The sequence below is a fragment of the Paenibacillus ehimensis NBRC 15659 genome, from assembly GCF_004000785.1.
In the GTDB taxonomy this organism is placed as follows: domain Bacteria; phylum Bacillota; class Bacilli; order Paenibacillales; family NBRC-103111; genus Paenibacillus_G; species Paenibacillus_G ehimensis.
Genome location: NZ_BILX01000016.1, coordinates 57,251 through 107,466, shown reverse-complemented (window position 1 = coordinate 107,466; position 50,216 = coordinate 57,251). Strand labels below are relative to the sequence as shown.

Below are 50,216 nucleotides of genomic sequence, written 5' to 3'. Positions count from 1 at the left end.
TCCGGTCCTTGGGACCGGCGTTTTTTGTCGGCAGGCTGGCCGATAAGCGCGGAGGCTGATTTGTGCGAAGGCGCATTTCATAGTAAGATAGAAAGGGTTGTCCGGGGGCATCGCGGAAGGGTGCGTCCGGCAGAACAAGCAATTAAAGGAGTGTACGTCCTATGGCAAAACAGGCGATTATTAAAATGACCGACGGCAACGAGATCGTGCTCGACTTATTCGAGAAGGACGCCCCGAATACGGTAGCGAACTTCGAAAAGCTTGCAAACGAAGGCTTTTACAACGGAGTCGTGTTTCACCGTGTCATTCCGGGCTTCGTAGCGCAAGGCGGCTGCCCGCATGGCACAGGCACCGGCGGCCCGGGCTATACGATCAACTGCGAGATCAACCCGAACAAGCATGAACGAGGAACGCTCGCCATGGCGCATGCCGGACGCAACACCGGCGGCAGCCAGTTCTACATTTGCTACCAGCCGCAGCCTCACCTGGACGGCCAGCACACCGTCTTCGGGAAAGTCGTCAAAGGCATGGAGCATGTCGATGCGTTCAAAGGCCGCGACAAAATGGAATCCGTTCAAGTGGTGGAAGTTTAATCCGGATTCCGTGTCTTGGCGCGTGAAAACGCCGAATCCCTGTAAAGCATAGGGATTCGGCGTTTTTTTAACGATGGTGTCTTTTTTTCTTAAAGATGATTACTTTCTTTTTGACGTCAATTGTTTTTTTCTTGGCGATATTTACGTTGGAAGCGTTGATGGCGAAGGCATTGCCTTGGCCGGCACTAGCTTTGCTGAATTGCCAGACTTTTACATTAGTGTGTTTGTCTTTTTTCTTGTCATGGTTCCACTCTTTTTTGAACGACATTGAAATCACCTCCTTTCCCGGGAGGAGAAGGACGATTATACTTTTCGCCCTATGGGCTTCTTGAATATTTTCACATTCACCGCGTTGCTGGCCAGCGCATTGCCGTTCCCTACCGACGAGATGGCTTTTTGGAAAACTTGAATGATGACGTATTGATTTTTGCCTACCTTGTGCTTAAACGTCCTTACACTTGAGCGGTTCATCGTCAAACCTCCCTTGCGTTTTATTACTAGCACTTTATGTCGGAAGTTATCAGCCAGTCCCGGCGAATGCTATAAGGCGAGCGAAAACGGGCATCCTGCCCCGAAAAAAGCAAAAAGACCGCGCTTGCAATTTTTACTTCCGGGTGGTACTATTGCAATCAATGCTAGGTATGTTTTTCTGGTAGACCACAAGTTCATACAGCTTACCTTCGGGGCAGGGTGAAATTCCCTACCGGCGGTGATGTTTCGGCTGGTTTGTTACAGGCCGAACTCAGTCCGTGACCCGTGCGGCCAGCTTCTGGTTGCCGGTGGACTCGGTGCAATTCCGAGACCGACAGTATAGTCTGGATGGGAGAAGGGAAAGCGGAATCGGCGATCGACTGTCTGCGTGCGTATGTGCGTTATTTCACATACTCAAAAATGCCACAGGTGTGTCTGTCGTGCATGTCTTCTTGTCATGTGTCTTCGGACATGGAAGCAAGGTTTATTTAAGCATGCACTGACGAGGCTAGTGTGGCATGCACGGCTCGGCATGCGGTCTTTCGCTGCAAAGGATTCCGCTGCGTTTGTTCACCGAAACGCGACGCTTCTCACAAGCCCCTTTTTGCCAGGCAAAAAGAGGGCTTTTTTGTATTTTCCGGCAAGCTAATCAGGAGAAAGGAGGCTGCGTCAATTGACCGTGAGGCTGCTGAACGACGAGTATTACATGAATCTGGCTTTGCAGTTGGCCGCTTCGGCGGCCGGACAGACGGGCATTAATCCGGTCGTCGGCTGCGTCATTGTCAAGGACGGACGCATTGTCGGCATGGGCGCTCACCTGAAGCGGGGCGAAGCGCATGCCGAAATTCATGCGCTGAACATGGCGGGAAACGAAGCGGCGGGCGCTACCGCCTATGTGACGCTGGAGCCGTGCAGCCACTTCGGCAAGACGCCGCCATGCAGCGACCGGCTGATCCGCGAGGGCGTCAAGCGGGTCGTCGTTGCGGCAACCGATCCGAATCCGCTTGTGGCCGGCAGCGGGATTGCCCGGCTTCGGGCGAGCGGCATCGAGGTGACGGAAGGGGTGCTGGAGCGGGAAGCGAACGCTCTCAACGAAGCGTTCAATACGTTCATCGTCACCCGGCGGCCGTTCGTCACCGTCAAATCGGCCAGCACGCTGGATGGCAAAATCGCCGCCAGGACGGGCGACAGCAAGTGGATTACCGGCGAGGCTTCCCGCGCCTACGTTCATACGCTGCGCCATCGCCATCAAGCGATTATGGTCGGCATCGGCACCGTGCTGGCCGACGACCCGTCCCTGACGACCCGGCTGCCTGTGCCGGGTCTGCACCCCATCCGCGTCGTCGTCGACTCGACGCTGCGGCTGCCGCACGAGGCGAAGCTCGTGCGGGACGGGGCTGCGCCAACGGTCGTGCTCACGACCGAACAGGCGCCGGCGGCGCGCCGCCGCGAGCTCGAAGCGCGCGGCGTAGAGATCGTCGACTGCGGGCCGGGCCCCGCTGTCGATCTGGACGCCGCCATGGCGCGGCTCGGCGAGCGCGAGATCGGCTCGCTGCTCGTTGAGGGCGGCGGCAAGCTGAGCGGCGCGCTGCTGGAGCGCAGGCTCGCCCACAAGCTCGTGCTCTTCCTCGCGCCCAAGATCATCGGCGGAGGCGCGCTGGCGCCGGCGAACTTCGACTTCGCCGGCTTCGGGCACATGCGCGAGGCGATTCGGCTGGAGCGCATGCAGGTCGAGACGTTCGGCGACGATCTGTGCCTGATCGGATATCCGAAGTACGCCGAACCGGACGCATAGACAAGCTGTTCTGCGATGACGGATCGCGATGAAAAGGAGGGAGTTTCCGTGTTCACTGGTATTATCGAGGAAATCGGCACACTGCGCCGCATGGCGAAGCAGGGTCAAGCGATGGTGCTGACGATCGGGGCGAAGCATATCCTGGACGATGTCAAGCTTGGCGACAGCATAGCGGTGAACGGCGTTTGCTTGACTGTCATCGCTTATGACGAGTCGTCGTTCACCGTCGATGTGATGCCGGAAACGTTCCGGCGGACGAACTTATCCCGGCTGTCGACCGCGGCTCCGGTCAACTTGGAGCGGGCGATGACGGCCGGGGGCCGCTTCGGCGGCCACATCGTGCAGGGGCACGTCGATTCGACCGGGATCATCCGGGGGCGGACACCGGAAGAAAACGCCGTCGTCTTCCGCGTAGAGCCGCGGGACCCGGGCATCTTAAAATATATCATCCCGCACGGCTCGATCACGATCGACGGGATCAGCCTGACGGTCGTCGAGCTGGGAGACACGTCGTTTACCGTATCCATCATCCCGCATACGCTGGCGGAAACGGTGCTGCAGTACAAGAAGCAAGGGGATGAAGTCAATCTCGAAGCCGACGTTCTCGGCAAATATATCGAGCGGCTGCTGACCTTCCGGACGGGAGAAGGAGCCGCAGCAGCCAAAGGGACAACCCCAAGCGGTCTGAGCGCAGCGTTTTTAACGGAGCATGGATTCCTGTAATTCGGGTCTCATTGACATCAAGGAGGAGAGAGGAATGGACGAACCGATCCGGTTTCATCCGATTGAAGAAGCGATATACGATCTGATGCTGGGCAAAGTCATTATCGTCGTGGACGACGAAGACCGCGAGAACGAAGGCGACTTCATCGCCCTGGCCGAGAAAGCGACGCCGGAGGTCATCAACTTCATGATCAAGGAGGGACGCGGCCTCGTCTGCGCCCCGATTACCGAAGAGCGGGCCCAAGAGCTGGACTTGCCGCAGATGGTATCGCGCAACACGGATTATCACGGCACGGCGTTCACGGTTTCGGTCGATCACGTCGAAACGACGACCGGCATTTCCGCTTCGGAGCGTTCCCGGACCGTGCAGGCGCTGATCGATCCGGGGACGAAGCCGCAGAGCTTCCGGCGTCCCGGCCATATTTTTCCGCTCACGGCCAAAAAAGGCGGCGTACTGCGCCGCGCCGGACATACGGAAGCGGCGGTCGACCTGGCCCGCATGTGCGGCGCTTACCCGGCTGCCGTCATCTGCGAAGTGATCAAGGAAGACGGCGAAATGGCCCGCGTCCCGGATCTGATGGAGATCAGCCGCAAGCATGATCTGAAAATCATCACGATCCAGGACCTGATCCGATACCGCAACCAGAAGGAGAAGCTGGTGCAGCGCGAGGTCGAGGTGCGGATGCCGACGGACTTCGGCGTATTTTCCGCCATCGCCTATTCGAACGACGTTGACCGCAAAGAGCATGTGGCGCTCGTCAAAGGAAAGATCGACAGCGATCGTCCGACGCTCGTGCGCGTACACTCCGAGTGCTTGACCGGCGACGTCTTTCACTCGCACCGGTGCGATTGCGGGCCGCAGCTCGCGGCGGCATTGAAGCAGATCGAAGAGGCAGGCTCCGGCGTGCTGCTGTACATGCGGCAGGAAGGCCGCGGCATCGGCTTGATCAACAAGCTGAAGGCGTATAAGCTGCAGGAGCAGGGGCTGGATACCGTCGATGCCAACCTGAAGCTGGGCTTCGCCGCCGACCTTCGGGATTACGGGATCGGCGCGCAAATCTTGAAGGACCTCGGCGTCGGACGCATCCGGCTCATGACGAACAACCCGCGCAAAATTCGCGGTCTGGAAGGCTACGGGCTTGAGGTGGTCGAGCGCGTGCCGCTGCAAATGCAAGAAAACGAGGACAATACGAACTACCTCCATACGAAGCAGGCGAAGCTGGGACATTTGCTTGATTTCACCATTTAAAAAAATATTTCATCAAATGAAGGGAAGTTGAAGGGACATGGCGAAAGTATACGAAGGACATTTGGTCTCGCAAGGATTAAAATACGGGATCGTGGTCGGACGGTTCAACGAATTTATTACGAACAAGCTGCTGGGCGGCGCGCTGGATGCGCTGAAGCGGCACGGCGTACAGGAAGACGAAGTCGAGATTGCCTGGGTTCCGGGCGCTTTCGAAATTCCGTTGATCGCCCAGAAAATGGCCGAAAGCGGCAAGTATGACGCCGTTATCACGCTTGGTGCGGTCATTCGCGGCTCCACGCCGCATTTCGACTATGTTTGCAATGAAACGGCCAAGGGCGTGGCTGCCATCTCGCTTAAAACCGGCATCCCCGTTATTTTCGGCGTGCTGACGACCGACTCGATCGAGCAGGCGGTGGAGCGCGCGGGGACTAAAGCCGGCAACAAAGGCTGGGAAGCGGCGGCGAGCGCCATCGAGATGGCCAATTTGACGAAACAGCTGACCACCTGACGAAAGCTGCATGAGGATTAAGGGGGAACGAGAGGAAAGTGAAAGTCACAGTAAAGCTGGAAACCTTTGAAGGCCCCCTTGATTTGCTGCTGCACTTGATCGATAAAGCGGAAGTCGATATTTACGACATTCCGATTAAAGAAATTACGGATCAATATATGGAATATTTGGACGCGATGCAGGAACTGGAGCTCGAAGTAACGAGCGAGTTCCTCGTCATGGCGGCGACGCTGCTTTCCATCAAGAGCAAGATGCTTCTGCCGAAGCCGCCCGTCGTGGATATGGAATTCGACGATTACATGATGGACGAGGAGTACGACCCCCGCGCCGAGCTCGTGGCGAAGCTCATCGAATACCGCAAGTATAAGGCGATTGCGGACCATCTGCGGGACAAAGAGATGGAGCGCAGCCTCATTTATACGAGAGAGCCCGAGGATTTGACCCCGTATGTGCCGACGGTGCAGGAAAACCCGGTCAAAGGGCTGCATGTGGCCGATCTGGTTAACGCTTTTCGCAAAGCGATGCGGCGGATGCAGAGCCGTCAGGCGATTGCCAAAATCCGCAAGGACGAAATCTCGGTGAAGGACCGCATGTACGAGGTGGTCGATACGCTCGAGAAGTGCGGGGGCAAAGTCATGTTTTCGAAGCTGCTGGACGACGAAGCGACGAAGGACGCGATTGTCGTTACGTTTTTGGCGCTGCTGGAGCTGATGAAAGTAAAGAGGATCGTCTGCTTCCAGCATAAGCTTTTTGACGATATTGTGATTCAGGCAAGAGAGGAAGGAACGGCGGATGGATTTTGGGCAGATGAAATCAGTTATTGAAGGCTTGCTGTTTGTGGCGGGAGACGAGGGATTGGACGCCAAACAGCTGGCCGATGTGCTGGAGCTCAGCGCCGAGTTCGTGACCGACCTTGTAAAGGATCTGCAGGAGGACCTGAAGCGTCAGGGCCGCGGGATTCAAATTGTCGAGCTGGCGGGTACTTATCAGCTTACGACCGTGCCGGAGCATGCGCCCTATCTTGAGCGGCTGGCCTACTCTCCCTCGCGGACGTCGCTCTCTCAAGCGGCGCTGGAGACGCTTGCGATTGTAGCGTACAAGCAGCCGATCACGCGGGTGGAGATCGAAGAGATTCGCGGGGTGAAGTCGGATCGCGCGCTGCAGACGCTGGTGGCCAAAGATTTGATTCAAGAGGTGGACCGCGCAGACGCGCCGGGAAGGCCGATTCTGTACGGGACGACCAAATCGTTTCTCGATTATTTTGCGCTCAGCACGATTGAGGATCTTCCGGAGACGTCGATGTTCGAAGATGACGATAATTTGGAAGAAGAGACAAGGCTGCTTTTCGAGAAGCTGGACGGAAAACAAATCACGTTCGAGGACGTGGCGGAGCCCGACGGCATGTAACACGCATGTTTTTCCAATGCTGGGCTATACTAACTCCTGAGGAAACGAAGCAGAAAGGCTTCCGGCTCAGGAGTATTTGTGCTGCCCGCAAGCGTCCGGGCCGAAGAGGAGGAACATCGCATGATATGGGCTTGGATCGCCGGAGCGGTCGCGGTCTTGATTTTCGCCGTGGCGCAAAGCAAGATCAAAATTTGCCTGTCTTTCGTACATATGGAACAAAATGACGAAATTCGAATCGATGTCCGCTCCTTATTCGGACTGATCCGCTTCAGGTACATCGTGCCGCTGCTCCGATTCCGGGGATGGCTGGAAGGGCTGGAACTGAAATCGGAGAAGACGAATCCGAACAAGGCAAATATTCAGGGCGAACCTAGACGTAAAATCGATTTCGATAAAATTAAAAAGGCGATCGATGACTTACGTATCTTGCTGCACAACTGTTTTAAGTTTAACCAGTGGTTCCGCCGGCTGCTCAGCCGTTTTCATTGCACCGAGCTGAACTGGAAGACATCGGCCGGCATCGGGGACGCGGCGGAGACCGGCGTTGTCGTTGGGACCTTATGGGGGCTCAAAACGTCGCTTCTGGGATATATTTTCCGGACGGTTCGGCTGGAAACGAAGCCGGAGCTTCAAGTGATGCCCATCTTCAATCAGAACGTGTTTATTACAGAAGGCATCATCCGCCTGCACATCCGGCTGTGGCATCTTGTCGCGGCGGCACTCCAACTGCTATTGCGGATTTTAAAAGTAAAAGGCGGGCTGCGCGCCTGGAAGAAAGTGCTGCTGCGCACTTGACGAAGCTGTCGTGAACTGCCATTGCGCAGAAGCGGCGGCTTTTCGGCATGAACGGACCGCATCCCGCATACCGTTTTTCGCTTTGGGTAATGCTAAAGAAGCAATCGAAAATTGTAGCGTACAAGCCTTTTCGAAAAGGAGGATCATCATCATGTCTGAGCATCCGATTCAAGGACTCATGAAAACGGCCATGGAAAATATTAAAGAAATGGTCGACGTCAATACGATTGTGGGCGATCCGGTCGAAACCCCGGACGGCAGCGTCATTATGCCGATCAGCAAAGTAGGATTCGGCTTTGCAGCCGGAGGCAGCGAATTTGTAACCGACGATTCCTCATCGGCCGGCATCGGCCGCAACGACGCGCATAACGCCAATGTGGCCTTGCCGTTCGGCGGCGGAAGCGGCGGCGGTGTATCCATTACGCCAATCGCTTTTCTGGTCGTTGGCAAGCTTGGCGTCAAGGTCGTGCCGCTCGATAACCAAACCCACTTGCTGGAGCGCTTGATCGATTCGGCGCCGCAGGTCGTCGACCGCATTCAAACGATGATCAAGAACGGGGTTAAACCTGGTGCGGGTTCGATGACGGAAGGGGCGGGAGCAGGGGCAACTACCGTCACGAACAACATCGAGAATCAGAACTTTATTGTCTGATTTGTCGAGGCTTGGAAAGAGTTGCTTACCTTTCCAGCAACAATCCCTTTTCACCCGCCCCATTTTTGATCATAATAAAACCTGTAGACAAAGACATAATCGATATGAAAAAGGTTAGATTGTTTCATTCGGCGAGCTGCTCTTAGGAGCAGCTTTACATATTTTTTACTGTTTTTTGATTAATTAACATCAGACATATTGCTCTTTCCCGATAGTTGCACTATAGTTATTTTGTAACCGTAGGACCGAAGACATGGGGAAAGAGGTATACGTTCATGCGGCTGTTGCCCACCAGATCGTGCGAACCGGGTATGCGCCTCGGGAAGTGCATTTATAGCGAAGAAGGCGTCATTCTATTAAATGAAGGAGTGGAATTGACGGGAGGATTAATCGGGCGTTTGGAGAGACTCGGCATCGATTATTTATACATAGCCGATAAGGCGACGGAGGACCTTAAGATTGAGGAACCGCTTGCAGATGAAACGAGAATCAGAGCGCTAACCGAAATCCGCACGCATTTCCGCAGCTTCATGGAAAACGAAAGCCGATCCAAATTTTCTAAAAATCACGTGCTCGGACGTTCATTCGGCAATGTCATGAAGATGATTATCGACGACTTGAACGAGAAGCAGGGTACCGCGATTATGCTGCTTAATATGAACGTTCTGAACAACTATTTGTATCAGCACTCGCTGAATGTTTGTATCTATGCGACCATGCTCGGTATGGTAAGCGGCTACAACAAGGATGAGCTGATGGCGCTCGGACTGGGCGCACTGCTGCATGATATCGGCAAGACCAAGATCAACCTTGAAATTATTAAGAAGCCCGGACCGCTCACGCCGGAGGAATTCGAAGAGGTAAAGAAGCATGCGGAGATCGGCTTCCGCCTGCTCAAGGACGAGCCGAACATGCCTCTGCTTTCCGCCCACTGCGCCTTTCAGCATCACGAACGGGAAAACGGCAGCGGATATCCGAGAGGGATCACGGGAAAAGACATTCACGAATACGCCAAATGGATCGCCGTCGCCGACAGCTACGACGCGATGACGACGCACCGGCCGCACCGGCTCGCGATGCTTCCGCATCAGGCGATGGAAGTGCTGTTTGCGGGCGTCGGAACGCTGTACGATCAGCGTAAAGTAGCAATGTTCCGGGATAACGTCGCCATCTATCCGCTCGGCTTGACCGTCACGCTAAGCACGGGAGAACAGGGCGTTGTCGTCAATATTAACCCGGCGGTGCCGCAGCGTCCCGTTGTCCGGGTGCTGATCGACGCCTATGGCCAAGTGCTGGGGCAGCCTTACGAGATCGATTTGGCCGAGAAACTGACGGTATTCATTGATCATGCGGACAATATCACTCAAGCCCGCCACGCTTGAAAGGGGGATGCTCCGGCATGTGCGGACGCTATACCATTACCGTAAGCTTCGAAGAGCTGGTGCTGTATTTTAGGCTGGACCGGCGTCCGGCACCATATCAGCCGCGCTACAATGCCGCGCCGGGCCAATGGATTCCGGCGATCATCGGGGGCGCGGGCGGGCGGGAAGAGCCGGAGGCGAACCGGCTTGGCGAGCTTCGCTGGGGCCTTGTTCCCTCCTGGGCGCAGGATGACAAATCCGGCGCGCGCATGATGAACGCACGGGCCGAATCCGCCGCCGAAAAGCCCACCTTCCGCACCCTGCTGAAACGGAAGCGCTGCCTCATTCCGGCCGACGGCTTTTACGAATGGAAACGGATCGGTTCGCAAAAGCAGCCGGTCCGATTCGTGCTGGCGGACGGAGGATTGTTCGGCATGGCCGCCTTGTATGACACATGGGTGGCGGGGGACGGCACGAAGCTGCACACTTGCACGATCCTCACGACGGCCGCGAACGATTTGGTGGCCGAGGTTCACGAACGGATGCCCGTCATTTTGCCGCGAGAGCATGAAAGCTTGTGGCTGAACCGGACCGTGCAGGACGAAAGGGAGCTGCTGCCAGTTTTGCAGCCGTATCCCGCCGAGCGGATGAGGTATTACGAGGTCGATCCGAAGGTCGGCCGTGTTTCGTACAATGAGCCTGATTGCATAGAGCCTTTAGCCTTGTAGCCTGTTGGGGACACCCGCAGCTGCAAGGCTTTTTTGTTGGATTTCTTTCCCTGCGCTTTGAAAGAGCCTGCTTGTCATGGGCCGTTCATAACCTGGAGTGACAAGCATATACATGTACAAAAGACATGGAGTTGTCCGACCGATGGGAGTCGGCCTTTCCTGTAGGATGGCGCGTGGGAGGATAAGGATGAGAAAAGGATGTCTGCTTTTGCTCGCTTTGCTGCTGGTTTATATGGGCGCGCTTCCGCCTGCGGGGGTCGGCGCCGCTCCGGGCATATCGACCGGGGCTGCGGCTGCGGCGTTGATCGACGTCGCTTCCGGGCGGCTTCTTTACAGCTCCAGAGGGGACCAACCGATGCGCATCGCCAGCCTGACCAAAATCATGACGGCAATTGTCGCGATTGAGCATGGGCGTTTGACCGACCGGGCGAAGGTCAGCAGGAACGCTTTCGGCAAAGAAGGGTCGTCCATTTATCTGAGGCTGAACGAGGAAATGAATCTCAAGGATTTGCTGTACGGCTTGATGCTCCGTTCCGGGAATGATGCGGCGATTGCGATTGCCGAGCATGTGGGCGGGAGCGTGGAAGGCTTCGTCTTCTTGATGAACGAGAAGGCGAAAGTCGTCGGGATGACGAATTCCAGCTTCAGAAATCCTTCCGGCTTGGACGAGCAAGGCCATTATTCGACTGCGAACGATATGGCTAAGCTGACCGCTTATGCGCTCAAAAACCCCGTGTTTCAGGAAATTGTGAAAACGAAAGTGAAGAAGGTGCCGAACCCGAACGAATCCTGGGATTACAGCTGGGTCAACAAAAATAAAATGCTTTCGCTTTATGACGGGGCGGATGGGGTGAAAACCGGCTATACGAAGCTGGCGAAGCGGTGCCTTGTCTCTTCGGCGACCCGCGGCGGGCAGCAGCTCGCTGTCGTGACCTTGAACGATCCCGATGATTGGATCGACCACACCCGGCTGCTCGATTTTGGCTTCAAGCATTATCCCCTGCTTTCTTTAGCCCGTAAGGGGGAGGAGATTGAGGGGACCGGGCTTGTCGCCGGAGCATCGTTCCGGTATCCGGCGGAGCAGGCGGAACGCGGACGCTTGGCGCGTCAACCGATTTTATACGATGCGGCTTCCGTCGAGACCCGGCTCGGGGAGGCGGGACGGCTGCAATTTTTGCTCGACGGCAAGCCGGTCGGTTCGGTCCCGCTGGTTGCCAAGGACAGCCCACGGCTGAAGCAGAAAGAACGGTCCGCCTATTCGTTCGCGGAATCGGAACAGCTTGGCGGCGGTTATTCGCGCAAATGGCTCTATATCTTGACCGAGCTGACCCGGGTGTTATTTACCGGGCAAGCGGATTAAGCGGAAGGGAGCGGCGGACATGGTCAACTGGATCTGGTTGTTTTTCATTGTAGCGGGGTTTGTCGTCGCTGCTTTTCAGGGCAAAATCGAATTGGTGACGGAGGCGGTATTTGACGGCGCCAAGAGCGGGGTGACGGTCTGCTTCGGCCTCATCAGCATCATGGTGTTCTGGCTCGGCATCATGCGGATCGCCGAGGACGCGGGTTTGCTGCAGAAGCTGGCGAAATGGCTTTCGCCGGTCGTGCGCGCGCTATTCCCCAGCGTGCCCAAAAATCACCCGGCGCTCGGATACATTATGTCGAACATGAGCGCCAACATCTTAGGACTGGGCAATGCCGCCACACCAATGGGGATTAAAGCGATGCAGGAGCTGCAGCTTCTGAACAAGCATAAGGACATCGCGAGCCCGGCCATGTGCACGCTCCTGGCGCTCAATACGGCCAGCATCACCTTGATTCCGACAACGCTGATCGCCATTCGAATGAATTACAATTCGGCGAATCCGGCCGAGATTGTCGGTACGACGCTGCTGGCTACCTTTATCTCGACCTTGGCGGCCATCGTGGTTGACCGGTGGTACCGCAAGCGATCAATGCCGCCCGGACAGGGGAAAGGATGAACCGGCGTGTATAACTTGGTCAATTGGATATCGGCATGGGCCATCCCTGTCGTGATCGTCTTCATCCCTCTATACGCGGCTTACCGGAAAGTTCCCGTCTACGAATCGTTCGTGGAAGGGGCGAAAGAAGGCTTCGATACGACGATCCGGATTATTCCGCATCTGGTCGGCATGATGGTGGCGATCAGCGTCTTCCGCGCATCCGGGGCGATGGATCTGATGATCGGCTGGCTGAAGCCGATATGCGAGCGGCTTGGCGTCCCGGGCGATATTATTCCGCTCGCTTTTTTGCGCCCGATTACGGGCGCCGGCTCGCTTGCCTTTACGACGGACCTGATCTCCGAGTTCGGTCCCGATTCGATGATCGGACGGATCGCTTCCACGATCCAAGGAAGCACAGATACGACGCTGTACGTCATCACGGTTTATTTCGGCGCTATCGGCATCCGCAAGGCCGGCTATGCCCTCAAGGTCGGTCTCATTTCCGACGCCGTCGGATTTATCGCGTCAATTGCGATCTGCTCGCTGGTATTTGCCTGAAAAAGACGGCGAATCCCGGGCCGCCATGCGCGCGGATCTTCTTCCGCCCGCTCCGGCTTATCCGCCGGACCACGGCTCCTCTCTCCGCATCACCCCTTATCCTCTCCGCACATATACTGTGAGCAGTCCAGCCTTAACGAGGTGAACCGCATGCAGTATTACGGCATTGTCATCCACCACTCCGCCTGCTCCTCCATTAACGGAAAAGGGTATGATTATTTCATCGCAAAAAACGGCGACATCATCCCTTCTTCCGACCAAACCGATCCGCTCTACATCCACCTGTGTCTGGAAGGGGACTTCTCCGGGCCGCGAGCCGTCCGCACTTCCGCGGAGAAGGAGCAGCTGTTTTTGATGAACAAGCTGATCCTCCGGCTGTCGGAAATGTACGGTTTTCAGCCCGATGATATTTTTCCGCATTCGATTACGTGCCCCGGGGGCGATTTTCCGTGGGCGCAACTTGTGATTTCACCCAAGGATAGGTATCATTAGCTTGAGGTGAATCCACAGATGGATAGATTGCAAAAAGTGTTGGCCGAAGCGGGTGTGGCCTCCCGCCGCAAGTGTGAAGAATTGATTACCGCAGGACGTGTGGAAGTCAATGACAAGGTAGTAACCACCCTGGGGGTGAAGGTTGATCCATCTCAGGATTTTATTAAAGTGGACGGCAAGCCGATCCGACGTCAATCGAAAGTGTATGTGATCTTCAACAAGCCGAAAGGCGTCATCACAAGCGCTCAAGACCCGGAAGGACGTAAAACGGTGACGGAGTTTTTCAAAAACATCAAGCAGCGCATCTATCCGATCGGCAGGCTCGATTACGATACGGAAGGATTGCTGCTGCTCACCAACGACGGCGAATTCGCGCATTTGCTGACCCATCCGAAGCACCACGTGCCGCGCACCTATTTGGCCACGGTCAAAGGTGTACCGCACGGAAGCTTGCTCGACAAGCTGAAGAACGGGATTGAGCTTGAGGACGGGATGACTGCGCCCGCCGAGGTGGAATACCAGGACGTTCGCCCGGAAGCCAACGAAAGCGTCGTGAAAATTACGATTTTCGAAGGACGCAACCGGCAGGTGAGGCGGATGTTCGACGCGATACATCATCCGGTGATCAAGCTGAAACGGATTCAATTCGGGCCGCTTCAGCTATCCGGCGTGCCACGGGGCAAGTTCCGCCACCTGACCCCGCAGGAGGTCAACGAGCTTCGCCAGGAAGCGCTTAAAGCGGGAGATGGCAAGTCACATAAAATTCAAAAAGGCGAATAATTACAGGGACCATTTTCGATATAATGGAAGTGTGATATTTGTCAGTCAGTCAACTCTCGTTTTAAAGGTGTGAGAATATGGGGAAACATAGACGATGGGTCCAAATTTCCATTTTTGCCGTCATTCTCGTCGTCGGCGCGCTCACGCTCGCGAGCAACCTGTTCGGGAGCGACAAGAAACCGACGCAAGGCTCGGAGGCGCCGGACTTTAAGCTGCTCAGCCTGGACGGTACCACCCGCAAGCTGTCCGATTACCGCGGCAAAGTCGTCGTCGTCAACTTCTGGGGCACGTTCTGCGAGCCTTGCCGCAACGAGATGCCGGCGCTCGAAAGACAGCGCGCCAAGTGGGCGGATAAAAATGTCGAGGTGCTTGGCCTCAATCTGGACGAGCCACGAGTCGCGGTTGAGAACTTCGTGAGCCAATATAAGGTTACGTTCCCGATCTTGCTGGATAAGAACGAGGAGACTCGCAAGCGCTACGGCGTCTCTCAGTATCCGACTACGTTCTTCATCGGCCCGGAAGGGAAGGTCGGCGTCATCCGGATCGGCGAGATGGACGAGGCGTATATCGAGAAGACCATCACATCGTTATTACCGCAAAAGCAAGGGTGGAAGTAGGACATGATTCAAAATACGAAATGCGAATGCGGGCACCAGAATCATGTCGGCTCCATTCTGTGCGAGTCCTGTGGCAAGCCGCTTTCGGACGAAGGCGGCAACGCACCGCTTGAGATGCGGTACGACGGGGTCGCCCGGCGATCCCAGCGCGCCAATCCCGGCGTGCTGGACCGGGTCTGGAATTTTTTCTCGTCCGTCAAAATCGCGGTTTATCTCATTGCGATTACGCTGCTGGGCTCGATTCTGGGGACCGTATATCCGCAGGAAAATACGTTTCTGAACATCGATCCTGCGGTGTATTATAAAGAAACGTACGGAACGATCGGGTATATTTATTATTTGCTGGGGCTGTCGCATACGTTCGAATCCTGGTGGTTCATTACGCTGCTGTTCATGATCGGCACGTCGCTCGTCGTCTGCAGTCTGGACCGCGTGCTCCCGTTGTACCGGGCGCTCAGTAAGCAGCAGATCCGCAAACATTTAAGCTTCATCACGCGTCAAAAAGTAGCCTTTACCGGACCGCTTCCGTCCGCAGTCCAAGGCGAAGCCGGCAAACAGACGCCGGAGGCTTGGACGGAACAGGCGGCGGAGGTGCTCCGCAAGCAGCGCTACCGTGTGCATACGGACGGCACGGCGCTGCTGGCGGAGAAAAACCGGTTCAGCCGCTGGGGACCTTATATCAATCATATCGGTTTGATTATTTTTCTGGCCGCCGTATTGATGCGGAGCATTCCGGGCTGGCATATGGATCAGCACATCGCTTTTCCGGAAGGGAAGCTTGTCAAAATTCCCGAGACTCCTTATTATTTGAAGAACGAAAAATTTACGCTGGAGTTTTACAAGCAGGAAGAAATGTCGGAGGGCTTCCGCTCCAAAGGGCAGGACGTACCGAAGGTGTTCGAGACGAAAGCGGTGCTCTACAAGTGTAAGGCAGACTGCGACGATCCGGCGAAGGAGCCGGTGCTGGAGGAAGTACACCGTCAGGATATTGTCGTGAACAAGCCGCTGGATTACAAAGGGTTCCTTGCCTATCAATTCGATTTCAAGCCGTCTCCGACGCTAATATCCGTCAAGCCGACGCTGAAAAACAAACAAACCGGCGAGACGTACGGAAGCTTTGAGCTGCCGATGAACAAGCCAGCGGAATCGTACACGGCAGGCCCCTACCAATTAAAGCTGAAGGCGTATTTCCCCGAATTCGCTTTGGACGCCAAGGGCGTGCCGATGACCAAGTCCAACGAACCGAAAGCTCCGGCATTCGTATTTGCCATTTCGGGACCGGGCTTGAAGCCGGAAGGGGAGCCTTACATGTACTTCCCGCGTCAGGTGGATAAAGTCAATTTCCGTCAAGACGAAATCAACGGAGCGCTTGGCGCCAAGCTGGAGCTGTCCGTTGGTTCGATGGCCGACGTAGCCATTTCGGAGTATGTCAGTTACTTGAATATCCGGGTAGACCGGGCAATGCCCTATATCTGGGTCGGCGCGGCCATTTCGATGATCGGCTTGATCATGGGCTTCTATTGGCACCATCGCCGGATCTGGCTGCGCATCGATGACGGTCAGCTCGCGCTCGGCGCTCATACGAACAAGAACTGGTACGGCATCCGGAAGGAAGTGGCCCAGCTTTTAACTAAAACGGGAATCGACATCGATCCGAAGACGCTGGAAAGAAAGGTGAATGGAACGTGAGCAGCACGTTTTTGCTGATTGCTTTTATCGTATACGCTCTGGCTCTGCTCGGCTTTGTCATAGCGGTTACCGGAAAAAAATCGGTTCAGGAGGCGGACCCCGAAGGATTCGCCAAGCGGTGGGGCTTCATCGGCTTCATCCTGACCGTGATCGGATTTTTGTGTCATGTGACGTTTTTCTTTACCCGCTGGGTCGAAGGCGGTCATATTCCGACGAGCAACATGTACGAATTCATGACGTTCCTCGGGATGATGATCGTGCTCGCGTTTATCGTCGTCTATTTGATTTATCGTACGCCTGCGCTTGGCGTATTCGCGATGCCCGTGTCGATTATCATCATCGCGTACGCTTCGGTGTTCCCGCGTGAAGTGCAGCCGCTTATTCCGGCACTGCAAAGCTATTGGCTCAAAATCCATGTGACGACCGCAGCTCTCGGAGAAGCTTTCTTCGCCGTCGGGTTTGCCGCAGGCTTGATGTACTTGCTCCAAAACGTCAACTTTGCCGGGACCTCCAAAGGGGACCGCAGAGAGCAGCGCGGCGTCGAATTTACCATTTTTACCCTGCTTATGATTATGGCGTTCGTCGTTGCCATCTTCGGCTTTAACGCATCAGGGTATAAAGCGAAATTCGTGAGCGACGTCAAAATGACCGATATCAATAATGTCGAGCAGGTTGTAAAGCAAAACGTCGAGTACGTTCTTCCGCCGATCGTAAAACCGTATCAAAGCGAGCAGCTGGAAATGAAGCCCTTTCTCGGGATGACCGAGCCGCTCTTCGAAGCTCCGTCCTGGATGGAAGGGGCGAATGCCGGACGGAAGTTCAATACCGTGATTTGGTCGGTCCTTCTGGGCGCCTTGCTGTATGCACTGATTCGTCTTGTTATCCGCAAGCCGTTAGGCCAGGCGATTCAGCCGGCGATGCGAGGGATCGATTCGGAGGATGTGGATGAGATCGGCTACCGGGCGATTGCGATCGGCTACCCGATCTTTACGCTCGGAGCGCTCATCTTCGCGATGATTTGGGCGCACGAAGCTTGGGGACGCTTCTGGGGCTGGGACCCGAAGGAAGTGTGGGCGCTGATTGTCTGGTTATTTTATGCGGTGTACCTGCATCTTCGTCTGTCCCGCGGCTGGATGGGCAAAAAATCCGCCTGGCTGTCCGTGATCGGGTTTCTCGTCGTCATGTTTACGCTCATCGGCGTAAATCTGGTGATTGCCGGCTTGCATTCGTATTCCGGCACGTAATCCGGCAAGGCGACAGCTTGCCATGCTTCAAATAACGGTCGTTAATCTCAATTGAAAAGAGGTTCAGCCATGAGCGAGACGAAGTTGAATATATTGGTCGTAGATGATGAGGAACGGATTCGCCGCCTGCTGCGGATGTATTTGGAGAAGGAAAATTACAGCATTGACGAAGCCGAGGACGGCGAATCGGCGCTTCGCAAAGCATTGGATCAGGATTACGACTTGATTCTGCTCGACGTGATGCTGCCGGGCATCGACGGCAACGAGGTGTGCGCCCGGCTGCGCCAGGTGAAATCGACGCCGGTGATTATGCTGACCGCCAAGGGCGAAGAAACGAACCGCGTCCAAGGCTTCGAGTCGGGAGCGGACGACTATGTGGTCAAGCCGTTCAGTCCCCGGGAGGTCATTTATCGCGTCAAAGCGATTTTGCGGAGGTCTTCGGTAACCGCGTACTTGTCCAAGGAAGTGAACTCGAGCAACAATATCGTGTTCCCGAATCTGGTGATCGAGCACGACGCTCACCGCGTCACGGCCGGAGGACAGGAAGTGGCGTTGACTCCGAAAGAATACGAGCTGCTTCATTATTTGGCGGTGTCGCCGGATAAGGTGTTTTCCCGGGAGGAGCTGCTCAAGGACGTATGGAACTACGAGTTTTTCGGTGATTTGCGCACGGTCGACACCCATGTGAAACGGCTGCGCGAGAAGCTGAATAAAGTGTCGCCGGACGCCGCCTCTATGATTACTACGGTTTGGGGCGTAGGCTACAAGCTCGAGGTCCCGAAATAACGTGTTTATTTTAAAAAGCGTTGTCGGTAAACTGTGGATTACGATTATCGGGCTGGTTGTTGTCGTTTTATTGACGCTCAGCCTTTTTTTGTTCCGATATATCGAAACGTCGTTCCCCAAGTCGAAGGATCAGGCGGAAACGCTCACGAGGCTGGCTGTCAAGGTGGCCAACGAAATTTCCTTGCATAAGGAAGAACGGCGGTACTTGCAGGTTGTCAATGAGCTGCTTAGCGCGCAAGGAGCGAGCATCCTGATGGTGACTGCCAATTTCGAGCAGATTGATCCGCCATTTGCGCAAGCTCAGGACAAAACGTTCCGTTATACCGATTTCTTCACAAAAGCGGATTTGCAGAAGGCGTTCGCCGGGCAGTCTGTCGATAACCGCAATACGAGTTCGGGCCTTCCGCGCGCACCTTTGAGCAATCAATACACGGCCGTAGCCGTGCCTTATATGAATGAAGGCCAGACGCAAACCGCCGGAGCGCTGATCCTGTATCAGCTCACGCAATCGGCGGAGGAAACGCAGGCTTATGTCAAAAAGCTGTTCGTCGTCGTCGGGGTCGCCGGCTTTCTGATGACGACGTTCTTCGCCTTCTTCCTGCTGACCAAAATTACACAGCCGCTGCTCCAGCTTAAGAAAGCGGCCGATCTGATCTCGATGGGCGAATACGATACGCGCGTGCCGATCACGTCTTCCGACGAGCTGGGCGAGCTGGGCAAAACGTTCAACCATATGGGAGAGAAGCTGTCGGATACGATTAAGGCGTTAAGTCACGAAAAGGAGCATTTGGCCAGCGTTCTGCGAAGCATGGGCGATGCGGTGATTACGTTCGACGCGGATGGGAAAGTCATTTTGACCAATCCTCCGGGCGATAAGGTCGTACGGGATTGGAACGAGATTCACTGGGCGGACGACTGGTCCGGTCAGGAAGAAAAACATATGCCGCGGAAGCCGGAAACGGTCCCCGAGCCCCTTCAGCCGTTATTTCAAGGGGTCATCTCCGAGGCGAAAGAGATGACGGCGAAGCTGCATGTTCAGAGTGAAGTTTGGTCCGTCGTGATGGCGCCTTTGTATTCGCATGAGCTTGTGCGAGGGGTTGTAGCCGTTATGCGGGATGTCACGGAGGAATTCCGGCTCGACAAGCTGCGCAAAGATTTTGTCGCCAACGTATCGCACGAGCTGCGCACGCCGCTTTCGATGCTGCAGGGCTACAGCGAGGCGTTGATCGACGATATCGCGGCCACACCGGAAGAGCGCAAGGATCTGGCGCAGGTCATACACGACGAGTCGCTTCGCATGGGCCGGCTGGTCAAGGATTTGCTCGACCTGGCGAAAATGGAGACAGGGAACATGGAGTTGAACTTCCGCGAGCTGGAAGTGAACACGTTCTTAAAGCGGGTACACCGTAAATTCGCGGGCTTGTCCAAGGAACACGGCATTACGATGACCTGCGTGCTTCCTGACGAAGAACTGGTGCTGTGCCATGCCGACGAAGACCGGATGGAGCAGGTGCTGACCAATCTGCTGGACAATGCGATCCGGCATACGCCCTCGCAATCGCTTATTCAACTGAGTGCGGCACGCACGCGCTATAAAGGGGAAGAGGCGGTATTGATCGAAGTGGCGGACCAAGGCTACGGCATTCCGGCGGAAGATCTGCCGTTCATCTTCGAGCGTTTCTACAAGGCGGACAAAGCCCGTACGCGCGGAGCAACCGGCGGAACGGGGCTGGGCCTGTCCATCGTGAAAAACATCATAGAAGCCCACGAGGGTACCGTCCATGTCAAAAGCCAGCCGGGGCAGGGGACGACATTTTCCATCACGCTTCCCTGCAAAGCGGTGTAAAACCAGACAAAAGCCTCCGATTCGTCATCGGAGGCTTCTTTCTTTTGTAGAACGAACGTCTTTTTTCTTGTTGTTCGTGAAACAATCGTAGAACTTACAGCGTCAGCTCGCGTGCATTGGTCAATTCCGGAAGCTGAATCAGGCGGTCGAGCACTTCCTTCGGCGTTTCTTTATCGGTTGTCAGCACCATGATCGCCGAACCGCCGACGACTTTACGGCCGACCTGCATCGTAGCGATATTGACGCCGTTATCGCCGAGCAGCGTTCCGACTTTACCGATGATGCCCGGCTTATCGTTATGCGAGATCAGAAGCAGATGGCCGGACGGCGCGATATCGACCGGATATTGATCGATTTGAACGATCCGCTCGCCGTAGCCGGAAAGCAGGGTGCCGGCAAGCACACGCTCTTCTTGCTTCGTTTTTAGCGTTACGGAAACGAGATTCGTAAAGCTCTTCGCGGCGGACGACTTTTGAACGACGACGTTGAGCCCGCGCGTTTTGGCCAGATGCATCGCATTGACGATGTTCACGCCCTCCAATTGGTTGGCGAGAATGCCTTTGACGATGTAGCGGGTAAGCGGCGTCGTATCGACGTCGGTCAAATCGCCGGAATAGTTGACCACGATTTCGCTGACCGGACCGTCGATCGTCTGTCCAAGGAAGACGCCGAGCTTCTCGCCGAGGTTGAAATAAGGCTGCAGCGCATGGAGCACGTTAGCCGGTACCGGCGGCATGTTGACGGCGTTCTTGAACGGCTGGTCGCGCAGAATGTGAAGAACTTCCTCGGATACGTCGATCGCGACGTTTTCCTGCGCTTCAACCGTCGAAGCGCCGAGGTGCGGCGTGACGACAATTTTCGGATGGTTCAGGAACGGATGATCGGCAGCCGGAGGTTCCTTCTCGAACACGTCGAACGCAGCTCCGGCGACGATGCCGGCATCGATCGCTTCGACAAGCGCCAGCTCGTCGATAATGCCGCCGCGTGCGCAGTTGATGATGCGCGCGCCTTTTTTCATCAGCTCAAATTGCGGGCGGCTGATCATATGGCGGGTTTCGTTGGTCAGCGGCGTGTGAACCGTAATGAAATCCGCTGCGGCACAAATTTCGTTCACGGAGCCGAGCTTCACGCCGAGCTTTTCCGCACGCTCTTCGGTCAGGAAAGGGTCATAGCCGATCACTTCCATGCCGAACGCCTTGGCCCGCTTGGCGACCTCGCTGCCGATGCGGCCCATGCCGAGCACGCCGAGCACCTTGTTGCGCAGCTCCACGCCGACGAACGTTTTGCGATCCCATTCGCCGCCGACGGTTTTCTTGTATGCCTGCGGAATCATGCGGGCGACGGACATCATCATGGCGAAGGTCAACTCGCAGGTGGCGATGGTGTTGCCGTCCGGCGCATTGATGACGACGATACCGCGCTTCGTTGCCGCTTCCAGATCGATATTGTCGACGCCTACGCCGGCGCGTCCGACAACTTTCAATTTGCTGCCGGCGCCCATAATGCGTTCGGTTACCTTCGTGGCGCTGCGCACCAATAAAGCGTCATAGTCTGCAATGATCGCCACCAGTTCGTCCTCGGACAAACCGTTCTTTTTGTCCACCTCGACATCCGGCGCGTCGTACAACAGTTGAATTCCCATGTCGCTGATTCCATCCATAACCAATACTTTGTACATTGTTCTCAGACCTCCATGAAGTAAATTACGTAAAAAACACAAAAAACTCCCCGCCCCGACACGACTAGCGTATACAAGGGACGAGGAGCTGATTCTCGTGGTACCACCCTACTTCGCTGTGCGCTCGCGCGCAACAGCCTCATGAGGTCTGCTATGAACAGACCGGGAAAAATAACGGTTTCCGGCCGGTTGTGCCTACTGTAAGGTTCGGCACAACAACTCAGGAGTGCTCCGCATATCGAATTCGTCCGGTTCGCACCGACCACCGGCTCTCTGGTCCATTCGGGTTATGCTTGGCTCCGTCAAAGTTTGTTGCAGGTGAAATTTTTCATTAGCGTAACATGACTATTTCGACATTGTCAATAGGGCGGAAACGGATTTGCAAATCCGAAATATTTGTGAAAAATAAATTCCCCGTGCTAAAATAAACCGTGCAACCCGTATGAGATTATCGTCTAGCGAAAGGGGCATTCATGATGTTTGAAAGCATAGAGCCCGAAGCGTTCCGGGCAAAAACGGACAACGGTGAGCTGGGAGACGCGCTGATGCTCGACGTCCGGGAACCGTCCGAATGGGACTACTATCATTGGGAACAAGCGCAGCTGATGCCGATGAACAGCATACCGGGAAGGCTGGCCGAGCTTCCGAAGGACCGGACGATTTATGTCGTCTGCGCCCACGGCGTGCGAAGCGCTAACGTGTGCTACTATTTGAAGCAGAACGGCTTCGACGATGTGATTAATGTCGAGGGCGGCATGGCTGCGCTCGCAGCCCTTCGGGGGTTCCAGTACGATTAAGGCGCACGGCAAAAAGCCACGAGTACGGGAGACCGAACATCGTGGCTTCGGAAGCCTGCCTATTAATTGGCAGTGAAAAACGGCAGCTGCGGCAGCGTTTCCTTGCCATAATATTTGTCTTTGTTGTGGATAAAATCGCTTTTGCGGACGGCATCGGTAGCCATTAGCACATCGACGACTTGCCCCACATCGTTCAAATTCATTTTTTGCGTTTGACCGGACTGGATCATTTCGTCGATCCGAATGGTCAGATCTTGCGGGGTGAACGGTTTAAACAGCTTATTGCCGAGCATCAGCTGGGCGACGTATTCGTTTTTCATATTCAGGCTCTGGCCCTTCCAATCGTTCAGGGTGAGCGGCTTGGTCACATCGACAGGCTTAAATTGCGGGTTTACCGTTGCATACCATTTATCGATCGATTCGTAGTAGCTTTTTTCAGCCTTGAGCGCAAACGTCTTCGCTTCGCCGAGATAAGGGTCCGCTTGAAGCTGCGCGATCAGCTCGGCCGCGGGAATGCCGTTTGCTTTGGCCGAATAGCTTTTCAGACCCTCGCCGAACAGCTTTAAGCTTTTCATGTAGTCCTTATGCGCTTCTTGCAGCAGAGGAGAGGTGTCCGGCATCGATTTCGCACCGAGCGTATCGTAGCTTTCCTGTGCGAGCTTGCTCAGGTCCTTGAGAATCAAGGAAGCGTCGGCCGTCCGATTCGTCAGCAGCTCGTCGGTTTTCTCAAACCACTTTTTATGAAATTCCCTGTATGGCTGATAAATGGTATGATAGAAAGACACCAAGTACTGCTGATGGTAGGCGGTAAAGCTTTTGGCCGCTTCGTTTTGCTTGTTGAGCAGATCTTCGTATTTCAGCGAAGAACGGTCCTGTCCCATTTTTAAACCGAAAAAGAAGGCCCCCATCGCCACGACAAGCATGAAAATGAAGGTAACGGCGAATAAGTAGTCCGTTCGGGTAAGCCGTTTTTCCATGATCGAGCACCTCAAATTCTTGTTCTATGCTGATAGTATAGGTGAAATTGTCGAAAAAGGGAATCAGAATGAAAAAATTTGACTTTAAACGGATCAAGCTGCGCAAAATCAATCCGGACGAAATCGACGAGCGATTTCTGCTCATGAACTTGTACGTGACTCAGCTTCTCGTCTTCCTGGCAGCGGTCGTTCTGATGCTTTTTCAGAAACCGGACCTGCGGGCGATGTTTTCCCCGGGATCGGGCTATACAATCCTGCTGTGGGGAACGGGCTTCGCCGTCGCCGTTCTGCTCGTCGATCTGCTCGTTTCCAGATGGGTGCCTCCCGAAGTGACGGACGACGGGGGCATCAATGAAATGCTGTTCAAAAACAGGCCGGTTTGGCACATTGCACTCATCTCGCTAATTGTCGCATTTTGCGAAGAACTGCTGTTCCGCGGCGCGATCCAAGCCTGGTGGGGGCCGTACTGGACCAGCATCCTGTTCGCGGCCATTCATGTCCGTTATTTGCAGCACTGGCTGATGACGGGACTTGTCTTCAGCATCAGCTACGGGCTCGGCTGGATTTATATTCGGACCGGGTCGCTGTTAACACCGATTATCGCCCATTTCCTGATTGATTTCGTCATGGGCTGCATTCTTCGTTACAGGAGAGAAGAATCATGAACAACAAGTATCTGCAACCTCCGTACCGACCGAAGGAGGAGGCCGATCATCAACCCGACCCGGTGAAGGAAGAGGGGCCCGACGATCATTATTTGCCTCCCCGCAAAACCGTGCACCCGACAGAGAAAGAAAAATGGCTGCCTTATTTTTATCGGTCGCTGCTGTGGATTTTTATACTCCTTGTTGCAGGTCTTTCCGTTTGGGGCTGGAAGCTCGTCATGCTGTAACTTCGATTTCTTCCGGATCGACGAATCCGTAGCCTTTTTCCTCAAGCTGGGTGAGCAGCTTGTCCAGCGCCTCAACCGTCCATGGCAGTTCGTGCATTAAAATGTTGCTCCCCGGGTGAAGCTGATTCAGCACGTTGCTGATCACTTGCTCGGGGCTGTTTTTCTTTACCGTCATTTCCCAATCCTTCGATCCGTTGGACCAGGTCATGAACAGCAGTCCCTCTTCCTTGGCCTTGGCCCGAACGTCGTCGCTGCCGGAGCCGAACGGCGGACGGAAGAAGACCGGCGCTTTGCCCGTCAGCTCTTTGATCGCTTTTTGCACATCTCCGATCTGTTGGTCCACCTTTTCTTTGGGCTCCTTTTTCAAATCGACATGATCCCAGGAATGATTGCCGATCGTTTGGCCGCTGGAGGCAATCAGCTTGACCAGCTCGGGCTTTTGCTTGACGCGGTAGCCGTTCAGGAAAAAGATAGCCTTCGCTTTATGCTTTTGCAGCGTATCGAGCAGCGCTTTATTCATCTCAAGGTCCTTCGGACCGTCATCGAACGTCAGCAGGACGACTTTTTTGGGCGTCCCGTTCGGATCGATCGGCACGATATCGTAGGTTTTCGGATTCATCGTGTAGCGCTTCGCCGCCGGCTGCTCTTGTTTGTTGCCGCCGTCCGCTGGCGCGGATTCTTTTCCTTCCTTGACAGGAGCCGGGGCAGGCTGATTTGCAGAGGAAGCACCGTCCGCAGTTTTCGGTTTCTCGCCTCCCGAGACCGGCTGTGAAGAAGCAGGCGGCTCCGATTTGGCCGGGTCAGGCGAAGCCTCCGGTTTGGTGCTGCAGGAAGTCAGAAGCAGAAGTGCGGCCAGCATGGCAATCCATTGTTTAGACATGTGTATTCCCCTCGTTAGGTTTGGTATGAATCTTTTGGCTTTTCCTTATTTTATCATGCATGATTCATAGGATATAGCGAAAAATAGCAACGAAATTACGAAAACAAACGGGAGGGATTGGCATGAGATGGGGCGCTTTTCTGCTTGGCGGGCTTGTCGGAGCGACCGCAGCGGTCGTGCTAACGGGCAAAAGAAGGCCGATGCTGTTCTCCGCAGTGACGAATAGCGACGTTGTTGGAAGTTTTTTGAACCAGGTCATGGATCGATCCGGAAAAAAAGAAAAGGTTTTGACGGACGCGGCGGAACCGAACGGCGATTACGGCAAGAGCGCTGCCGATGTGGCGACTTCCGTCGCGGGTTTGGGCAAGGTCCAAGAGCTGATTAATCAGGATTCGGGGCTTAAGGCCGCAGTGGACGACATTTTGGCCGGCAACGGGGAAAAATCCCAAATTCGGGCGCATTAGGCGTTCGGTTTGCGCGTAAAGACACAACTCCGCCTCCTCCAAAAGGCGGCGTATGTGTCTTTTTGTATGAAAAGGGCATTTTTTCAGGCGACAACCGTTCTTTTCTTCGCGGTTTGTGATATAATAGTCGTAGCATGGCAAACAAGCTGTACCGTTTCCGTGGGAAGTGGAGGAGGACGCAATTTCGAACGCGTTTTCGAATCCTCTATATGGCGGAACGAACACGGCTCACCTTTGTTTACCAAACTTCATAAGCTATTTATTATTAGTCGGCAAGGGAGGAATCCAGTATGAAAATGGAGCGTTTAAGTCAAGACAAGATACGGATTTTCCTCACATTCGATGACTTAACGGAGCGCGGGATTCACAAGGATGACATGTGGAGAGAAATCCCCAAGGTTCACGAGCTGTTCAGCGAGATGATGGACCAAGCCTATACCGAGCTTGGCTTCGACGCAACCGGACCGCTTGCCGTGGAAGTCCTCGCCATGCCGGCGCAAGGGATGATGGTGATCGTCACACGCGGCCGAATGAATTTCAGCCAAGGGGACGATACGCTAGAGGACGAAATGGAAGAAGTGTACGAGCTTGAAGTGACGATGGATGAGACCGACGAAATCATCTATGCTTTCCATGATTTCGAGGATTTGCTCCGGCTTGCCAAAGTCATCAATCCGCTCCTGACGGACGGAGGAACGCTGTATTCCTATAAAAATAAATGGGTCCTGCTGCTGGATGCCGTCGATATGGAAGAAAAGCGGCTTCAATCAGTCGTGGCGGTCTTGTCCGAGTTCGGAGAAGCCACATCCGTCACGCAAGCGGTTCTGGAGGAATACGGCAAGATCGTGATTGAATCCGATGCCGTGAAGGTGCTTTGTTCCAAGTTTTAATGATGCTTGTTCAGCTTAATGAATCGTAAGCATTCTCAAAAACAGTATTGTTTTTGCGGAATGCTTTTTTTGCGGGGGGGAAGAACGTCATGAGCGAAGTTCAACACATTGGCGCAGCCAAGACCGCGTTTGATTTGGAGGAGCTTGTCATCCATTACCACAAACAGCTTCGGGAAGAAGCCTATGCTTATTTGGAGCGGCGGGGCATCCATCAGGAGACGGCAGACCTTTATCGAATCGGCTTTGAGCCTGGCAAGTTCGGGTTTTACGTCAACTCGGGCAAGCTGGGGGATTTTTTTGAGAACCGCATTATTATTCCGATTACGAACGCGGATGGGGCCACGGTCGATTTAATCGGACGATCGGTCGATCAGCGCGAGCCGAAATACAAATCGCTGCTTGGCGAGGGCGATTATTTATTCAACGAACAGATTCTGGAGCAGACGGAGGATGTCATCGTGTGCGGCGGTCTGTTTGATGTGCTCAGCTTGGCTCAGGCGCATCTTCCGGCGGTATGCGTGCCGATCTGGATGTCCTTTAAAGAAATTCATGCGGACAAGCTGCGGGACAAGCGGGTGTTCATCTGTCTGGGCAACGATGAGGCGGGGCGCCGGGAAAGCGTCAGAATCCAGGCGCTGCTGCAATCGACGGCAAAGCAAACGTTCGTCATGCAGCTGCCCGAGTCGATCCGCGACGTCAACGATTTCTTCGTGCGGGTGCAAAATCCGCTGGATTCGTTCATGCGGCTGCTGAATGAAACGATGGAAGAGACGATGCTGCTTCCGATCGCTCCGGATACGAAAAATATTACCATTTATACCGAAGAGTTCATGAAGCGGCATCGCGGACAAGCATCGGGCGTCCCAACCGGGTTTGCCGCACTGGACGAAGCGTTGTTCGGCGGGCTCCGAAGCGGGCTGTATTTGCTGGCCGGAGCCGCTTCTTCGGGCAAAACGATGCTCATGAAGCAAATGGCGGACCATATCGCCTCAAACCAGACGCCGGTCGTCTATGTTTCCTGGGACATGACGGGATTCGAGCTCTGGGCACGAAGCATAGCCAGGCTCATCGGGACCGAGCCGCAAAATGTGCTCAGCGGGAAGATCGAGCCGCGGCAAGTGGCCGAAGCCAATAAACGGTATATGCCCATCAGCAATATGCTTTGGACGATCGAATGTTCCCTTGACTCCACGATCGATCGCGTCATGACCAATGTCGAGCGGATCGCGGGGATGTCCGGCCGAACGCCCGTCGTCTTCATCGACCATATTAACCGCATCCCGGCGGGCGGGCTGCCCAATCCGCCCCGCTCGTCGGCCGAGCATCAGACCATCATCGCTTATATGCTCAAGCACTGGTCCAAGGAGTGGGGAGGCCCGGTTATTGCGGCCGTTCCTTCGGATATCGGGGAAGAACGTCTGCCGGAAGGGGCGGAAGCGTCCGCCGACGTCATTATGCGGCTGAAGCCGGAGCCGGAGCCGGGCGGGCCGTCCGCTAGCGGAATTCGCTCGAGCCTTCAGCTTCTGAAACACCGCAATGGGACGCTGGCGACCATTCCGCTCCGGTTCTACGACCAGCAGGCGCGGTTTGCGGAAGAATGAAGCGCTCAATGCCGGACGATAGCGGAAGTGTAGGACAGAATCCAAGAAACGATGGAAAAAGCCATTCAAAATGTCTATAATATTCATAGGATAAAAAATATCAACAAACGCCTGCCCGTTATCACGGTCGGCATCCGCCAAGACGCGGGGGCCGGCCGTTGCCGCGAGCGGGTTTAAACCATTGTGACGGAGGGGGAGACACTTTGAGCGTCTTAACTGTCCTGACGGCGGCTATAGCGCCGGGTGTCGCTCTGCTGGCCTATTTTTATTTAAAAGACCGATATGATACGGAACCGATCTCTTTAGTGATCAAGCTGTTCTTGTTCGGCGTTCTGATCGTATTCCCGGTCATGGTGCTGCAGCGGGCTCTGGTGCAAGGGCTTGGCGAGGAACCGTTCGTTTTTTCGTTCCTCACGTCTTCGCTGCCGGAGGAATTTTTCAAATGGTTTCTGGTCTATTTCATTACTTACAAGCATGCGTCGTTTGACGAACCGTATGACGGCATCGTGTACGCGGTAGCGGTCTCGCTCGGATTCGCCACGCTGGAAAATGTTTTTTACGCGTTCTTGAACGGCTCGAGCTTTTCGTCGCTCATGATCCGGGCGTTCCTGCCGGTTTCCGGCCATGCTATGTTCGGCGTCATGATGGGTTACCATTTCGGCAAAGCCAAGTTTACGCCGGAGCATACCCGCAAGCATCTGATTCTGGCGCTGGCGCTGCCGGTATTCTGGCACGGGGTGTTCGACTATACGCTGCTCCTGAGCAAAGCGTACTGGGTATGGTTTATGGTGCCGCTCATGAGCTTTTTGTGGCTGCGCAGCCTGCGCAAAGTAAACCGGGCGAATGCCAAATCTCCGCTCAGGGTCGCCACACGGGAGGATCAGGTTAAAATTTAGCCGGAATGACCATAATGGATATGAGAAAACCATAGGTCGTAACGGAGGGATATGATGAATGTCGTTAGTCCGCGGGTGAAAGTTGCCATCCGCTGCAAGCAGTGCGGCGAGAAATTCATCTTGAAGGGCCGGAAAGAAAAGGAAAAGATCGATACCGGATTCAAGCAGTGCATTTGCAACAATGAAAAAGATTTCGATATCGAAACCCTTGATTTCTAATCCGGGAAAAAGTCGGCCAAGCGCCGGCTTTTTTCTTTTTTGGAGCGGCTCGATTGCGAAGTCCTGCGCTTCGTGAATAATCCGTCTCGCTTCAGGCGAAAACTAAGCCCAAGTTTTGCTGATGAAGGGAGATTTCTCGAACATGTACAAAAGACTGAGCATGGTCATGTTTCCGATTCTTTTGGTGGCGCTCATCGGCACCGGGGTCTGGGGCTACCTGGAGCATCAAGAGAAAAACGCCGTCTTGATCAAGGCGGAAAACCAATATCAACGGGCGTTCCACGATTTGTCGTTTCACATGGACAAGCTGCATACGGAGCTCGGCAATACGCTCGCGGTGAATTCGACATCCCAGGACGCCTACAAAAAAGGGCTGATCAACGTTTGGCGGATCACGAGCGAAGCGCAGCACGAAATCAGCCAACTGCCGCTGGCCTTGCTGCCTTTCAACAAAACCGAGGAGTTTTTGGCTAATATTTCGAATTTTGCTTACCGGGCGGCAGTCCGCGACCTGTCCAAAAACCCGCTGGACGCAAACGAGATGAAGACGCTCAATACGCTGTACGAGCGCTCGGCGGAAATTTCCAAAGACTTGCGCGGGGTTCAAGGCAAGGTCATCCAGAACAACTTGCGCTGGATGGATGTCGAGCTGGCGCTGGCTACGCAAAAGGAGCCGCAAGACAACGCCATCGTCGACGGGTTTGCTACGGTGGATAAAAAGGTGCGCGAATATCCGGAAATCAACTGGAGCCCCGCGGTCATGAGCATGTATCAGAAGCGGGACATGCACATGCTTTCCGGCCCGGAGGCGAATACCGAAGAAATTAAGCAAAAGGCCGCGCAGTTTCTTGGCATCCAGGACGCGTCCGCTCTTCAGGTCGTGGAAAACGGACCCGGGACCGAGTACCAGTCCTTTAGCGTAACGGCGCCGAAAGAAGGCACGGCGGACGGCGCTCATATGGACTATTCGAAAAAAGGCGGCCAGCTTTTATGGTTTGCGGCTTCCCGCAACGTGACCGAGAAGAAGCTCGACTTGCGGCAGGCGCGCGACATCGGGGCGCAGTTCCTGGATGAGCACGGGTATAAGAACATGACCGCTGTCAACTACGACGAATACGGCAACGTCGCCCATATGACGTTCGCACCGCGCACGAACGACGTGATCAATTACATCGAAAAGGTCGCGGTTCAGGTGGCGCTGGACAACGGCGAAGTGACGGGGCTCGAAGCGACCGATTACGTGTACGGCAAGAAGGACCGCCAAATTAAAGCGCCGAAGCTGACGGCGGAGGAAGCCCGAAAAGTGCTGAATCCCGAGTTTAAAGCGGATAGCGTCAATCAGGCGCTGATCAAGAACGATATCGACGAAGAGGTGCTCTGCTACCAATATATCGGCCGCGTCAACGGCGGCTTGTACCGGATCTACGTTAATGCCGAGACCGGGGCGGAAGAGAAGATCGACCGCTTGGGCGCCGAAGAAGCCGCCGCCGTCACGCCAACCTGATGTTTCGTATTTTTTTAGTCCTCTCCCAAAAGCCCGATGCGTTCGGGCTTTTTTGCTTTTGTATTAGGATGCGGGGGGGATGAGCCGAAGGCGAAATCGCGATTGGCGGCGAGTTTTTTGACCTAGTCCCAATTCCACAGGAAAATTGTTCCATGGGACCGGGTCAAAACGTGTCTGAGCATGAGCCAATCGCGATTTCGCCGCAGGCCGCGCCACCGTCCCTCCCATCGTCCCGCAACCCTCCAAAGAAGCAGCCAACAAAACTCCGAACGCGGATCGCGCACCCCTTCCCATATTCTCTTCACGTGCTATAATAAAGCTTGGACTTATCGAAGTTTACATTCCGGGGAGGTGAGCCGATTGCTGCCGAAAGTAAACCAGACGCTTTTTATCCAAATCAATTCGATCGATGACGAAGAGGCGAAGCAGGAATATAAATCCAGGATTGCAGACGTCTCGGATGCGTATATCAGCATGGAAGTTCCTATTCATGACAAATCGGGGAAGCTGAAGCGTTTGTACCCGGGCGACGAGCTTTCCGTTTATTTTATAACCGAGGGCGGCGTCAAGAACTACTTCAACTCATCCGTACTCGGATTTTCCGATGATGTGATCCGGCTTGTTCTGATCAAAAAACCGGATCCCGAATCGATTACGAAAGTGCAGCGCCGCAGCTTTTTGCGTGTGCCGGCCATACTCGAAATCGCCGTGAAATTCTCGGAGCAGCTGCAGTTCGTATCGCTAACCGACGATGTCGGGGGCGGAGGCATATCGTTTCTATGCGAAGGCTACGTGCCGGTCGAGTCTGGCCACACCGTCGAGTGCTGGCTGCTTGTTCCGTTTAAAAACGGCCAGATTGAGCACGTGCCGTTCAAGAGCGAAATCGTGCGCGTGAAAGAGCTGGAAACGGGCAAAAAGCAGGTCATGATGCGTTTTTCGGAGATCACGGACCGGGACCGTCAAAAAATTATCCGGTACTGCTTTGAGCGGCAGCTTGATTTCCGTAAAAGATAATACATAATCGCCTGGCGCGGCGGGCACACTATCCCCCAAATATTGGATGGGGCAGGGTGAACGCGAATGAATACAAAGAATCAAAATGAATCGGACGATAGGTACGAAGAATTATTTTTGCAGTTTGCCCAGCGGGCGGAACGGTGGATTGCCGGGGCATTGGTCGGGTGCGCCATTGCTTTGGTCGCATCCCAATTACTGCTTCTAAACCCGAGAATCCGCTATGTTTTAGTGAAGGTGGAACAGCTGGAGGGGCTTCCTTATTCCATGTCCGGGCTTCAGGCCGCGGAAGGGAAATAATGGAGGACACGCGAGTTTTGCAATCCACGGCTAAACTATGGTATAATTTTCTTCGTTCGAGGCTTCGGCCTGTTTTTTTTTCAGGCTGCTCGTCCGCTTCATTTTGTAAGGAGGCCGCATCTTGGAAAAGTTTAACATCGCAATCGACGGTCCGGCGGGAGCGGGGAAAAGTACGATCGCTCGTCTGGTCGCCGGTGCGCTCGGCTTCGTTTATGTCGATACGGGAGCCATGTACCGAGCCGTGACCTGGAAGATTTTACGGGAAGGCCTTCAAGCGGAACAGATCTCGGACATGATTGCGCTCACAGGCCGTATGGACATTCGCTTGGTACCGGGCAGCGATGGCCAAATGGTCTTTGTCGATGGCGAAGACGTAACGGGCATGATCCGCCTTGCGGAAGTGACCGGAAACGTCTCCAGAATCGCTTCCATCGCTGAAATTCGCAGTATCCTTACCGCCAAACAGCAGGAAATGGCCCGAAGCAAAGGAATTGTCATGGATGGCCGGGATATCGGCAGTCATGTGTTGCCGGACGCCGAGGTCAAGGTGTTTTTGACCGCAAGCGTCAGTGTCCGCGCCCAGCGCCGGTTCAAAGAAATTTGCGATTCGCAGCCGGATATCACGCTTGAGAGATTGGAGCGCGATATTGCGGAGCGGGACCGGATGGACGAGCAACGCGAGGCTTCACCGCTTGTGAAAGCGCCCGATGCCGTGCTGCTGGATACGACCGATATGACGATACCGCAAGTGGTGGATCGCATTTTGGAGCTTTGCAGGCTCCGGGTCGGTGGGGGGCAGTAGCATGTTGTACGTCTTTTTACGAGGGGTATTTCGCGTTTTGTTCCGCACCGTGTTTTTTTTGCGGGCGGAAGGAGTCGAGAACATTCCCGCCGAAGGCGCAGTCGTTCTGTGCGGCAACCACACCAGCAACTGGGACCCGCCGCTGATGGGCAGCCCGCTGAAGCGAAAGGTGCATTATATGGCCAAGGCCGAGTTGTTCGACGTTCCCGTTTTAGGGTATGTTTTACCGAGAATAGCGGCATTTCCCGTCAAGCGCGGTGGTGTCAGCAAAGAGTCGATCCGCTTGTCGATGCAGCTGCTTAAAGACGGGGAAATCATGGGCATTTTCCCGGAAGGGACGCGCAGCAACGCGGGAGGCATGGGTAAAAAGGGAGCGGCCAGCCTGGCATTGAAGACCGGGGCTGTAGTCATTCCGGCAGCCATCATCGGCAATTATAAGCCGTTTCGGCCAATGAAGGTCGTTTATGGTCCGCCAGTCGATTTGAGCGAATTTGAGAACAGCGGTTCGGAAGGCTTGGAACAGGCGACCGACAAAATCATGAGCACGATCCGAAGCATGGTCAAGCAGCACGAATCGAAATGATAAATTGTGGCATACTTAAGAAAATGATGAAGTAAATTTTTTATCCAAATACATTACACGTTGTCAGGTTGTTTAAGGAGGGTAATTGGACATGTCAGAAGAAACAAAATTCGATCAAGAAGTTCAATCCGCAGAGGTATCTCAGGAAGAGTCCATGGCGAATGTCAACATTATCAAAAAAGGCGACATCGTTACCGGCAAAGTCATTAAAGTGGATGCGGATCAAGCGGTTGTCGACGTAGGCTACAAATACGACGGCATCGTTCCCGTGCGCGAGCTTTCGTCCGTCCAATTGGACAATGCGGAAGAGATCGTGCAAGTCGGTCAAGACATCGAACTGAAAGTTCTTACCATCGATGACAACAAAGAAAAGCTCGTGCTTTCCAAACGCGCCATCGACAGCGAGAAATCGTGGGAGAAGCTTGCGGCCGATATGGAAAACAAAACGATCCTCGAAGCGAAAGTCGCCGAAGTGGTAAAAGGCGGTCTTGTCGTAGACGTAGGTCTGCGCGGATTCGTTCCGGCTTCCATGGTTGAGCGCACATTCGTCGAAGATTTCAGCGATTACAAAGGCCGCACGCTGCGTCTGCGCGTGAAAGAAATGGACCGCGAGAAAAACAAAGTCATTCTTTCGCAAAAAGACGTGCTGGATGAAGAGTTCGAAGCGAAGAAGCAAGAAACGATTGCCAAACTGTCTGTCGGTCAAGAGCTGACGGGTACGGTTCAACGTTTGACGCAATTCGGCGCCTTCGTCGATATCGGCGGCGTGGACGGACTCGTTCATATCTCTGAGATGGCTTGGCATCATGTCGAGCACGCGTCCGAAGTCGTGAAGGAAGGCGATCAAGTCCGCGTTCAAGTTCTGAAATTGGATCCGGCCAATGAGCGCATCTCCTTGAGCATCAAAGCAACGCAGCCGGGACCTTGGGAGTCCGTAAAAAACAAAATCAACATCGGAGATATCGTTACCGGTACGGTTAAACGGATCGTGCAATTCGGCGCGTTTATCGAAGTGGCTCCGGGCGTTGAGGGCTTGGTTCATATTTCCCAAATCGCACACCGTCACATTGCAACGCCGTTCGAAGTGCTGAAGGAAGGTCAAGAGGTTCAAGTGAAAGTATTGGACATGAACCTGGACGAGAAGCGCATTTCGCTCAGCATCAAAGAAACAGAAGAAGCGCCGGCCCGCGAACCGAGAGCTGAAAGAGAGCGTGCGCCGAAACGGGAATCCGTTTCCCACGAAGAACTCCAAGGCCTGAACCTGACGCTCGGAGAGCGTTTTGGCGACAAGCTGAGCAAATTCAAGTAAACCGCTGTCTATAGACGAAAAGAGGAATCAGGGGTGCGCATACCGCGAAAAATGGAGCATGTTCATCATGCGCTCCGGCTTGGGCAAAGCGGCGAGCAGGGCTTCCGCGATATTAAGCTGCTCCATAATTGTCTCCCCGGTATTTCTTCGGAATCCATAGCATTGCATACCCGAATCGGCGAACTCCTATTGAGCTCGCCGATTGTTATTAATGCGATGACTGGAGGAGCCCGCGAGACCGAAGAAATTAACCGGGAGCTTGCCGTCGCAGCTCGAGAGACGGGGCTGGCTATGGCCGTAGGCTCGCAGATGGCCGCGATCAAAAACCCGGAAACGGCCGCAAGCTACCGTATCGTAAGAAAGATAAACCCGCAAGGCGTCGTATTTGGCAATCTTGGCAGCGAAGCGACGCTGGAGCAAGCGCTAAGAGCGGTGGACATGCTGCAGGCCGACGGGCTTCAAATCCACCTGAATGTCATGCAGGAGCTGATCATGCCCGAAGGGGACAGAGATTTCCGGGGAATGCTCGATCGGATCCGGACGATCGTCGAACGGGCGGGTGTTCCCGTAATCGTTAAAGAGGTCGGCTTCGGGATGGTCCGGGAAAGCGCCGAGAAGCTGATCGGCTGCGGAGTTGGTTGCATCGATGTCGGCGGTGCGGGAGGCACTAATTTTGCCGCAATCGAGAATGCCCGGCGCGATCTGCCGATGGACTGGCTTAACGACTGGGGCTGCAAGACCAGCATCGCGCTGTTGGAAGTATTGGAGGCTAAGCGGCGTATGGACCGTCCGGATGTGGCGGTCGTAGCGACAGGCGGAATAACAGGCGCGCTTGAGATATGCAAAGCCTTAACGCTCGGTGCTTCGGCGGTCGGGATGGCCGGAGCGATGCTGCGAGTGCTGCGTACATCGGGAACCGAGGCGCTAATCGATCAAATCATATCATGGCATAACGAGCTCCGGCTGTTGATGACGGCGTTAGGCGCTTCCCGAATTGAAGTCCTGCACGAACTTCCGGTCGTCATTACGTCGGAAACGGCAGCATGGTGCTCGGTCCGGGGAATCGATATTTCCACTTACGCAAAGCGGTCGGGCTACGCGTAAGGATTGACTAAAACTACATAAAGAAAGCCATACTAAGGAAAAAGAGGAACAAGCTTTTTCTGCGGGTGAGAGCGAATGAATGCGGGTTACGTGTCCTTATTGCTAATCGTCGTTGCGCTGATTTTGTTCGCCAGTGGCTGGAAGAACGTCATATTAAGAGGTATAACTCCTGCGAGTCTACTTCTTTTTTTTATGCTTTGGATCTCCTTTATGCGGTGGAACACGGACTTGGGCGGGATCCGGGTATATGGCTGCACTCTGCTGCTGCTGGCTGTTTCGCTCTTGGTTATGATACGGACACCGAGCTTTTTGTACCGGTTCCATTTGCTCTCCATTGCCTTGCTGCTGGGATCGGTCTATTTCTTCCTGAAAGAGACGCTTCATTTGATGCCTGCGGTCATTTGGCTCAGCTCGGAATGGACTGTTGCCGCAAGCGTTGGTGTTTTGGCAGCGGCATTGCTGCGTTGGCCTCCGCTGCAGATCGCAGGGCTGTCGCTCGGACTTCTGATCGGCGATGCCATGTCCGCCTGCGCGCACCGGGAACAGGTGGCGATGACGCTCGGGCAAGCGGGATTTCAAGACGAGTGGTGGCTGACGGTCTTTGCAGCCCGAGGCTGGTCCCTGCTAATGGAAGGGATGGTTGCAGGGAGCAAACTGGCTTATAAGCGTGTGCGGCAAAGGATGAGGACCGGCAGAGAGCCGGAGAACGACTGACAGGATGAAGCTGTTGCCCAAGAAGGAAGGAGACGTGATCGACGTGTGGGCTTGGCTGGTGGAGCAAAAATATACCGTAGGAATCATACTGGGCGTATTGTTCGGTGTGCTGGCCCGGCTGACGATGCTGCGGACCGATTACCGGCAATACCCGACTTATCCTCACGGCAAAATCATACACCTTTCCTTGGGCGTCATTGCGGCGGGGCTCGGATCGGTGGCCGTTCCTTCGCTGCTGGATAAGAACTATACGGCGATGACCTTTTTGGCTATGGCGGCCCAGCAGTTCCGGGACGTCCGCAACATGGAGCGCCAGACGCTGAGCAAGATTGACAGCTTGGAGCTGGTGCCGCGGGGAGCGACCTATATCGAAGGGATTGCGATGGTGTTTGAAGGCCGCAACTATTTAGTCATTTTTACTGCCTTTGCCACGGCGTTCTTCGGCACCGTGTTCCCTTGGTATTGGGGGATCGTGGCCGGCATTGGGGCTATTCTGATCACCAATTTGTTCAAGACGGGCAAAACCTTGTCCCGCATTGCAAATGTGAACATCGGCCAGGTGCGGCTGGACGGGCCGAATCTGTTCGTAGACGACATTTATATTATGAACGTAGGATTAAGCGATACGCAAAACGTCATCCGGAAAAAAGCCATCGGGCTTGTGCTTACGCCCAAAAACAAAAATGCAAGAGTCACCCTGGCTAACCCGGGACAGCGGCAGGCGCTGCTGCATGACGTGTCAACGATCATGGGCGTCCATCGCGACGAAGGCGAACCGGCACTCGTTCCTTTGGCCAAGCTGGACATGAATGACGGACGGCTCGCGGTGCTGCTGCTTCCGCAGGAGCCCGATCCGGATAAGGCTCGGCATGTGGCGATGAACTCGCCGGTGTTGGAAAGTGCGGTAAGGATGCCAAGCGAAGCGGATGTGCAAACTGGCGGAAAAGCGGGAGGATAGCGCTTATGGGACAAATTATGGCGGTGGTGGCTACGGAAGCAAACCGGCAAACGGTGGCGGGCGGAGCTCCCATCTTTATCACGGATGATGTGAATCATCAGCAGCAAGTAGCCTTTAAGCTCGAAAAGATTTTGGATGCAGCAGCTCACGATCTGGAGAACGGGATCGTTATTTTAGTAAGGCATTGAGGGTTGGAAGGCCGGCCTCCAACGTATCGTTCATTTACTTGTGAATTCGATTTTGATATAATATCAGAGCTTGCAAGCCATGAAAACAGGCTTGTCTTTGTACATAATGTCCCTCGGCCGAACGGGCGGAGGGAGACATGAAGCAACATTGCGGTAGTCGAAGAAGGGAATGAAGTGCATGGCAAGACCAATCGTAGCGATTGTCGGCCGTCCGAACGTAGGCAAATCTACGGTATTTAACCGTATTATCGGCGATAAGCTGGCTATTGTGGAAGATAAACCGGGGGTCACCAGGGACCGGCTGTACGGCAGGGGAGAGTGGCTGGACACCGAGTTTAGCGTCATCGACACCGGCGGGATTGAGATTGACGGGGAAGATCAGATCCTGAAGTCCGTACGCGTTCAAGCGGAGCTCGCCATCGAGGAAGCGGACGTCATCGTGTTTATGGTGGATGCCAAAGCAGGCATTACACCGGCGGACAGCGAAGTGGCGGAAATGCTGTTCCGGGCGAAAAAGCCGGTGATCGTTGCGGTCAACAAAGTGGATAATCTGAAGCGGATGGACGATATTTACGAGTTTTACAGCCTCGGCTTCGGCGAAGTCGTCGGCATCTCCGGCTCCCACGGTACGGGAATCGGCGACTTGCTCGACGAGGTCATTAAGCATTTTCCCGACAAGAGCGAGGAAGAGTACGGCGAGGATGTCATCAAGGTCGCTTTGATCGGCCGGCCGAACGTCGGAAAATCGTCGCTCGTCAACGCCATCCTGGGAGAGGAGCGCGTCATCGTCAGCAACGTGGCCGGGACGACGCGCGATGCGATCGATACGCCTTTTGAGAAGGACGGGCAAAAGTACGTCATCATCGATACGGCGGGAATGCGCAAGCGCGGCAAAGTATACGAGACGACGGAGAAGTACAGCGTCATGCGCGCCATGAAGGCGATCGAGCGGGCCGATGTCGTGCTGGTTGTCATAGACGGCGAGGAAGGCATTATCGAGCAGGATAAGCATGTTGCCGGATATGCGCACGAGGCGGGCAAAGCAGCGATCTTTGTCGTCAACAAATGGGATATCGTGGAAAAAGACGATAAAACGATGCATCAATTTACGCAAAAAATCCGCGACCATTTTTTGTTTATGACCTATGCGCCTGTCGTGTTTTTGTCGGCCAAGACGAAGCAGCGGCTGCATAAGCTGTTCCCGGTAGTGATCAATGTGGCCGAGCAGCATGCGGCGCGCGTGGCGACGCACGTGCTGAACGATGTCGTGTCCGATGCGGTAGCTATCAACCCGCCGCCGACCGACAAAGGGAAACGTCTGCGCATCAATTATGCGACGCAGGTGGCGGTCAAGCCTCCGACCATCATTTTCTTCGTCAACGATCCGGAGCTGATGCATTTCTCCTATCAGAGATATTTGGAAAATAAAATACGCGGCGCGTTCGGTTTTGAGGGTACTCCTCTACGCATGTTCACGCGGCGCAAATCGGACGAGGAATAGGGGAGAACCGTGTTGACTAGCTTGCTCTCACTCTTGATCGGTTATTTGCTCGGCTCGATCAGCTTTAGTTATTTGGCAGGCAAACTGCTGAAAGGCATCGATATCCGCGAACACGGAAGCGGGAACGCGGGGGCTACAAATACGCTGCGGGTGCTCGGCAAAGGACCGGGCATCGCGGTGCTGCTCTTGGATGTATTGAAGGGCGTGGCGGCCGTCTGGATCGGCACGTGGCTAAGCGGGAGCGATCCGCTGTTTGAAGTGCTTGCGGGGATCAGCGTCATCGTCGGGCACAATTGGCCCGTCTTTTTCGGGTTTCGGGGAGGCAAGGGTATTGCCACGACCATTGGCGTGATGGCGACGCTTGCCTTTTGGCCTGCGCTTATCGCAGGAGTGGTTGCTATTATTTCTATCGCGATAACGCGTTACGTTTCTCTGGGATCTCTTTTGTTTACTGCACTTTTGCCGATCTTGATCTGGTTTATGGTCGATTCCCGGGAAATTTTCGCGCTCAGCCTGCTTCTGTTCGTATTCGCTTGGGTCAAGCACCGGAGCAATATCGTGAAGCTGTTAAAAGGACAAGAGAACAAGCTTGGTGCCAAAAAACAAGTCTGACGAAATAGACGGAGGTGTTCGTTCATGCCGGTTTCCGGTAAAACCGCCGTGCTGGTAGCGGGAAGTTGGGGAACGGCCATTGCCTCGGTGCTGGCGGATAACGGCCGCGACGTGCTGCTGTGGTCCCGCAATCGCGATCAGGTACGGGAGATTAACGAGGAGCACCGCAACAGCCGGTTTTTGCCCGAGGTTCCGTTATCCTCGCGGATTCGTGCAACCGATTCGATGGAAGAAGCCGTAAAGGATGCGGAAGCCGTCGTGGTTGTGGCGCCGTCATCGGCCATGCGGGATATCGCCGTTCAGCTTCAGCCGCATTTGAGCCCCGCATCGCTTCTGGTCCACGCAACCAAAGGGTTCGAAGCGGGCAGCCTAAAGCGGATGAGCGAAGTGCTGGCGGAAGAGCTTCCGTCTTACGATCCGAACCGGCTGGTCGTGCTTTCCGGGCCAAGCCATGCCGAAGAGGTTATCCGGCAATGCCCGACTACGGTCGTCGTTGCATCGCTGGATAAGGAAGCCGCCGAGCAGGCGCAGGATCTGTTGATCAACTCGTATTTTCGCGTATATACGAACCCCGACGTCATTGGCGTAGAGGTAGGCGGCGCGCTGAAAAATATTATCGCGCTGGGCGCAGGTCTCAGCGACGGGTTGGATTTTGGAGATAACGCCAAAGCGGCTCTGCTTACCCGGGGGCTGGCTGAAATCGCAAGACTTGGGACGGCGATGGGGGGGAGCGCGTTGACGTTTGCCGGATTGGCCGGAATCGGAGATTTGGTGGTAACGTGCACAAGCAAACACAGCCGGAATTGGCGGGCCGGATCGATGCTGGCGCAGGGACATTCGCTGGACGAAGTGCTCCAGCGGATGGGAATGGTCGTGGAAGGCGTCAAAACGACGCAGGCCGCCTATCAGTTGTCCCGCCAATACGAGATTTCCATGCCGATTACGGAGCAGCTCTACCACGTCCTGTTTAACGGGAAAAATCCGAAAACGGCCGTGGAGCATTTGATGGGACGGGGACCCCGGCACGAAATCGAAGAAATCGCCGACGTTTCTCAGAACGGTTGGCTTCGTTAAGGCAAACGCCTATACCGGCGGCTACTTTTCCACATATACTACCTCAGGCTTTATTGCATAACCAGTCTGAGGAGGGACAACGATGGCGGATAAAAACATGCCGAAAGACGTGCTCAATGTGGTTAAGAAAAAAACCGGCAAAAACGTTTCCGAGAAAGATATATACAAGCTTGCAAGCGGGGTAAAGCCGTCGACGCTGCAGAGCGATTCGCAGCTGCGGCAGCTGATTAAGCAAGTAGCGGGCCTTGTGAATGTTCCCGTTTCGGATCAAACGACGAATGAGCTGATCCAAGCCATCAAAAACAGCAAAGTGAGCACGAACAACTTGGAACAGCTCATGAAGATGATCATGAAAAAGTAAGGTGACATTTTTAACAGTTTTATGGCATGAGCCGCCGGTCAAGCGCGCTTATGCTTTTTTTGTGTTATGATGGAGACAATTACGTTACAAAGCTAGGGGTTGGAAAATTTATTATGTCGCCGTTGGACAAAATGTGGGCATCCTTTATTGCGATCGGTCTCATGGTTCTCGCTTCGCTGTTGATAACATTTGCGAGAAATAAAACGACGGGCATTGTCCGGTTTGTGCTGTCGCTGGTCGCATTCTTGATGTTTATCCCGATCTTTATTTATATGATCGTATCCCTATTATAAGGAGATTGGCTGCCTGCATGGTTACTTTAAAAGGACGCAGAGTAACGAAATCGATCGAACCGGTGACCGGGTTCACGATTCTGGATTTGGCGCTGAAGGCGGAAGTGGATTGGGGATTCTCCTGCATGCGGGGCACCTGCTCCCGCTGCCGCTGCCAAGTAAGCGAAGGCATGGAGTATTTGAACGCTCCGACCGACGAGGAGCTGGACAATTTGGAGCCGGAAGAGCTGGAGCAAGGATTTCGGCTGGGCTGTCAAGCGAAAGTCGTAAGCGAGGGTGCGATCGCCGTTGCGCACAAGCCTTATTTTTGACCATTTTGCTTAGCATAGGATGATAAGATGAACACTCGACAATACGACGCGGTGCCAAAACCGCTCAAAGAGATTTTTGCCGAGATCGCTGTACATACCCGGGGGTGCGAACCGATCTGGCTGGTCGGCGGCAGCACCGGACTGCTGCTGCAGGGCGTGCAGCTGGACGCGCTTCCCCGCGATTTGGATTTGTATGCTGACCGGCGGCATGCGGAGGCACTGCATATGGCGCTCCGGCGGTTCGCGATCGACGACCAGACGGAGAGCGAAACGTCCATTTACCGGTCGACTCTCAGCCATTATGAGATGAGAGGCGTGAAGGTGGAGCTGGTCGGAGCTTTCGAGGTACGGGCGATGGATAGCGAATATCGCGTGGAAGCCGACTATTTGGCGCGAACGCATGCGCCTGTTGTTCCATATGGCGGAGAGGAGGCCGTCCGGTTAATGCCGCTGGCCCATGAACTGGTGTTTAACGTGCTGAGGGACCGCCCGGACCGTTTTGAAGCGATTGCCAAAGTATGCCGAGTTCAAGAACCGGAGCGTCACAGGCTGGCTCTCGATGATTTGATTTCCCGCAACCGCTTTAGCGGGGAGCTTGCCGACAGGCTGCATACGCTGCTCGACTCGAGAGCGACTATTTAGCGGAAGGAGAGCGCGTATGGCCGCGAAAGTTACTTTTTTACCTGACAACAAGACATTCGAAGCAAGAACAGGCACGACGCTTCTGGACGCGTCACGGCGCGCCCGCGTGCATATCCGTACCCGGTGCGGGGGCAAGGCGGCCTGTCTGATGTGCAAAGTTCGCGTGACGGAGAATGCCGGCACGGGGCTGGCCGAGCCGAACCGCAACGAGGCATTGAAGCTTGGCGGCTTGCAGCAGGACGGCTATCGTCTCGCTTGTCAAGCGAAAATTACCGGGCCTGTCACGGTGATTGTGCCGGAGGATCCGTTGAAGAGCGCCATACGTAAACAGTTGGAAAAGCAGGAGGAGGAATGGTAATGAAGCGTTGGCTGCAGGCGGCCTCTTTGCTGCTGGTCTGCACGCTGCTCGGCGGCTGCATGTATCCGAAGGAGATGCGCAAGGAGAACCAGATCGCAAGCGGGGAGTATGTGATCGTCGTTCAGAATGCGGTCGATCAATATAAGGCGAAAACCGGCGTGCTGCCGATCAAAAACTTCGAGGCGACCACGCCGATATATGAACAGAATCCGATTGATTTCAAAAAGCTGAAAGGGCGGTATATCAGCGAAGTGCCGGCCAATGCGTTCGAGAACGGCGGAACGGCGACCTACGTCCTGATCGATGCGGAGACGAAGCCGACGGTCAAGATGATGGATCTGCCTTCGTTCCAGCTGGCCGTCGAACTGCAGCAGGAGGTGGACCGTTACAAATCGAAAACGGGCACGCTGCCGGCAGGAGAATCGGTGGCCCCCGGCTTTTTCGCCATCGATTACGACAAGCTGAACCGAAAGCCGGTGGAGGCCAACAGCATGTACACCCGCTCGGTAAAGCTTCCGTTCCTCATGAGCGAGTCGGGGCAGGTCGCCATCGATTACGCGCCTGAAATTATGCGGCTTATCGATAAGAAGCAGCTTCAAGGCAAGCTTGATGCCAAGCAGGATCTGCGCGCGCTGCTCGTTCAGGAATCTTATTTTGTCCCGGCGCGCTCGTTCGCTTACATGTGGAAAGACAATAAGCCGGTTCCCGTTCCGGATTCGTTCTAACCGAGCCTCTATCAACCTTCTATTCAAGGTGATAGAGGTTTTTTTCTTGCCATAGCTAGAATAATCGTAGAATCTCCTACATATATTTGTCAGGGATGAAGTTAAGGACGCAAGCGGCGAACACGGTAAAGCCGGATTTCCGGTGAAAATTATTTCTGCGCCTGTCATCATATTTTGAACCGCCGTACATATATTTGTACTAGTCCAAAGCGTGTACGAGTTTCGTCTTAAACAACCTGTAGGAGGGATTCTCATTGGAAAAAGTGGATATCTTTAAGGACATTGCAGAGCGTACTGGCGGGGATATTTACCTGGGGGTCGTTGGAGCGGTCCGTACGGGAAAATCAACGTTCATCAAGCGCTTTATGGAGTCGATCGTGCTGCCGAACATCCAGAATGAAGCGGACCGGATCCGGGCAACCGACGAATTGCCGCAAAGCGCTGCCGGACGGACGATTATGACGACGGAGCCGAAATTCGTACCGAACAATGCCGTGCAGCTGCATGTTGCTGAAGGACTGAATGTGAACGTTCGATTGGTTGACTGCGTCGGGTATGTTGTCGAAGGCGCCAAAGGGTATGAGGATGAGCACGGTCCGAGGATGATCAACACGCCGTGGTTCGATGAAGCGATTCCGTTCCAGGAAGCCGCGGAGATCGGGACGCGCAAGGTCATCCAAGAGCATGCGACGCTTGGCGTCGTTATTACGACGGACGGCTCGATCGCCGAAATACCGCGCGCCTCCTACGTGGATGCGGAAGAACGCATCATCAACGAGCTGAAGGAAGTCGGAAAGCCGTTCATCGTCATTGTAAACTCCACCCGCCCGCAGAGCGATGCCGTGGTTGAGCTGCGGAACGAGCTGCAGGCGAAGCACGACGTGCCGGTCGTGGCGATGAGCGTTGCCAATATGAATGAAGACGACATGATGTCCGTGCTTCGCGAAGTGCTGTACGAATTCCCGGTTCACGAGGTCAATGTGAATCTGCCCAGCTGGGTTATGGTGCTGGAAGAAAACCACTGGCTCCGCTCCAGCTTCGAGAACTCCGTCCGCGAGACGGTACAGGACATTCGCAGGCTCCGCGATGTGGATCGGGTCGTCAGTCATTTCGAGGAATACGAATTTATCGATAAAGCGGCGTTGGCCGGAATGAATATGGGGCAAGGGGTCGCGGAGATCGATCTATACGCGCCCGACGAGCTGTATGACCGCATTCTTATGGAGGTCGTCGGCGTGGAAATCCGCGGCAAGGACCACCTGCTGCAGCTTATGCAGGATTTTACGCATGCCAAGCGCGAGTACGATCACTTTGCCGAAGCGCTCGAAATGGTCAAAACAACCGGCTACGGAATTGCCCCGCCGACGCTCGCGGAGATGGCGCTCGACGAGCCGGAGCTCATCCGGCAAGGCTCCCGTTTCGGCGTCCGGCTCAAGGCGACGGCACCGTCGATTCATATGATTCGCGTTGACGTGGAGTCGGAATTCTCGCCGATCATCGGGACGGAGAAACAAAGCGAGGAGCTTGTTCGCTACTTGATGCAGGATTTCGAGGACAACCCGCTCAAAATCTGGGAATCCGATATTTTCGGACGGTCGCTGCACTCGATCGTACGCGAAGGCATTCAAGGCAAGCTGGCCATGATGCCGGACAACGCGCGCTACAAGCTCCAAGAAACGCTTGGGCGGATTATAAACGAAGGTTCCGGCGGCCTCATTGCGATTATTTTGTGAGATGCTTCTCATTTTTCGTGAAAAATGCACTCCGAAGGGTGCATTTTTTGTGTTTGCACTTGAAAATGATTAACGCGTGTATTACTATAATGTTGTTTCTTGACCTTTGCATCGTTCCGAATGTATATTTTTCGGCGAAACGGTTAACAAAGTAAGTAACAGGATTCGTTTGTTTCGGGGGGAGGTGAATCGCATGAATAAATCCGATTTGATCAATAAGGTAGCGGAATCTACGGAGCTTTCCAAAAAGGACGCTACCAAAGCGGTTGAAGCCGTATTCGAAGCTATTTCCGAAGCGCTTCAAAGCGGAGATAAGGTACAATTGGTCGGATTCGGCAACTTCGAAGTTCGTGAGCGTTCCGCCCGCAAAGGCCGCAACCCGCAAACCGGTGAAGAAATCGAAATTCCTTCCAGCAAAATCCCGGCCTTCAGACCTGGCAAAGCGCTGAGAGACGGAATCCAGTAAGCTTTTGCGGCTTTAGGCTTTCTACATAATGGAGTCGGTTCCCCGGCTTGAAAAAACGCTCGAATGTCATTCGGGCGTTTTTTCTTTTAATAATCATGCGAATACATCGCCGTCTCTCCGTAAAACCACGGATGGGAGGCGTTTTTATATGGCGCTATTTTTTAGAAAAGTGTGAGAAATTTTCAGTTGCTCCGTCTAATTAAATGCAGCCACTGAACCCGAGTAGTGGGGCGCAACGCAGAAAAAACGGAGGTGTCCGCTTCATGGGGGCATATGAGAACACGCTTGAAGGCGTCAAGTTCAATGGGATTAAAACGAAAGGAGAGCTTACGACCGCGCTGCTTTCGTTGTTACCTGGCAGTTTAAATGTAAATGACGTTGTATTCCTATGCATCGGTACGGATCGCTGCACAGGCGATTCACTGGGGCCTTTTGTCGGCACATACTTAACCAGGCTCGGATACAAAAATGTAGTCGGAACCATCGATGAACCTGCGCACGCGATCAACCTGACGGAAAAACTGGCACAGCTGCCCATCGGCAAGAAGATTATCGCAATCGACGCTACATTAGGGAAACTGGCGGATGTCGGAAGCATGTCCGTTTATAAGGGATCGATTAAGCCAGGGGGCGGTGTCAAAAGAACCGACCTTCCATACGTCGGCGATTATTGCGTCACTGGGGTTGTCAACGTTGGCGGCTGCCGGGAAATGGACGTTCTTCACACGACGCGTTTGTCTGGCGTCATGAAAATGGCGCAGGAGATTACGTCGTCCCTTGTAAAGGTATTTCCGCTTAAGCAGGTGCTGCCTTCGAAAAGGGAACGCAACCGTCTGTGCAGGGAGGAAACAACTTTGGCCCCCGAGGGAGGAACACAAATTTTGTTTGGAAAAAATTTCGCAAGGGTCCGCGGAATTGACTTGCAGGGGTGCGCGCCTATGTGCTATAATGACCTACGCTGAGAGATTACGTTGTGGTTCGCAAATCAACGAATCACTGTATCTGATAAGCATTTGCGGGCATCAGCACCGTAGTATTGTCGGGGTATGGCGCAGTCTGGTAGCGCGCACCCTTGGGGTGGGTGAGGCCGTGGGTTCGAATCCCGCTACTCCGATAGCACGTTACGATCGAATCGCTTTCTTGACGGGTAAGCCCGCCGGAGGAAGCGGTTTTTGTTTTTTCCGAATTATTCATAGATCGCGGAAATCGAAAAGGGAAACGCTCTCTTGTGTAGAAGTAATCTAGCAGATTCCGTTTGGCATAGCAGTAGTAGGCGAAGGGGGATGAAACGGTGAAGTCTGTAACAGTAGAAGATTTGGTAAAACGATTTTCGATGGAAGTACTGGCCGGGGCAACGCAGCTCCATCGAACGATCTCGAAGACAAGGGTGCACCGACCGGGATTGGAATTTGTCGGGTATTTCGATTTTTTCTCGCAGTCCCACCTGCAGGTGCTGGGCCGTAAGGAAATCACATATTTGCATACGCTCACCGAAGAGGAGCGCAATGACAGGATCGGAAACATCGTGAAGTATCATCCGCCGTGCTTTGTCGTAACCCGCAATCAGGAAGGGCTTAAATATTTGATGAAATATTGCGAGGAAGAGGGCATCCCGTTATTGCGGACGCCGCAGCCGACGACCAAATTCATCGAGCTCGTGGACACTTTTCTGACGAAATCGATGGCGCCGGAAATTGCCGTCCATGGGGTTTGCGTCAACGTTTCCGGGATCGGCATCCTGCTTCGGGGCAAATCCGGGGTGGGGAAGAGCGAGACGGCGCATACGCTTATTCGGCGGGGACACCGGCTGGTGGCTGACGACATCGTGGTGCTTAAAAAGATCAGCCCCGAGACGCTTCTCGGCACGCATAACGGGAAGACAAAAGAATTTCTTGCTCTCCGCAGCATCGGACTTATCAATGTTTCCCGCCTGTACGGCCGCAAAGCGTTTCAGGACGAGACGCGGATCGTTCTCGACATCGAGCTGACAAAGTGGCAGGACAACGCGCTTAATAACGAACTGGAGCTGACACCGAAGTTTTCGGATTACATGGACATCAAGATTCCGCACATCGAGATCCAGCTTCAACCCGGGCGGGACGTGGCTGGCTTGGTAGAAGCGGCGGCCAACAACTGGTATCTCCGGCAGCAAGGCTACAGTGCGGCAGAGGACTTTATGAAGCGTTTGCAAGAGGGATGAAAGAGGCTTGCGATTCGGTGGGAAGCATTAGCGACACGGGACAATGATCCCGTGTTTTTTAATTCTGAAGCTTTTCTTAAATGTAAAAAAATTATGAAGCAAAATCCTCGTTTTTTTGTTATACTAAGTTGACCTCATATCACGAAATGGTTGACAGCAAGCGGGTTAGGTACAGTATTTAGGGGGAGTTACCGAAAATGTCAGAAAAACTTAGACGATGGTCGAGCGGAAACGATTGGACGATGTACGGCATTCTGGCATCGATCTTTTTGGTTTGGCGGATCGGCGTGGTCGGCAATTGGAGTTTGGAATGCTGGGTCTTGCTTTTAATATGCCTGATGGGCGTTCGGAAAGATCAGATTGACGTCGATTGGAAACGTTTTTTTGTGGTAGGCATCCCACTTCTTGGCGTATTCTATTACTTCTATGGCTCCGGCAGCGGAGTATGGTGGAAAATCGCCAATTGGATGTTCGAAAACAATCGTCACCCATGGAAATGGGATGATATGATGAATAGCATTCCCTTCAACGATGCGGCATGGGCCCGGGCGATCAACCACCCGGTCTTCGACCAGATCATGGTTTGGATCTACAACTACGGCTTCGTGCTTTCGCTCTGGATTTGCATTGTCCGCAGCTATTGGACCAAGAGCGTAAAAAAAATGATGTCCTACGCCTTGTCGGGACATTTGATGCAGTTTCCGCTGATCCTGCCGTTCTACAATTTGATTTTGCTTCGCGAGGTCTGGTGGGTAAAGGGACAGCCTGACTTGCTCGGGCGCAAATTTGCCACGGAAAACGAAATGCTCGTCAATGTGATGAACTGCTTTCCGAGCATGCATACGTCGATTTCGTTCGCCATGCTGCTGCTGGCGCTTCGGGAGAAAGACCGCATCTTCAAATATATGATGGTTACGTATTGCTCCGCGATCATTTTCTCCACGATGTATCTGCAGATTCATTGGGTGCTCGATGTTATTGCGGGAATGCTGTTTGCCTACGGTGTCGTCAAGCTTGCCGATTTGATCATCCATTTGGCTTCCAAGCTCGTACCGAGCCGTTTCAAAGGCTTCTACAACAAAAAAGATCAAGCCTACGCCACAGAGAAAACGGTAGCCGCCTAAGAGGGCGGCTTTTCTCTTGAGTTGACAGCACGAGTATTTTTCTGCATGATAAAGGTAATTGGACAGATTAGCCCCGGGGGGAATCAGGATGGACGCGAGTCAGAGTGAATATTTTGTGGTAAAAGCGAAGGAAAACGGAGTACAGGTCATCGGTTTGACGAGAGGGCAGGATACCCGTTTTCATCATACGGAAAAGTTGGATAAAGGCGAAGTCATGATCGCTCAATTTACCGAACATACATCAGCTATCAAAATCCGTGGGAAAGCGGTTGTGGTCACCAAATTCGGCCTGATCGATACGGAGGAATAATTTTTCGGGTAGCGGCAGGCATAGCCTGCTTTTTTTCGTTGTACAATGTAACAGACAGGGCATCAGCCAAGCATTCGGACCCCGTCAAAAGGAGGAAGCGGTTCGGGATGAAATGGGCTCCCCGTTTGTTCATTGTTACAGCTTTATCGATTGCGGTAGCGTCGGCTTTGTCCTATTTGTCACAGCTGGATGAGAGCCTTAGCGTGTTTCGAAGCGTTAAAGCGCATCCCGTGTCCGAAAACAATATTGTCGACGTCGTCTCAAAAATGCAGCTTCACCTAAGGATTCGCCGGGTGGAGGTTAATCATGCCGTCGTATCGATCGATCTGCTGGCCGTAAAAACGAGCGGCAAAGCCGATATGCTCAGCGATATGTACGAAGTGCCGACGATGATGTTCGCTTCGTCTACGAACATCAATCAAGTGTTGGTCCGCGTGCTGGATGCCTCCGGAGACCGGGAGGGCAATCCCCAACCCATGGT

General features: G+C 54.1%; 60 protein-coding genes, 1 tRNA gene, 1 riboswitch and 1 other annotated feature (1 of these 63 cut by a window edge). Of the genes, 56 read left to right on the top strand and 5 right to left on the bottom strand.

What is annotated here, in order from left to right:
* Positions 1 to 161: 161 nt before the first annotated feature.
* Positions 162 to 593 carry a peptidylprolyl isomerase gene (locus PEH01S_RS12225; RefSeq protein WP_025846468.1) on the top strand — a complete coding sequence of 144 codons (432 nt, stop codon included), beginning with the start codon at positions 162 to 164 and terminating at the stop codon, positions 591 to 593.
* A gap of 67 nt (positions 594 to 660) precedes the next feature.
* Here PEH01S_RS12225 and PEH01S_RS12220 read toward each other — a convergent pair whose 3' ends face one another.
* Together PEH01S_RS12220 and PEH01S_RS34570 are read right to left on the bottom strand one after the other, a co-directional pair.
* Positions 661 to 861, bottom strand: coding sequence for a hypothetical protein (locus PEH01S_RS12220; protein ID WP_025846466.1), 201 nt, complete (start codon positions 859 to 861; stop codon positions 661 to 663).
* A gap of 35 nt (positions 862 to 896) precedes the next feature.
* Positions 897 to 1,064 (bottom strand): hypothetical protein, encoded by a 168-nt coding sequence (locus PEH01S_RS34570; RefSeq protein ID WP_164827799.1) that lies wholly within the window; start codon positions 1,062 to 1,064, stop codon positions 897 to 899.
* Positions 1,065 to 1,265: 201 nt separating this feature from the next.
* Positions 1,266 to 1,428, top strand: a riboswitch (FMN riboswitch).
* A 315-nt stretch (positions 1,429 to 1,743) separates the two neighbouring features.
* Here PEH01S_RS34570 and ribD point away from each other — a divergent pair.
* The 20 genes from ribD (at position 1,744) to PEH01S_RS12120 (ending at position 20,255) form a co-directional block, all read left to right on the top strand.
* A complete protein-coding gene (ribD, locus tag PEH01S_RS12215; protein ID WP_281281453.1) occupies positions 1,744 to 2,859 on the top strand; it encodes a bifunctional diaminohydroxyphosphoribosylaminopyrimidine deaminase/5-amino-6-(5-phosphoribosylamino)uracil reductase RibD in 1,116 nt (371 codons plus the stop codon).
* Between the two features lie 48 nt (positions 2,860 to 2,907).
* Complete coding sequence (gene ribE / locus PEH01S_RS12210; protein WP_127485675.1) at positions 2,908 to 3,582, top strand: riboflavin synthase; 675 nt, start codon at positions 2,908 to 2,910, stop codon at positions 3,580 to 3,582.
* Between the two features lie 34 nt (positions 3,583 to 3,616).
* Positions 3,617 to 4,831, top strand: a complete 1,215-nt coding sequence (locus PEH01S_RS12205) for a bifunctional 3,4-dihydroxy-2-butanone-4-phosphate synthase/GTP cyclohydrolase II (RefSeq protein ID WP_127485673.1) — start codon at positions 3,617 to 3,619, stop codon at positions 4,829 to 4,831.
* A gap of 37 nt (positions 4,832 to 4,868) precedes the next feature.
* Positions 4,869 to 5,339, top strand: a complete 471-nt coding sequence (gene ribH, locus PEH01S_RS12200; RefSeq protein WP_025846457.1) for a 6,7-dimethyl-8-ribityllumazine synthase — start codon at positions 4,869 to 4,871, stop codon at positions 5,337 to 5,339.
* Positions 5,340 to 5,377: 38 nt separating this feature from the next.
* Positions 5,378 to 6,163, top strand: a complete 786-nt coding sequence (locus PEH01S_RS12195) for a segregation and condensation protein A (RefSeq protein WP_025846455.1) — start codon at positions 5,378 to 5,380, stop codon at positions 6,161 to 6,163.
* Positions 6,132 to 6,746 carry an SMC-Scp complex subunit ScpB gene (gene scpB, locus PEH01S_RS12190; protein ID WP_127485671.1) on the top strand — a complete coding sequence of 205 codons (615 nt, stop codon included), beginning with the start codon at positions 6,132 to 6,134 and terminating at the stop codon, positions 6,744 to 6,746. Before PEH01S_RS12195 ends, scpB begins: the two co-directional genes overlap by 32 nt.
* A gap of 120 nt (positions 6,747 to 6,866) precedes the next feature.
* Positions 6,867 to 7,541: a DUF2953 domain-containing protein gene (locus PEH01S_RS12185; protein WP_127485669.1), complete on the top strand. Its 675-nt coding sequence runs from the start codon at positions 6,867 to 6,869 to the stop codon at positions 7,539 to 7,541.
* Between the two features lie 151 nt (positions 7,542 to 7,692).
* Positions 7,693 to 8,193 (top strand): GerW family sporulation protein, encoded by a 501-nt coding sequence (gene ytfJ / locus PEH01S_RS12180; RefSeq protein WP_025846449.1) that lies wholly within the window; start codon positions 7,693 to 7,695, stop codon positions 8,191 to 8,193.
* A 275-nt stretch (positions 8,194 to 8,468) separates the two neighbouring features.
* Positions 8,469 to 9,575, top strand: coding sequence for an HD-GYP domain-containing protein (locus PEH01S_RS12175; protein ID WP_025846447.1), 1,107 nt, complete (start codon positions 8,469 to 8,471; stop codon positions 9,573 to 9,575).
* 17 nt (positions 9,576 to 9,592) lie between these two features.
* Positions 9,593 to 10,282: an SOS response-associated peptidase gene (locus PEH01S_RS12170; RefSeq protein ID WP_127485667.1), complete on the top strand. Its 690-nt coding sequence runs from the start codon at positions 9,593 to 9,595 to the stop codon at positions 10,280 to 10,282.
* A 187-nt stretch (positions 10,283 to 10,469) separates the two neighbouring features.
* A complete protein-coding gene (locus tag PEH01S_RS12165; protein WP_127485665.1) occupies positions 10,470 to 11,642 on the top strand; it encodes a D-alanyl-D-alanine carboxypeptidase family protein in 1,173 nt (390 codons plus the stop codon).
* Positions 11,643 to 11,661: 19 nt separating this feature from the next.
* Positions 11,662 to 12,261: a nucleoside recognition domain-containing protein gene (locus PEH01S_RS12160; protein ID WP_025846441.1), complete on the top strand. Its 600-nt coding sequence runs from the start codon at positions 11,662 to 11,664 to the stop codon at positions 12,259 to 12,261.
* A 6-nt stretch (positions 12,262 to 12,267) separates the two neighbouring features.
* Positions 12,268 to 12,801 carry a spore maturation protein gene (locus tag PEH01S_RS12155; RefSeq protein ID WP_025846440.1) on the top strand — a complete coding sequence of 178 codons (534 nt, stop codon included), beginning with the start codon at positions 12,268 to 12,270 and terminating at the stop codon, positions 12,799 to 12,801.
* 150 nt (positions 12,802 to 12,951) lie between these two features.
* Positions 12,952 to 13,293: an N-acetylmuramoyl-L-alanine amidase gene (locus PEH01S_RS12150; RefSeq protein ID WP_127485662.1), complete on the top strand. Its 342-nt coding sequence runs from the start codon at positions 12,952 to 12,954 to the stop codon at positions 13,291 to 13,293.
* An 18-nt stretch (positions 13,294 to 13,311) separates the two neighbouring features.
* Positions 13,312 to 14,073 (top strand): pseudouridine synthase, encoded by a 762-nt coding sequence (locus PEH01S_RS12145; RefSeq protein ID WP_025846438.1) that lies wholly within the window; start codon positions 13,312 to 13,314, stop codon positions 14,071 to 14,073.
* 77 nt (positions 14,074 to 14,150) lie between these two features.
* Positions 14,151 to 14,690 carry a thiol-disulfide oxidoreductase ResA gene (resA, locus tag PEH01S_RS12140; RefSeq protein ID WP_127485660.1) on the top strand — a complete coding sequence of 180 codons (540 nt, stop codon included), beginning with the start codon at positions 14,151 to 14,153 and terminating at the stop codon, positions 14,688 to 14,690.
* Positions 14,691 to 14,693: 3 nt separating this feature from the next.
* Positions 14,694 to 16,379: a cytochrome c biogenesis protein ResB gene (locus PEH01S_RS12135; protein WP_127485658.1), complete on the top strand. Its 1,686-nt coding sequence runs from the start codon at positions 14,694 to 14,696 to the stop codon at positions 16,377 to 16,379.
* The gene (gene ccsA / locus PEH01S_RS12130; RefSeq protein ID WP_025846433.1) at positions 16,376 to 17,623 is read left to right on the top strand and encodes a cytochrome c biogenesis protein CcsA; all 1,248 of its coding nucleotides are present in this window, start codon (positions 16,376 to 16,378) and stop codon (positions 17,621 to 17,623) included. Before PEH01S_RS12135 ends, ccsA begins: the two co-directional genes overlap by 4 nt.
* 69 nt (positions 17,624 to 17,692) lie before the next feature.
* Positions 17,693 to 18,409 (top strand): response regulator transcription factor, encoded by a 717-nt coding sequence (locus PEH01S_RS12125; RefSeq protein WP_025846431.1) that lies wholly within the window; start codon positions 17,693 to 17,695, stop codon positions 18,407 to 18,409.
* 1 nt (position 18,410) lies between these two features.
* The gene (locus PEH01S_RS12120; protein WP_025846430.1) at positions 18,411 to 20,255 is read left to right on the top strand and encodes an ATP-binding protein; all 1,845 of its coding nucleotides are present in this window, start codon (positions 18,411 to 18,413) and stop codon (positions 20,253 to 20,255) included.
* A 94-nt stretch (positions 20,256 to 20,349) separates the two neighbouring features.
* Here the strand turns inward: PEH01S_RS12120 and serA are convergent, their stop codons facing one another.
* Positions 20,350 to 21,933: a phosphoglycerate dehydrogenase gene (gene serA / locus PEH01S_RS12115; protein ID WP_025846429.1), complete on the bottom strand. Its 1,584-nt coding sequence runs from the start codon at positions 21,931 to 21,933 to the stop codon at positions 20,350 to 20,352.
* Between the two features lie 73 nt (positions 21,934 to 22,006).
* Positions 22,007 to 22,248, bottom strand: a binding site (T-box leader).
* A gap of 161 nt (positions 22,249 to 22,409) precedes the next feature.
* On the opposite strand from serA, the gene PEH01S_RS12110 reads away from it, so the two are divergent.
* Positions 22,410 to 22,730 (top strand): rhodanese-like domain-containing protein, encoded by a 321-nt coding sequence (locus PEH01S_RS12110; RefSeq protein ID WP_025846428.1) that lies wholly within the window; start codon positions 22,410 to 22,412, stop codon positions 22,728 to 22,730.
* Positions 22,731 to 22,792: 62 nt separating this feature from the next.
* Here PEH01S_RS12110 and PEH01S_RS12105 read toward each other — a convergent pair whose 3' ends face one another.
* A complete protein-coding gene (locus tag PEH01S_RS12105) occupies positions 22,793 to 23,707 on the bottom strand; it encodes a hypothetical protein (protein WP_025846427.1) in 915 nt (304 codons plus the stop codon).
* A gap of 68 nt (positions 23,708 to 23,775) precedes the next feature.
* Here PEH01S_RS12105 and PEH01S_RS12100 point away from each other — a divergent pair, with 68 nt between their 5' ends.
* Together PEH01S_RS12100 and PEH01S_RS12095 are read left to right on the top strand one after the other, a co-directional pair.
* On the top strand, positions 23,776 to 24,372 hold the full coding sequence (locus tag PEH01S_RS12100; RefSeq protein WP_025846426.1) for a CPBP family intramembrane glutamic endopeptidase: 597 nt from the start codon (positions 23,776 to 23,778) through the stop codon (positions 24,370 to 24,372).
* Positions 24,369 to 24,599, top strand: a complete 231-nt coding sequence (locus PEH01S_RS12095) for a hypothetical protein (RefSeq protein ID WP_025846425.1) — start codon at positions 24,369 to 24,371, stop codon at positions 24,597 to 24,599. The genes PEH01S_RS12100 and PEH01S_RS12095 overlap by 4 nt, the downstream gene beginning before the upstream one ends.
* On the opposite strand, the gene PEH01S_RS12090 is transcribed toward PEH01S_RS12095, so the two are convergent.
* Positions 24,589 to 25,479 (bottom strand): polysaccharide deacetylase family protein, encoded by an 891-nt coding sequence (locus PEH01S_RS12090; protein WP_127485655.1) that lies wholly within the window; start codon positions 25,477 to 25,479, stop codon positions 24,589 to 24,591. The genes PEH01S_RS12095 and PEH01S_RS12090 overlap by 11 nt on opposite strands.
* Before the next feature lie 122 nt (positions 25,480 to 25,601).
* Between PEH01S_RS12090 and PEH01S_RS12085 the strand changes: the two genes are divergently transcribed.
* The 32 genes from PEH01S_RS12085 to PEH01S_RS11935 form a co-directional block, all read left to right on the top strand.
* A complete protein-coding gene (locus tag PEH01S_RS12085; protein ID WP_025846420.1) occupies positions 25,602 to 25,943 on the top strand; it encodes a hypothetical protein in 342 nt (113 codons plus the stop codon).
* A gap of 290 nt (positions 25,944 to 26,233) precedes the next feature.
* Entirely contained in the window at positions 26,234 to 26,833 is a 600-nt protein-coding gene (locus PEH01S_RS12080; RefSeq protein ID WP_025846418.1) for a genetic competence negative regulator, read from the top strand.
* Positions 26,834 to 26,922: 89 nt separating this feature from the next.
* Complete coding sequence (locus PEH01S_RS12075) at positions 26,923 to 28,434, top strand: DnaB-like helicase C-terminal domain-containing protein (protein ID WP_127485653.1); 1,512 nt, start codon at positions 26,923 to 26,925, stop codon at positions 28,432 to 28,434.
* Between the two features lie 203 nt (positions 28,435 to 28,637).
* The gene (gene prsW, locus PEH01S_RS12070) at positions 28,638 to 29,330 is read left to right on the top strand and encodes a glutamic-type intramembrane protease PrsW (RefSeq protein WP_127485651.1); all 693 of its coding nucleotides are present in this window, start codon (positions 28,638 to 28,640) and stop codon (positions 29,328 to 29,330) included.
* A 54-nt stretch (positions 29,331 to 29,384) separates the two neighbouring features.
* Positions 29,385 to 29,549 (top strand): hypothetical protein, encoded by a 165-nt coding sequence (locus PEH01S_RS34565; protein ID WP_164827797.1) that lies wholly within the window; start codon positions 29,385 to 29,387, stop codon positions 29,547 to 29,549.
* 142 nt (positions 29,550 to 29,691) lie between these two features.
* On the top strand, positions 29,692 to 31,053 hold the full coding sequence (gene ypeB / locus PEH01S_RS12065) for a germination protein YpeB (RefSeq protein ID WP_127485649.1): 1,362 nt from the start codon (positions 29,692 to 29,694) through the stop codon (positions 31,051 to 31,053).
* Between the two features lie 360 nt (positions 31,054 to 31,413).
* Positions 31,414 to 32,067 carry a flagellar brake protein gene (locus PEH01S_RS12060; RefSeq protein WP_127485646.1) on the top strand — a complete coding sequence of 218 codons (654 nt, stop codon included), beginning with the start codon at positions 31,414 to 31,416 and terminating at the stop codon, positions 32,065 to 32,067.
* A 66-nt stretch (positions 32,068 to 32,133) separates the two neighbouring features.
* Positions 32,134 to 32,367: a hypothetical protein gene (locus PEH01S_RS12055; protein ID WP_127485644.1), complete on the top strand. Its 234-nt coding sequence runs from the start codon at positions 32,134 to 32,136 to the stop codon at positions 32,365 to 32,367.
* A gap of 121 nt (positions 32,368 to 32,488) precedes the next feature.
* The gene (cmk, locus tag PEH01S_RS12050) at positions 32,489 to 33,169 is read left to right on the top strand and encodes a (d)CMP kinase (protein ID WP_025846407.1); all 681 of its coding nucleotides are present in this window, start codon (positions 32,489 to 32,491) and stop codon (positions 33,167 to 33,169) included.
* A 1-nt stretch (position 33,170) separates the two neighbouring features.
* Positions 33,171 to 33,752: a lysophospholipid acyltransferase family protein gene (locus PEH01S_RS12045; protein ID WP_127485641.1), complete on the top strand. Its 582-nt coding sequence runs from the start codon at positions 33,171 to 33,173 to the stop codon at positions 33,750 to 33,752.
* Positions 33,753 to 33,843: 91 nt separating this feature from the next.
* Positions 33,844 to 35,061: a 30S ribosomal protein S1 gene (rpsA, locus tag PEH01S_RS12040; RefSeq protein WP_025846403.1), complete on the top strand. Its 1,218-nt coding sequence runs from the start codon at positions 33,844 to 33,846 to the stop codon at positions 35,059 to 35,061.
* A 51-nt stretch (positions 35,062 to 35,112) separates the two neighbouring features.
* Complete coding sequence (gene fni / locus PEH01S_RS12035) at positions 35,113 to 36,165, top strand: type 2 isopentenyl-diphosphate Delta-isomerase (RefSeq protein ID WP_174807129.1); 1,053 nt, start codon at positions 35,113 to 35,115, stop codon at positions 36,163 to 36,165.
* 75 nt (positions 36,166 to 36,240) lie between these two features.
* A complete protein-coding gene (locus PEH01S_RS12030) occupies positions 36,241 to 36,879 on the top strand; it encodes a YphA family membrane protein (protein WP_420872683.1) in 639 nt (212 codons plus the stop codon).
* A 4-nt stretch (positions 36,880 to 36,883) separates the two neighbouring features.
* Complete coding sequence (locus PEH01S_RS12025) at positions 36,884 to 37,837, top strand: YIEGIA family protein (RefSeq protein WP_407669432.1); 954 nt, start codon at positions 36,884 to 36,886, stop codon at positions 37,835 to 37,837.
* Positions 37,838 to 37,842: 5 nt separating this feature from the next.
* Positions 37,843 to 38,025, top strand: coding sequence for a capping complex subunit for YIEGIA (locus PEH01S_RS12020; protein WP_025846397.1), 183 nt, complete (start codon positions 37,843 to 37,845; stop codon positions 38,023 to 38,025).
* A gap of 178 nt (positions 38,026 to 38,203) precedes the next feature.
* Positions 38,204 to 39,526, top strand: a complete 1,323-nt coding sequence (gene der, locus PEH01S_RS12015) for a ribosome biogenesis GTPase Der (RefSeq protein WP_127485635.1) — start codon at positions 38,204 to 38,206, stop codon at positions 39,524 to 39,526.
* Between the two features lie 12 nt (positions 39,527 to 39,538).
* A complete protein-coding gene (gene plsY, locus PEH01S_RS12010) occupies positions 39,539 to 40,138 on the top strand; it encodes a glycerol-3-phosphate 1-O-acyltransferase PlsY (RefSeq protein WP_407669431.1) in 600 nt (199 codons plus the stop codon).
* A gap of 24 nt (positions 40,139 to 40,162) precedes the next feature.
* On the top strand, positions 40,163 to 41,212 hold the full coding sequence (locus PEH01S_RS12005) for an NAD(P)H-dependent glycerol-3-phosphate dehydrogenase (protein WP_127485633.1): 1,050 nt from the start codon (positions 40,163 to 40,165) through the stop codon (positions 41,210 to 41,212).
* An 82-nt stretch (positions 41,213 to 41,294) separates the two neighbouring features.
* Entirely contained in the window at positions 41,295 to 41,573 is a 279-nt protein-coding gene (locus PEH01S_RS12000; RefSeq protein ID WP_025846389.1) for a stage VI sporulation protein F, read from the top strand.
* Positions 41,574 to 41,686: 113 nt separating this feature from the next.
* Positions 41,687 to 41,866, top strand: coding sequence for a DUF2768 family protein (locus PEH01S_RS11995; RefSeq protein WP_025846387.1), 180 nt, complete (start codon positions 41,687 to 41,689; stop codon positions 41,864 to 41,866).
* A 17-nt stretch (positions 41,867 to 41,883) separates the two neighbouring features.
* Positions 41,884 to 42,177 (top strand): 2Fe-2S iron-sulfur cluster-binding protein, encoded by a 294-nt coding sequence (locus PEH01S_RS11990; protein WP_025846386.1) that lies wholly within the window; start codon positions 41,884 to 41,886, stop codon positions 42,175 to 42,177.
* A 27-nt stretch (positions 42,178 to 42,204) separates the two neighbouring features.
* Positions 42,205 to 42,819, top strand: a complete 615-nt coding sequence (locus tag PEH01S_RS11985; protein WP_127485631.1) for a nucleotidyltransferase family protein — start codon at positions 42,205 to 42,207, stop codon at positions 42,817 to 42,819.
* Positions 42,820 to 42,835: 16 nt separating this feature from the next.
* On the top strand, positions 42,836 to 43,177 hold the full coding sequence (locus PEH01S_RS11980; RefSeq protein ID WP_025846383.1) for a 2Fe-2S iron-sulfur cluster-binding protein: 342 nt from the start codon (positions 42,836 to 42,838) through the stop codon (positions 43,175 to 43,177).
* A complete protein-coding gene (locus PEH01S_RS11975; protein WP_025846381.1) occupies positions 43,177 to 43,902 on the top strand; it encodes a hypothetical protein in 726 nt (241 codons plus the stop codon). Before PEH01S_RS11980 ends, PEH01S_RS11975 begins: the two co-directional genes overlap by 1 nt.
* Positions 43,903 to 44,156: 254 nt before the next feature.
* Positions 44,157 to 45,635: a stage IV sporulation protein A gene (spoIVA, locus tag PEH01S_RS11970; RefSeq protein ID WP_025846380.1), complete on the top strand. Its 1,479-nt coding sequence runs from the start codon at positions 44,157 to 44,159 to the stop codon at positions 45,633 to 45,635.
* 193 nt (positions 45,636 to 45,828) lie between these two features.
* On the top strand, positions 45,829 to 46,101 hold the full coding sequence (locus PEH01S_RS11965) for an HU family DNA-binding protein (protein ID WP_010494971.1): 273 nt from the start codon (positions 45,829 to 45,831) through the stop codon (positions 46,099 to 46,101).
* 263 nt (positions 46,102 to 46,364) lie between these two features.
* Complete coding sequence (gene yyaC, locus PEH01S_RS11960; RefSeq protein ID WP_164827795.1) at positions 46,365 to 47,063, top strand: spore protease YyaC; 699 nt, start codon at positions 46,365 to 46,367, stop codon at positions 47,061 to 47,063.
* A 78-nt stretch (positions 47,064 to 47,141) separates the two neighbouring features.
* A tRNA-Pro gene (locus PEH01S_RS11955) sits at positions 47,142 to 47,215 on the top strand.
* Between the two features lie 177 nt (positions 47,216 to 47,392).
* Positions 47,393 to 48,301, top strand: a complete 909-nt coding sequence (gene hprK, locus PEH01S_RS11950; protein WP_025846375.1) for an HPr(Ser) kinase/phosphatase — start codon at positions 47,393 to 47,395, stop codon at positions 48,299 to 48,301.
* Between the two features lie 197 nt (positions 48,302 to 48,498).
* The gene (locus PEH01S_RS11945; protein WP_084159443.1) at positions 48,499 to 49,425 is read left to right on the top strand and encodes a phosphatase PAP2 family protein; all 927 of its coding nucleotides are present in this window, start codon (positions 48,499 to 48,501) and stop codon (positions 49,423 to 49,425) included.
* Between the two features lie 88 nt (positions 49,426 to 49,513).
* On the top strand, positions 49,514 to 49,735 hold the full coding sequence (gene mtrB / locus PEH01S_RS11940) for a trp RNA-binding attenuation protein MtrB (RefSeq protein WP_025846371.1): 222 nt from the start codon (positions 49,514 to 49,516) through the stop codon (positions 49,733 to 49,735).
* Positions 49,736 to 49,842: 107 nt separating this feature from the next.
* Positions 49,843 to 50,216 carry the 5' portion of a hypothetical protein gene (locus tag PEH01S_RS11935; protein WP_127485627.1) on the top strand. 148 nt of this gene lie beyond the right edge of the window, so the window shows 374 of its 522 coding nt (coding positions 1–374); it begins with the start codon at positions 49,843 to 49,845; its stop codon lies off the right edge, out of view.

Excerpts from the sequence above, each read along its gene's own strand:
- PEH01S_RS12225 (WP_025846468.1), top strand. The coding sequence starts at position 162 with ATGGCAAAACAGGCGATTATTAAAATGACCGACGGCAACGAGATCGTG.
- PEH01S_RS12220 (WP_025846466.1), bottom strand. The coding sequence starts at position 861 with ATGTCGTTCAAAAAAGAGTGGAACCATGACAAGAAAAAAGACAAACAC.
- PEH01S_RS34570 (WP_164827799.1), bottom strand. The coding sequence starts at position 1,064 with ATGAACCGCTCAAGTGTAAGGACGTTTAAGCACAAGGTAGGCAAAAAT.
- PEH01S_RS12205 (WP_127485673.1), top strand. The coding sequence starts at position 3,617 with ATGGACGAACCGATCCGGTTTCATCCGATTGAAGAAGCGATATACGAT.
- ribH (WP_025846457.1), top strand. The coding sequence starts at position 4,869 with ATGGCGAAAGTATACGAAGGACATTTGGTCTCGCAAGGATTAAAATAC.
- scpB (WP_127485671.1), top strand. The coding sequence starts at position 6,132 with ATGGATTTTGGGCAGATGAAATCAGTTATTGAAGGCTTGCTGTTTGTG.
- PEH01S_RS12185 (WP_127485669.1), top strand. The coding sequence starts at position 6,867 with ATGATATGGGCTTGGATCGCCGGAGCGGTCGCGGTCTTGATTTTCGCC.
- ytfJ (WP_025846449.1), top strand. The coding sequence starts at position 7,693 with ATGTCTGAGCATCCGATTCAAGGACTCATGAAAACGGCCATGGAAAAT.
- PEH01S_RS12175 (WP_025846447.1), top strand. The coding sequence starts at position 8,469 with ATGCGGCTGTTGCCCACCAGATCGTGCGAACCGGGTATGCGCCTCGGG.
- PEH01S_RS12170 (WP_127485667.1), top strand. The coding sequence starts at position 9,593 with ATGTGCGGACGCTATACCATTACCGTAAGCTTCGAAGAGCTGGTGCTG.
- PEH01S_RS12165 (WP_127485665.1), top strand. The coding sequence starts at position 10,470 with ATGAGAAAAGGATGTCTGCTTTTGCTCGCTTTGCTGCTGGTTTATATG.
- PEH01S_RS12160 (WP_025846441.1), top strand. The coding sequence starts at position 11,662 with ATGGTCAACTGGATCTGGTTGTTTTTCATTGTAGCGGGGTTTGTCGTC.
- PEH01S_RS12150 (WP_127485662.1), top strand. The coding sequence starts at position 12,952 with ATGCAGTATTACGGCATTGTCATCCACCACTCCGCCTGCTCCTCCATT.
- PEH01S_RS12145 (WP_025846438.1), top strand. The coding sequence starts at position 13,312 with ATGGATAGATTGCAAAAAGTGTTGGCCGAAGCGGGTGTGGCCTCCCGC.
- resA (WP_127485660.1), top strand. The coding sequence starts at position 14,151 with ATGGGGAAACATAGACGATGGGTCCAAATTTCCATTTTTGCCGTCATT.
- PEH01S_RS12135 (WP_127485658.1), top strand. The coding sequence starts at position 14,694 with ATGATTCAAAATACGAAATGCGAATGCGGGCACCAGAATCATGTCGGC.
- PEH01S_RS12125 (WP_025846431.1), top strand. The coding sequence starts at position 17,693 with ATGAGCGAGACGAAGTTGAATATATTGGTCGTAGATGATGAGGAACGG.
- serA (WP_025846429.1), bottom strand. The coding sequence starts at position 21,933 with ATGTACAAAGTATTGGTTATGGATGGAATCAGCGACATGGGAATTCAA.
- PEH01S_RS12110 (WP_025846428.1), top strand. The coding sequence starts at position 22,410 with ATGTTTGAAAGCATAGAGCCCGAAGCGTTCCGGGCAAAAACGGACAAC.
- PEH01S_RS12105 (WP_025846427.1), bottom strand. The coding sequence starts at position 23,707 with ATGGAAAAACGGCTTACCCGAACGGACTACTTATTCGCCGTTACCTTC.
- PEH01S_RS12100 (WP_025846426.1), top strand. The coding sequence starts at position 23,776 with ATGAAAAAATTTGACTTTAAACGGATCAAGCTGCGCAAAATCAATCCG.
- PEH01S_RS12095 (WP_025846425.1), top strand. The coding sequence starts at position 24,369 with ATGAACAACAAGTATCTGCAACCTCCGTACCGACCGAAGGAGGAGGCC.
- PEH01S_RS12090 (WP_127485655.1), bottom strand. The coding sequence starts at position 25,479 with ATGTCTAAACAATGGATTGCCATGCTGGCCGCACTTCTGCTTCTGACT.
- PEH01S_RS12085 (WP_025846420.1), top strand. The coding sequence starts at position 25,602 with ATGAGATGGGGCGCTTTTCTGCTTGGCGGGCTTGTCGGAGCGACCGCA.
- PEH01S_RS12080 (WP_025846418.1), top strand. The coding sequence starts at position 26,234 with ATGAAAATGGAGCGTTTAAGTCAAGACAAGATACGGATTTTCCTCACA.
- PEH01S_RS12075 (WP_127485653.1), top strand. The coding sequence starts at position 26,923 with ATGAGCGAAGTTCAACACATTGGCGCAGCCAAGACCGCGTTTGATTTG.
- PEH01S_RS34565 (WP_164827797.1), top strand. The coding sequence starts at position 29,385 with ATGAATGTCGTTAGTCCGCGGGTGAAAGTTGCCATCCGCTGCAAGCAG.
- ypeB (WP_127485649.1), top strand. The coding sequence starts at position 29,692 with ATGTACAAAAGACTGAGCATGGTCATGTTTCCGATTCTTTTGGTGGCG.
- PEH01S_RS12055 (WP_127485644.1), top strand. The coding sequence starts at position 32,134 with ATGAATACAAAGAATCAAAATGAATCGGACGATAGGTACGAAGAATTA.
- PEH01S_RS12045 (WP_127485641.1), top strand. The coding sequence starts at position 33,171 with ATGTTGTACGTCTTTTTACGAGGGGTATTTCGCGTTTTGTTCCGCACC.
- rpsA (WP_025846403.1), top strand. The coding sequence starts at position 33,844 with ATGTCAGAAGAAACAAAATTCGATCAAGAAGTTCAATCCGCAGAGGTA.
- fni (WP_174807129.1), top strand. The coding sequence starts at position 35,113 with ATGGAGCATGTTCATCATGCGCTCCGGCTTGGGCAAAGCGGCGAGCAG.
- PEH01S_RS12030 (WP_420872683.1), top strand. The coding sequence starts at position 36,241 with ATGAATGCGGGTTACGTGTCCTTATTGCTAATCGTCGTTGCGCTGATT.
- PEH01S_RS12025 (WP_407669432.1), top strand. The coding sequence starts at position 36,884 with ATGAAGCTGTTGCCCAAGAAGGAAGGAGACGTGATCGACGTGTGGGCT.
- PEH01S_RS12020 (WP_025846397.1), top strand. The coding sequence starts at position 37,843 with ATGGGACAAATTATGGCGGTGGTGGCTACGGAAGCAAACCGGCAAACG.
- der (WP_127485635.1), top strand. The coding sequence starts at position 38,204 with ATGGCAAGACCAATCGTAGCGATTGTCGGCCGTCCGAACGTAGGCAAA.
- PEH01S_RS12005 (WP_127485633.1), top strand. The coding sequence starts at position 40,163 with ATGCCGGTTTCCGGTAAAACCGCCGTGCTGGTAGCGGGAAGTTGGGGA.
- PEH01S_RS12000 (WP_025846389.1), top strand. The coding sequence starts at position 41,295 with ATGGCGGATAAAAACATGCCGAAAGACGTGCTCAATGTGGTTAAGAAA.
- PEH01S_RS11995 (WP_025846387.1), top strand. The coding sequence starts at position 41,687 with ATGTCGCCGTTGGACAAAATGTGGGCATCCTTTATTGCGATCGGTCTC.
- PEH01S_RS11990 (WP_025846386.1), top strand. The coding sequence starts at position 41,884 with ATGGTTACTTTAAAAGGACGCAGAGTAACGAAATCGATCGAACCGGTG.
- PEH01S_RS11985 (WP_127485631.1), top strand. The coding sequence starts at position 42,205 with ATGAACACTCGACAATACGACGCGGTGCCAAAACCGCTCAAAGAGATT.
- PEH01S_RS11980 (WP_025846383.1), top strand. The coding sequence starts at position 42,836 with ATGGCCGCGAAAGTTACTTTTTTACCTGACAACAAGACATTCGAAGCA.
- PEH01S_RS11975 (WP_025846381.1), top strand. The coding sequence starts at position 43,177 with ATGAAGCGTTGGCTGCAGGCGGCCTCTTTGCTGCTGGTCTGCACGCTG.
- PEH01S_RS11965 (WP_010494971.1), top strand. The coding sequence starts at position 45,829 with ATGAATAAATCCGATTTGATCAATAAGGTAGCGGAATCTACGGAGCTT.
- yyaC (WP_164827795.1), top strand. The coding sequence starts at position 46,365 with ATGGGGGCATATGAGAACACGCTTGAAGGCGTCAAGTTCAATGGGATT.
- PEH01S_RS11945 (WP_084159443.1), top strand. The coding sequence starts at position 48,499 with ATGTCAGAAAAACTTAGACGATGGTCGAGCGGAAACGATTGGACGATG.
- mtrB (WP_025846371.1), top strand. The coding sequence starts at position 49,514 with ATGGACGCGAGTCAGAGTGAATATTTTGTGGTAAAAGCGAAGGAAAAC.